The sequence below is a fragment of the Sedimenticola thiotaurini genome (genome assembly GCF_001007875.1).
Classification (GTDB): Bacteria; Pseudomonadota; Gammaproteobacteria; order Chromatiales; family Chromatiaceae; genus Sedimenticola; species Sedimenticola thiotaurini.
Genome location: NZ_CP011412.1, coordinates 3,507,372 through 3,564,289, shown reverse-complemented (window position 1 = coordinate 3,564,289; position 56,918 = coordinate 3,507,372). Strand labels below are relative to the sequence as shown.

The following is a 56,918-nucleotide window of genomic DNA, read 5'->3' as shown; positions in this document are numbered from 1 at the left end:
CACACCGGCCGATGGTGACCGGTGGCACATCCAGCGGTCCCGACAACACGACTCCATCTGGCAGCCTGAAAACCCTGAAAAAACCCCGTAGTAATCCCTTCCCTGACCGTCTACTGTTACCCTTCAGACGTTGACGGGAGGCCGGTGACAAAGCGTGCCGGTCCCGCCCCGCGGCATCAATCAATGCAGCCAGAGTCGACCGGATGACGCTGCACCGGTTACTGTAATAGGCCGTGCTGATAACGCGCACCCCGATTCCCCGGTAAAAGAGGCAGCCCAGCTGAAGCGAACAATCATGGACATCTACCACTCCCTGCGTCCCCGGATGACCACCAGACATGTCGGTTGGCGCAAGCCCCTGCTGTTTTGCGCCTGCCTGCTACTGACCGTCGGCACCACGCCGGGCTGGGGCGGTGCGACCCAATCCCCGGGCGTACCCGGCGTACAGGGCGGCGTGGTGGCCACCAGTGAACCGAATGCGGCCCGGATCGGTGCCGAGATCCTGCGCCGGGGTGGCAACGCCATCGATGCGGCAGCCGCCGTGCAGTTTGCCCTGAACGTGGTCGAACCGGAATCCTCCGGCATCGGCGGTGGCGGCTTCATGCTGATCTACCTGGCCGATGAGAAGAAGAGCGTTGCTATCGACTCCCGGGAGACGGCACCGGCTGCCGCAACGGCGGATATGTTCGTACCCTTCATCGACAACGGCGGCTTCAGCGTGGCATCCACCAGCGGCCTGTCGGTGGGGGTGCCGGGGACACTGAAGGGGGTCGAGCTGGCGTTGCAGAAGTGGGGCACCATGAGCCTGGCGGAGACGCTCCAGCCGGCCATTGCACTGGCCCGGGACGGTTTCCGGGTGGGGCGGCAACTGGCGGAGAGCAGCACCAGCAGTCGTCTGCAGAACGAACCCGGCAATCCCGCCTACGATGAGGCACGCAAGGTGTTCCGCCCCGGTGACGCCCCTTTGCAGCGGGGACAACTGCTGGTGCAGCCGGACCTGGCCCGCACCCTGCAACTGATCGCCGATCGGGGCAGCGAGGTCTTCTATACCGGTGAGATCGCCCGGGCCATCGTGGCGACCCAGCAGACCAGCCGTGCACAACGGCCGGAAGGCAGAGGACTCATGACCCTGGAGGATCTGGCCAACTACCAGGCGGTGATCCGGGAACCGCTGTCGGGGGAGTATCGCGGCTACACCATCACCTCTATGGGGCCGCCCTCTTCCGGCGCCCTCACCCTGTTACAGATACTTAAGCTGTTGGAACGTTTCCCCATCGGTGACAGCGAGGCGGGGTTCGGCTTCGGTTCCACCCGCACCCTCAATGTGATGATCGAGGCGATGCGACTCGCCTTTGCCGATCGCGCCCTGTGGATGGGCGACGCGGACTTTGTCCAGGTTCCGGTCAAGGGCCTGCTGGATGATGACTACATCGCCCGGCGCAGCGCCCTGATCGATCCGGACCGGCGCCAGCCCCGGGTAGTACCGGACGATCCCCGTCCTTTCGAGGCGCAGCAGAGGGGAGAGAAACAGAAACTGGCGGCCCTGACACCCACCCTGGAGAAGGGCGTCAATACCACCCACTTCAGCATTGTCGACCGGCACGGCAACATGGTCTCCTACACCACCACGGTGGAGTCGGCCTGGGGAACCGGTCTGATGGTGCCGGGTTACGGTTTTCTGCTCAACAACGAGCTGACCGATTTCAATTTCGTACCGGGGTTCAATCCGGATCCGAACCACTACAACCCGGGGGCCAACGATGTGGCGCCCAACAAACGCCCCCGCTCCAGCATGTCCCCCAGCCTGCTGTTCAGGGACGGGCAACCGCTGGCCGCCTACGGGTCACCCGGCGGTTCCACCATTATCGATTCGGTGGTCAATATCAGCATCAACCTGATCGACCACGGCATGGATATCCAGCAGGCCGTGGATGCGCCCCGTATCGTCCAGACCAGCGCCAATGGCAGTGTGGGCCGGGAGATCGGTTTCTCCGAGCAGGTGATGCAGGCGCTGGAAAAGCTGGGACATACCCTGCGTGAACCGGTCGACATCGGTTCGGTGCAGGCGGTGGTTATGGACCCGGCAGACGGTACACAGTATGGCGCGGCGGACCGGCGCCGGGTCGGCAGTGTTATCAGCCTCGGAAAAGATGAGCGGAAAACCGGCAACTGACCGCTGACCGGGTGGATAAATCCGCCAGATGGGACCGCCACTTCAGGCGGTGGCGGCCTCTGCTGACGCTGGAGCATGCTCTAGCGTCAGCGGGGGTTGCCGATAGAAGAAGTCCCAGATCCAGCGCGATACATCCGGTGCCTCCGGATAGCTGAAGGGGCCGGGCTCACCGCCATACCAGCCATGGCCCCGACCTTCCAGAATCAGGGTCTCCACTACACCGTTACGCACCGGGTCGCCGTAGCGGCTGCTGATCCAGGGGGTATCGTGGGTCACACCGCTGGTCCGGGCCTGGGGCTGTGCGGTATCGATCCCGAAACAGCGGCCCCAGCTATCCCGCAGATTGTCCGCTGCGCGGATATCCACCGTCTCGTCCGCGTCCGAGTGGACAATCATCAGGGGTACAGGGCGGGCAGCCTCCGGCAGCGCCCTGCGCATGGCGCGGACCACCTCATCCACCGGTTTGAAACGCCCCGTAAACCCCCACAGGTTTACTGCCCGGGCGCTCTCGCCGTAGGGCAGGCCGGCCACCGCGGCACCGGCGGCAATGCGGTCGGCATGGGCCACCAGCATGGCCACCGCCATCCCGGCACCGGACGAGAGCCCGGCCACGTAGAGACGTCGCTGGTCAAAATGAAACTCATTGGCGACCTCTTCCATGATCTGCCACAGGTCCTCCACTTCACCGGCGCCGGCCTCGATCTCATGCCGATGCCACCAGCCCCAGCAGTTACGATTGCGCAGTCCGCCGTAACTGGTGACAAAGGGGTAGACCACCGCAAACCCCTCCTGATCGGCAATGGCATCAAAGCCGCTGATCTGACGGATATCCTGTTCATCCTGCCGGCAGCCGTGCAGCACCATCACCAGGGGCAGCTGCCGCTGGCCGTCATACTGGGGCGGCAGATGCAGGGCATACCGGCGCTGGCGTGAACGGGGGTAATCCCGGGGGGTAAAGTGGCGGACCAGATCGCGCTCAGTAGTGAGCGGTGGACGCTTTGCAGCCGGGTGGGCCCTATCCTCCCGTGCCCCGCCAAACCAGCGCCGCATCACCACACAGCCGGGACAGGGCACACCCCAGCGGGACATGAATTGCCCAACCTTCCTGAACCCATCCTTGTAGGAGTCGGCCACCGAGCGGCGGGCATCACCCAGGCGCTGGCGCAATCTGTTCAGACGTTCATTCAGGGGGGGCATGGCGGATTCTCGATAAGTTGGTTGGATAGCTTAAAGTAGCGCAATTGCTGCAACGCAACATATATCGCTGACTGTAACACATAACCGGGACAGGTGTTGGAAATGATATTCCCATATATAGCAGTATCGTCCGGATCCGGCTTCCCGCAGAAATATTCTCCCGCCCCGGCCGGTCTATTTAAGCAGGTTACTTTCAAATGATCAGGAGATCGTGATGCGTCAATTACTGACAACCGGTTGGGCCATACTGGCACTGGCTACCACCGCCCCGGCGGGCGCCGAACCCCGGGTGATCGAACTGACCCAGGTACCGTGCCAGATCCTGCAGAGTGAACAGGGTATCGATCACGGTTTCACCTCCCACAGTATCAGCGATTGCCAGGCCATTAACCAGCAGACCGGCGAACAGCGCCTGGCGACAGCGAAAACCCTGACCCTCAAGGCCGGCCACTACCTGTTCCGGGTCAGTAACAAGAATGTGCCCTATGAACTGGGTTTCTGGTTGCGCGGTGCCGGCCTGATCGAGCGCGCCAGACTGCCCAGCATTTCCGGTGCCGGGCTCACCACCGGCGTCACCCAGGATTACCCCATCACCCTGAAACCCGGTGAGTATGTTTACTCCTGCCCGCTCAATCCGACCCTTGATTACCGACTGGTCGTCACCGACGGTTGATCGGTGGCCTACACTCTGAGTTTGTGGCAGCACCCATTCGTCTCATTAACTAACAGCAACCGGCGAACAGGCATCAGCATGGACTTTACACTCCCGCTTATCGTGGCCACTGTGGCCCTTTTTTCCGTTTTGCTCTCCTCCAGCGCCAAGGACAGCAACAGCTTTTTCAAAGGCGTCTCCGCCACCGGTCGGCCACCGGGCCTGATCACCCTGACCCTCTCCCAGGTGACCACCTGGATATTCGCCCGCTCCCTGATGAATGCCGCCATCCTCGGTTACTACTATGGCATCTGGGGTACCCTGGCCTATGCCGCCTACTACCTCTCCTTTCTCACCGGCGGCAAGATAATCGACCACCTGCGGTTCAACCGGGGTTATGACAGCGTGCAGGCGTTTCTCCTGGATCGTTTCGGGCAGGTGGGCTCGACGTGCTACAACTTCGTGGTGGGCCTGCGCCTGATCAGCGAAGTATTTGCCAATCTGCTGGTGATCGGCATCCTGTTTGGTGTGGCCGGCTCCCAGGCTTACACCCTGGCGGTGATCGGCCTGGCACTGGTCACCCTGACCTACTCCATGATCGGCGGTCTGCACGCCTCCCTGCGCACCGACCTGTTGCAGATGCTGCTGTTTATCGCGGTACTGCTGGTTCTGGTGCTGTCCGCCATCGGCAGCGGCCACCTCACCCTGGCGGCGTTGAATTTCAAACCGTTCGACATCACCAGCCCCGGCCCCATCCTGCTGATCGTGGCACTGCTGCAGATCTGGAGTTATCCGATGCACGACCCGGTGATGATGGACCGGGGCTTCCTGGCCGATCGGGATACCACCCGGCGCAGCTTTCTCCACGCCGCCTGGATCAGCATGCTCTGCATCCTGCTGTTTGGTGGCCTGGGGGTGATGGCGGGCGCCCACGGAAGCAGCGGCGAAAACATGCACCAGGTGCTGTCCCGCCTGCTGGGGGAGCTGCCCATGCTGCTGTTCAGCGCAGCCCTGGTGATCTCCGCCATGTCGACCCTGGACAGCACCCTGGCCAGCGCCTCCAGGCTGGTGGTGGTGAACATGGGCATGCTCCCGGCCAGCCTGCACAATGGCCGGATGATCATGGCCCTGTTCATGCTGCTGGGTCTGGTGCTGCTGTTCACCGGTAACCAGGATCTGTTCAGCGCCGTGGCGGTCAGCGGCACCGCGTCCCTCTACCTGGCGCCGGTGGTGTTCTTCTCCCTGTGGGGTGGCCGGGAGCAGATTCCGCTGTGGAGTTACCTGGGCGCCTTCCTGTTGGCGGTGGCTGGCGCGGCACTCTATTTCACCGAATCGGCCGGCCATAGCCAGTGGTTGGGTGAACTGCACAAGTACACCAAGCTGCTCTATATCTCCATCACTGTGCTGGCCATCGGCTGCCTGCTGTTCTGGGTTGGTGACGCCCTCTCCAGCCGGCGCCGCACGCCGCTCGCCTCAACTGTCTGATTATGGCTTCCCTGACCGGCAACCAACGGGATCTGGGTACGCTGCAGGGTCCCCTGCTGCTGTTTGGCGGCCCCTACGGCAACCTGGAGGCGACCCGGGCCATGCGCCGCACCGCCGAAGCGAGAGGCATACCACCCCGGCGGGTTATCTGCAACGGTGACCTGACCGCCTACTGCGCTTCACCGGTGGAGACCGTGGCGCTGATCCGGGAGTGGGACATCCAGCTGGTGATGGGTAACTGCGAGGCGTCCCTGGCCAGTGACTCCGACGATTGCGGCTGCGGCTTCGAACAGGGCTCGGTCTGTGCGCTGAACGCGTCAAAATGGTTTGATTACACCAACCGCCGCATTGGTCGATCCGAGCGGGAGTGGATGAAACAGCTCCCTGGCGCACTCCGGTTCAGTCTGGGCCAGCTGACATTTCTGGTGGTGCATGGCGCCCCGAGCCGGATCAACCGGTTTGTTTTCCCCTCCACGCCCCGTGAGCAGAAACGGGCCGAGCTGGATCTGGCCGAGACCGAAGTGGTGATTGGTGGTCATTGCGGCATTCCGTTCGGGGAGCAGATCGACCGACGCTTCTGGCTCAACACCGGCGTGATCGGCCTGCCGGCAAACGACGGCACACCGGACGGCTGGTACCTGTTGCTGGAAACCGAAGGGGAGCAGGTCCGCGCCAGCTGGCATCGCCTGAGTTACGACCATCGAAGAGCCAGCCGACGCATGGGGGAGGCGGGGCTGGACACCGGTTACAGCCAGGCGCTGATCAACGGACGCTGGCCAAGTCTCGATATACTGCCGCCGCCGGAGCAGCGTCAGCAGGGGATACCATTAAACCCAGCCAAACTCTGGCTGGCTTAGGCCGGCCAACTGATCCGTTACACCCTCTCCAGTGCCGACTCACTACCTGTATCACCAGCGGTTACTTCACTGGCGTGGCGGTTGATCCGGGTCAGACATTTGTCCGGCATGAAACTCTCCGGTGACGCCTCTTCCAGGTCGAGCCGGAACCGCTCGGGTGGCTCACTGCTCAACAGGCTGCCCGGTTCCACGTAGGGAAACACCTGATCATAGCGCCGCACACTCTCCTGGTTAATGCGGCGATAGATATGGGTACGGGTCAACTCCCGGGTATGGCACAGCCCCGCTGACGAGATAATTTCCGCCGTCGCATGCAGGGTCTTTTCATGGAACTTGGCCACCCGCCGCACCTTGTCCCCCACCACCAGGCCGCGGTAGAGACGGGGGTCCTGGGTGGCCACACCGGTCGGACAGGCGTTGCTGTTACAGGTGAGGGATTGGATACAACCCAGCGCCAGCATCATGCCCCGGGCGCTGTTACAGATATCCGCCCCCAGGGCCAGGTTCTTCACCAGGTGGAAAGCGGAAATCATCTTTCCCGAGGCGATGATGCGGATATCCTGCCGGACACCGAAACCGGTCAGGCAGTCATCCACAAACGCCAACGCCTCCCGCAGGGGGGTACCGACCGAATTGGCGTACTCCAGGGGCGCCGCACCGGTACCCCCCTCACCTCCATCCACGGTGATGAAATCGGGCGTGATGCCGCTGCTTACCATCGCCTTGCAAATAGCAATGAACTCGCTCCGGCGACCAATCGCCAGCTTGATACCCACCGGCTTGCCATCGGACAGGTCGCGCAACTGCTGGACGAAATCGAGCAGCCCCAGGGGTGTGGAGAAAGCGGAGTGGGCGGACGGAGATATGACCGGCGTGCCGGGCACCACCCCCCGGATGGCCGCGATCTCCGGCGAGTTCTTATCCGCCGGCAGTATACCGCCATGGCCCGGCTTGGCCCCCTGGGAGAGTTTAATCTCAATCATCTTCACAGCGGGCAGGCGCGCCTTCTCCCGAAACGCCTCGGGGGAGAAGTGACCGGCCTCATCCCGACAGCCGAAATAGCCGGTGCCGACTTGCCAGACCAGGTCGCCGCCCGGTTCCAGGTGGTAGCGGCTGATGCCGCCTTCACCGGTATTGTGATAAAAGCCGCCCGCTTTGGCGCCACCATTGAGGGCCAGGATGGCGTTGCAGCTGAGCGCGCCAAAACTCATGGCCGATATATTGAACACACTGGCGCTATAGGGTTGACGACAGGCCGGTCCGCCCACCAGCACCCGCATATCGATATCCAGCTCGGCCACATCCAGGGCGGAGAGCGAATGGCCGATCCACTCATAGCCATTCCGGTAAGTATCCAGCTGGGTACCGAACGGCACCGTCTCCCGGGCGCCCTTGGCGCGCTGGTAGACAATGCTGCGGAACATGCGGTTGATCGGGGCACCGTCGGTGTCCGATTCCAGCAGATACTGACGGATAAACGGACGGAACCACTCCATGATCCAGCGCCCCCGACCGAACAGCGGGAAGTTGCGCTTGAGCGCGTGCTGTTGCTGGAACATGTCATACAGTCCCAGCAGAATCAGCGGCAGCAGTGGCAACAGCAACCAGACGGCCGGCCGCCAGACCAGATGAAGCAGTGCAATGGCAATTAACGAACCGCTGGCAAACAGAATAAAATTGCGACGCATGTATTCCCCCATGGTGATGCACTGTATCCTGCCACGCTGATTCCGTTTCAGTTCGGCCCAACCACCAATCGGGAAGAGCCGCCCCCAACGGTTATCAGAAAGCCTGGCAGCGGGTTAATGTACCAGCCGCCAGGCCTGAAGTCGTCACCGTTAACAGGTGGGGTACGACGTGGAGCATCCCCAGACCCGTGCCACGGGGTGTTCATCCGGTCCGCGGCGGAAAGAGTTGGGTCTGATGCATGGCAGCCCGGACCCCGCCGTTGATGTTCCGTTAACCTTTGTTCGTGTAGGATAATCTTTCGGTCCTCGTATGTTGGTGACAGAGAAAACCTGCCAGGCCAAGGCCGATACCATCAACACAGGGTAGTTGGACATGCAGAAGAAAAAAGTCGTTATCCCGTTGCTGCTCATGCTGCTGTCGGCCGGCGTGGCCGGATTCTGGTGGCAAAGCGACCAACAGGAGATCGACAGTACGACACTGCAGCTGTACGGCAACGTGGATATCCGGGAAGCGCAACTGGCCTTCAACGGCAGTGACCATATCGCCGAGATCCTGGTCCAGGAGGGGGACCGGGTGACCCGGGGACAACTGCTGGGACGTCTGCAAACCGAACTGCTGGAAGCCCAGCTGGCCGAAGCCGAGGCGACCCTGACCGCGCAGGAGCAGGTGGTGGCCAAGCTGGAAGCGGGCAGCCGACCGGAAGAGATCCGCAAGGGACAGGCGGAACTGAACGCCGCCCTGGCCAGGGCCAAGTCCACCAGAAGCAGTTACCAGCGCATCGCACGCCTGCTGGACAAGGAGCTGGTCTCCCCCGAGGATGTGGAGAACGCCCAGTCCCTGGCTGAAGCGGCCGCGGCCCAGGTTGAGGTGGCCCGGGAAACCCTGGCCTTGCTGAAGGCGGGTCCGCGCAAGGAGGAGATCGCCGTCGCCCGGGCTGAACTGGCCGCACGCCAGGCCGGACTGGCCCTGGTCAGGCAGCGTCTGAACAACGCCAACCTCTACGCGCCCAGCGACGGCATCATACGCAACCGTATCCTGGAGCCCGGCGACATGGCCAGCCCCCAGACCCCGGTACTGACCCTGGCCTATATCGATCCGGTCTGGGTACGGGCCTACCTGCCGGAACCGGCGCTGGGCAAGGTGCCCCTGGGGGTCAAGGCAACCATCCACACCGACAGTTATCCAGATAAAAGCTACAGCGGCTGGATCGGTTACATCTCCCCCAGCGCCGAGTTCACACCGAAGAGTGTACAGACCCCGGAGCTGCGTACCCGGTTGGTCTACTCGGTGAAAATCCATGTCTGCAACCCCCAGGGTGAGCTGCGCCTGGGGATGCCGGTGAGCGTCACCATACCGCTTGGTCAGAAACCGTCCGATACCACCGTCAACCAGTGCGGAGAGTAGCGTGGCCGCCCCGGCGCTCAGCTTCAACTCCATCTGCAAACGCTTTCAGTCCACGGCCGGACCGGTGGATGCCCTGGATGAAATCAGTTTCACGATCCAGCCGGGCCGGGTCACCGGCCTGATCGGTCCGGACGGGGCGGGCAAAACCACTACCATGCGGCTGGCCGCCGGTCTGCTGCTGCCGGATGCCGGATCGATCCGGGCGCTCGGCATTGACGCCATCGCCGATCCCCTGGCGGTACAATCCAGCGTCGGCTATATGCCCCAGCGCTTCGGTCTCTATGAAGATTTGAGCGTACAGGAGAATCTCGATCTCTACGCCGACCTGCAGGGCATGCCGAAAGCCAGCCGGCCAGCCCGTTACGCGGAACTGATGCGCATGACCGGCCTGGGCCCGTTCACCCGGCGGCTGGCGGGGCACCTGTCCGGTGGCATGAAACAGAAACTGGGGCTCGCCTGTACCCTGCTGAGCTCACCCCGCCTGCTGTTGCTGGATGAACCCACGGTGGGGGTGGATCCGGTTTCACGGCGCGAATTGTGGCAGATCGTCTACCGCCAGGTGCAGGAAGTGGGTATGAGTGTGTTGCTCAGCACCGCCTACCTGGACGAAGCGGAGCGCTGCGATGAGGTGATCCTGCTGCACCAGGGCAAACTGCTGGGCCAGGATGAACCGGCCCGGTTCAGCCAGGCAGTGGCGGGACGGACCTTTCAGGTCAGTGCCCAGGGTCTGACTCAGCGCCAGTTGCAGGAGCGGCTGAGCCGGGCACCCGGCGTGCTGGACGCCCTGATTGAAGGGGAAGCGGTGCGCCTGGTGATGGAAACAGCACACACACCGAGGCCGGAAAGCGTGCTGCCGGGGCAGCCGGCCGTGCAGATCACCCCGGTCAAACCCCGCTTTGAGGATGCCTTTGTGGCCCGTCTCAAGAGCCGCCCCCAGAATCCGGATGAGGTGTTTTCCCTGGAGCTGAATATCCACGGGTCGACGGGTGACGAGGTTATCCGGGTCGATCGACTGCAGCGCCGTTTCGGAGATTTCATCGCGGTAAACAATGTCAGCTTCAGCGTACGCCGGGGTGAGATCTTCGGCCTGCTGGGGGCCAATGGGGCCGGCAAATCCACCACTTTCCGCATGCTCTGCGGCCTGCTGCCCGCCAGCAGCGGCGAACTGGCGGTGGCCGGCCACGACCTGCAGGAGATGGCGGCATCGGCCCGCGCCCGTATCGGTTACATGGCGCAGAAGTTTTCCCTCTACTCCAACCTGTCGGTCAGCCAGAACCTGCGTTTTTTCTCCAGCGCCTACGGTCTGCGGGGCAGACAGCAGCGGGCGCGCATCGAGTGGGCCCTGACCACTTTCGAGCTGACCGGCTACCGGAACAGCAATGCCGATGATCTGCCCCTGGGTTATAAACAGCGTCTCTCCTTCGCCGCGGCGCTGATGCATGAACCGGAGATTCTGTTCCTGGACGAGCCCACCTCCGGTGTCGATCCCCTGGCACGACGGGAGTTCTGGGCCCGCACCAACACCCTGGCGGAAGCGGGGGTCACGGTGCTGGTCACCACCCATTTCATGGAGGAGGCGAACTATTGCGACCGGCTGGTGATCATGGCCGACGGTGAGGTGCTGGCGGAGGGCACGCCGCTGGAGATGAAGAGCCATGCACGGAGCCCGGAAAATCCCGACCCGAGCATGGAGGACGCCTTCATTCAGCTGATCGAGCAGCGCCAGGCGAAGACGGCGGAGGCACCCCGATGAGGGCAGGCGTCGGCATGCGTCTGTGGGGCATGATCCGCAAGGAGAGCCTGCAGATTCTGCGTGATCCGTCCAGCATCTCCATCGCCTTCGTGATGCCGGTGGTGCTGCTGTTCCTGTTCGGTTACGGGGTCTCCCTGGATGCCAAACTGATCCCGGTCGGCATCGTGATTGAGCAGCCGGATACCGCCAGCCAGTCACTGGCGGGTGCCTTCGACCGTTCCGAGTTTTTCAATCCCCGGCGCTTCGACACCATCCAGGCGGCGGAACAGGCACTCAACCAGCGCCTGATCGACGGCATCGTCTGGCTGCGCAACGATTTTTCCAGCCGCCTGCTATCCGGTGACGAGGCCCCCATCGGGGTCATTATCAACGGTGTGGACTCCAACCAGGCCAATATCACCCAGGGTTACATCCAGGGAACCTGGCTGGCCTGGCTGGACCACTACGCGGAGAGTCGCGGCCAAGCCCTGCCCATGCCGGTGAGCCTGGAACAGCGGGTCTGGTTCAACGCCGCCCTCTCCAGCCGCTGGTTCCTGGTGCCGGGACTGATCGCCATCACCATGACCCTGATCGGCTCCCTGCTCACCGCCATGGTGGTGGCACGGGAGTGGGAACGGGGCACCATGGAGGCGTTGATGGTGACGCCGCTGCACCGGATCGAAGTACTGGCGGGCAAGCTGATCCCCTACTTTGTGCTGGGCATGGGTGGCATGCTGTTCAGTGTCGCCCTGGCGGTGTGGCAGTTCGATGTGCCGCTGCGCGGCTCTTTCTGGCTGTTGATGGTGAGTTCGGCCCTGTTCATGCTGGTGGCACTGGCCATCGGCCTGCTCATCTCCATCGTGGCCAAAAACCAGTTTGTGGCGGGGCAGATGGCCATCATCATCACCTTTCTGCCGGCCTTCATCCTGTCCGGCTTCCTGTTCGACATCAACTCCATGCCCGGCTGGGTGCAGTTCATCACCCACCTGGTACCGGCGCGCTATTTCGTCGCCATCCTACAGACCCTGTTTCTGGCCGGCGATGTCTGGCCGGTGGTGCTGGGCAACATGGGGGCGCTGTTGATCATGCTGCTGCTGTTTTTCACCCTGGTGTGGCGCAAGTTCCACAAGCGCCTGGAGTAGCCATGTATTTCAGAGTGATCATCGCCCTGGCTATCAAGGAGTTTCTGGCCCTGCTGCGGGACAAGCGCAGCCGCTTCGTGATCATCGGCCCGCCCATTATTCAGCTAATGGTGTTCGGTTTTGCCGCCACCTATGACCTGAACAATGTGCCGGTGGCGATCTATAACGAAGATCACGGCGGCGCGGCACGGGAGCTGGTCAGCCGCATCGAGGGCTCGCCCCATTTTCAGGTGGTCGCCCATGTTGAACGGGACAGTGAAGTGGCCCCATTGATCGACAACCGGGAGGTGCTGCTGGTGCTGCACATCGGCCAGCGCTTCAGCGCCGAACTGCTGCAGGGTGACGGCGCACTGTTGCAGGCGATACTGGATGGCCGCAACTCCAACACCGCCATGGTGGCTATGAACTACCTGCGCAGCATACTGCTGGAGTACAACAGCGACTGGTTGGAATCCCAGGGCAGCCAGGGTCCCCAGGTCACCCTGCAGACCCGTGCCTGGTACAACGAGAACCTGCAATCCCGCTGGTTTATCGTGCCCGGCATCGTGGGTCTGCTGACCCTGGTGGTGACCCTGCTGGTGACCGCCCTGTCGGTGGCCCGGGAACGGGAGGCGGGCACTTTTGACCAGCTGCTGGTGACGCCCCTGCGGCCACTGGATATTCTGATCGGCAAGGCCATTCCCGGCATCGTGATCGGCCTGCTGGAGGCGAGCCTGATTATCGCCCTGATGGTGCTGCTGTTCGAAATCCCCCTGCGCGGCAGCCTGGGGGCGCTCTACCTGGGCATCGGGCTGTTCCTGCTCTCCGCCGTGGGTGTGGGACTGATGATCTCCGCCATCGCCGTGACCCAGCAGCAGGCGGTACTGGGGGCCTTTCTGTTCCTGGTGCCGGCGGTGATCCTGTCCGGCTTCTCCACCCCGATTGCCAATATGCCGGAGCCGATCCAGTGGCTCACCTATCTCGATCCGCTACGCTATTTCCTGGTGATCGTGCGCAGCGTCACCCTGGAGGGCAACGGCTATGATCTGCTGGTTCATCAATACTGGCCGATGGCCATTATCGGCCTGGTGACCCTGGCGATGGCCGGTTGGCTTTTCCGCCACCGCCTGTATTGACGCCACGGCGGACGCCGGCTACCCGACGCACAGGCCCGCTTAAAAACCGAACAGCGACAGCAGCCAGGGGATCAGCAGGGGACCGGCAAACGCCATCAGCGCCATACCCAGGCCGGAAAACGCCCCCATCTCTGACGACACCTGAAACGCCCGGGCGGTGCCGATACCGTGGGCGTTCAGTCCCATGGCGACACCTTTCACGCTGTCATCCCGGATATGCAGCAATTCAAACAGTTTGGTACCCATCACCGCCCCCACGATACCGGTGGATATCACCAGCACCGCGGTCAATGAGGGCAGGCCGCCCAACTGCTCGGAGACTCCCATGGCAATCGGTGTGGTAATGGACTTGGGGGCCAACGACAGCAGGGTCTCCTGGCTGGCCCCCAGGAGCCAGGCCACAGCAACCGATGAGAGCGCGCCGGTGGCCACGCCGATAAACACGCTGATGGCCAGGGGTATCCAGATCGCCTTCAGTTTCTCAATCTGCTGAACCAGGGGAATGGCAAACGCCACGGTTGCCGGCCCCAGCAGAAAGTGGACGAACTGGGCGCCGTCAAAATAGGTTTCAAACGGGGTATTGCTCAGATACAGGTAGCCGATGATAAACAGGATGGCAATGGCAACCGGGTTGGCCAGGGGATTGGTACCGGACAGTACATAGAGCCTGATCCCGATCAGATAGGCGATCAGGGTCACCGTCAGTCCCAGCAGGGGCGAAGTGGAGAGATATACCCAGATCTGGGCCAGATCGGCATCCATCACCCGTCTCCTTTCTGCAGCAGCTGTATAACCTTCTGCATCACCAACGCGGTGACAGCCATGCTGACCACGGTGCTCACAAACAGGGTGGTCACAATCGCCACCCATTCACTGCCGATGCGCTGCAGGTGGGTAATGACCCCCACCCCGGCGGGAATAAACAGCAACGACAGATGGGCCAGCAGATTACTCGAGGTAAAACGGAGGAACTCCGGTACACGCCCCATCAGCAACAGGGAGAGAAACAGAAAGATCATACCCAGCACCGGGCCGGGTATGCTCAGACCCAGGAGCATACCGACAACCGTACCGAGCAACTGATAGAACAGCAGCACGGCCATACCGTTAATAAAATTCAAATCAACCACCCCAAAACCGGCTCGTCGAGCACCCTGCCGACACTGCCATCCTGATCATTTATCAACCCGGTACATTAGATCAACTCCGCTCCCATGTCTGTAGCGGAGCGTCGTGTCAAACCACTTAAAGACAGTCGAACTACCCTGCTGTTATGGTCGGCGCCATGATCAACAGCCACACCGACCCGCACAACTCCGGTCACGGGGTCGACTCGCGGCGCCTGCAACGCGCCGGCGGAGAAACGGGCAGTTTGACCTTGATCATATATTTCCAGCCACCCTTGTAAATAATGGGCGCCATGAACAGCCCCTGTACCGAGCCACAGATCGTCACCACGGAAGCGGAGATCGAGCGCCGACGTATCCCCGGAAACAGTGGAATCTGGGTCGGGATCTTTTGCGTCCTGGTGGAATTCCTGATGCTGTTCATCGTCTACTTCGTGGCCAAGGTACATCACCCGCAGGCGTTCGAGAGCGGACCGGACAAACTCCTCACCCTGGCCGGTGTGACCATCACCCTGTTGCTGCTCACCAGTGGCTACAGCATGGTCAAGGCGGTGGAATCGATACGACGCAACGACGCCACCCGGGCATTCCGCTGGGTGGTGCTGGCACTCCTGCTCGGCTGCGGCTATCCGCTGGTCAAATTTTTCGAGATCCGCTGGAATGTGGCCCACGGCGTGGATGGCCAGACCGGCATCTTCTACACCGTCTACTACTACCTGACCCTCAACCACCTGGTACACGTGTTCTGGGGCCTGCTGGGCCTGGCCTGGGTGGCATTCCGCACCAACCGCGGCGCCTACTCCTCCGGCGAATACAGCGGCCTGGAAGCGGCCGCAGTCTATTGGCACACCACGGATGTGATCTGGCTGGTGATCTTTCCCTTTTTCTACATTCTGAGGTGAACATGGGGCGCGCGGAAAAAATCTGGCTGCTGTTGATCGCCCTGACCATCGCCGGCGCCTGGTTCGCCGAGACCGGCCACGCCGGCTGGCCCCTGACCCTGCTGGTGGCCGGATTCATCGCCTTCAAAGGGCGCATGGTGATCGACTACTACATGGAGATGAGAGACGCCAACCCCCGTATACGCCATGTGCTGTACGCCTTTAACACCGTCATCCCCCTGCTGGTGATTCTCAGCCACGGCTGGGGTGATCTGTTGCGGCGTCTGACCACCCTCGATTGACTGCATCAGAACTACCGGCCCGCAACTGCCCGGTTAACCGGCTACGGCACCCGCCACCTGGACCGGCGGGATCGCCTGGCCAATCAGATTGGCCACCAGTGTGGAGCCAAGCATCACGCTGACCGTCGGCAACAGGCCGTGCCCCGGGAACAGGTTCGGCAGCGACCCCAGCACCCCGCCCAGGGAGAACATCAGGGTGGTAAACACCGCCGACGCACTACCGCCCCCACGGGGAAAATAGCTCATGAAGATGGTCATACCCGACGGGTTGGTCAGGCCGATACTGCCGACCCCCAGCATGATCAGCGGCACCACTACGTAGAGCCGGTCCAGGCCCAGCAGGACAACCAGAAACAGGCTACCGATAGCCAGCAGCTGGAGCAGGATGCCGCTGCGGAACAGAGTCTGGGGATTGATCCGGCCCAACAGCCGGGCGCTGGCCAGGTTGCCGCTGGCGAGCACCACGATATTGGCGCCGAACAGCAGCGGAAACAGTGTTTCGCCGGTCTGGAAGTGCTCCAGGTAGATGGCCGCCGACTGGGTGACGAAGATCATCATCACACCACCACTGAACGCCATGGCGATGGGGAAACGGATCGCAATACGCCGGCCATTGATGCGATACCGGATCACCGCCCCGTACTGGCGGAATACCCGGCTCAGGGAGATGCTCCGCTTCGGGTTCGGATGGGTTTCCGGGACAAACAGCAGCAGGCTCAGGCAGAGCGCCAGTGCGTAGACCGCAAACAGCCAGAAGATCGCATGCCAGCCGAAGTGCAGCAGATAGGTGCCGGCGGCCGGCCCTGCCAGCGGCGCGATCATCACCACCATCATCACCAGGGCGAAACGTTTACCCGCTTCGATGGGGGAGTAGATATCCCGCACCAGGGCCATGGCCAGAACCGTCGCACTACCACCACCCAGGGCCTGCAGAAAACGCCACACCAGGGTCTGCTCCACGGTACCGGCGAACACAATGCCCAGGGTTGCCGCCAGGTATAGCAGCAACCCGGTGACACCGATCGTCTTGCGGCCCACCTGATCGGAGATCGGTCCACCGAAAAACTGGCCGATGGCATAACCGAGCAGATAGGTGCTGACCGTGGCGCTGACCGACGCCACATCAACGGAAAAGTAGTCGGCAATGGTCGGCAGCGCCGGCAGATAGAGATCCATGGTCAACGGCCCCATTGCCGCCAGGGCTCCCACAAATAGCAAAAAGAGCGCCGGGACCTTCAGGCCACTGGCATCCCCCGTAACCGGGCTGGTGTTCATCTGTTCCCCCGAGAACCCCGTCGTCGGCCAGCAGCTCCTGGACCGGTCGACGCGACGGGACATAAAAGGACAGGGAGAGAGTCCCTACTCCCCGATGTATCGATTAACAGGACCGGCGGATCGGTGCGATCCGCCGGCCGGCTTCAGCTCTCCTGATTGACCGGTGCCCCATCCGGCGTCTCACTGCTGACCGGCGGACGCACGAACCAGCTGCGGATCATTACGAAAAACAGGGGCACGAAGAAAATGCCGAGCAGGGTTGCCGCCAGCATACCCCCGAGCACACCGGTACCGATGGCGTTCTGGCTGCCGGAACCGGCACCGTTGGCGATTGCCAGCGGCAGTACGCCAAAACCGAACGCCAACGAGGTCATGATGATCGGGCGCAGACGCTGTCGGGCCGCGGTCATGGCGGCCTCTGCCAGATCCATGCCCTGCTCCTGCAGAGACTTGGCGAACTCCACGATCAGGATGGCATTCTTGGCCGCCAGTCCGATGGTGGTCAGCAGACCAATCTGGAAATAGATGTCATTGGGCAGACCGCGCATAGTGGTGGCCAGCACTGCCCCCAGTACGCCCAACGGTACCACCAGGATGACCGAAAAGGGTATGGACCAGCTCTCATAGAGTGCGGCCAGTGCCAGGAAAACCACCAGGATGGAGAGTGCAAACAGCGCCGGAGCCTGAGAGCCGGCCAGTCGCTCCTCGAAGGAGAGACCGCTCCAACTGAAGCTGATCCCTTCCGGCAGCTTGGCAATCAACGCTTCGATGGCATCCATCGCCTCGCCGGAGCTGACCCCCGGTGCCGCGGCGCCGTTGATCTGCAACGCGGACAAGCCGTTGTAGCGCTCCAGCCGGGGCGAGCCGTACTCCCAGCGGGTATCGGCGAAAGCGGAGAACGGCACCATCTCCCCCGCCCCGTTGCGCACCCACCAGTCGTTCAGATGCTCCGGCAGCATGCGGTAGGGGGCATCGGCCTGCATATAGACCTTTTTCACCCGGCCCTGGTGCACAAAATCATCCACGTAGGCACTACCCCAGGCACTGGACAAACCGTTGTTGATATCCGCCACCGACAGTCCGTAGGCACCGGCCCGGGCGTGATCCACATCCACCTGCAACTGGGGCATATCATCCAGACCGTTGGGGCGCACCCCAACCAGACGGGGATCTTTGGCTGCCATGCCCAGCAGCTGGTTGCGGGCCTGCATCAGCTTATCGTGACCCAGGTTGGCCTGATCCTGCAGATAGAGATCAAATCCGCTGGCGTTGCCCAGCTCCATTACCGCCGGTGGCGGGAAGGCAAACACCCGGGCATCCCGAATCTTGCCGAAAGCCTGCATCGCCCGGCCCACCACCGCATTGATGCTCAGCTCCGGACTCTGGCGCTCATCCCAATCCTTCAGGCGCACAAAGGCGATGCCCATGTTCTGACCGCTACCGGCAAAGCTGAACCCGGCAACCGCCATCATCTGCTTTACCGCCGGATCGTTCAGGTAGTGCTGTTCAACCTGCTCGATCACCTTCAGGGTCCGTTCCTGGGTGGCACCGGCCGGCAGGACGATCTGGTTAAACAGGATGCCCTGGTCCTCGTCGGGCAGAAAAGCTGTCGGCGTACGCATAAACAGTACCGCCATACCCGTCACCAGCAGAGCGTAGACAAACAGCGAGCGCCGATTCCGCTTCAGCATACCGCCCACCAGGGCCAGATAACCCCGATTGGCCCGGTCAAAGCCACGATTGAACCAGCCGAAAAAACCGCCCCGTGCAGCATGGGCCTGGTGACTGATCGGTTTCAGCATGGTGGCACAGAGCGCCGGGGTAAACACGATCGCCACCACCACCGACAGCAGCATGGCGGATACGATGGTGATGGAGAACTGCCGGTAGATCACCCCGGTGGAACCGGCGAAAAACGCCATCGGAACAAACACCGCCGCCAGTACCAGGGCGATACCGATCAGGGCACCGGTGATCTGCCCCATGGACTTGCGGGTTGCTGCATAGGGGGAGCTGCCGTCCTCGCGCATCACCCGCTCCACATTCTCCACCACCACGATGGCGTCATCCACCAGCAGACCAATGGCCAGCACCATGGCGAACATGGTGAGCGTGTTGATCGAATAACCGAATGCGGCCAGCACACCGAAGGTGCCCAGCAACACCACCGGCACCGCCAGGGTGGGAATCAGCGTGGCGCGGAAATTCTGCAAAAACAGATACATGACCAGGAACACCAGCACCACGGCTTCGATCAGGGTCTTGACCACCTCTTCAATAGAGATACGCACGAATGGGGTGGTGTCATAGGGATAGATCACCTCCATGTCATCCGGAAAGAATTGCGCCAGTTCATTAACCTTGGCGCGCACCGCATCGGCGGTCTCCAGGGCGTTGGCCCCGGTAGCCAGACGTATCGCCATGGCGGCGGCCTGCTGGCCGTTGAAGCGGGCCAGCTTGCCATAGCTGGCGTCACCCAGGGTCACCCGGGCCACATCCCGCAGGTAGACCCGCGCACCATCCTCACTGGTAACCAGCAGAATATTCTCGAACTCCTCCGGCGTATTGAGACGACTCTGTACGGTCACGGTGGCATTGAGCTGCTGGCCGGAGACCGCCGGTGTAGCGCCGAGCTGACCGGCCGAGACCTGGGCATTCTGGGCCTGGATAGCGCTCGCCACATCAGCCGGCGTCAGGTTGTACTGATGCAGCTTGTCCGGATTAAGCCAGATGCGCATGGCGTATTGCGAGCTGAACACCGTCACTTCACCAACACCCTGCACGCGACTCACCGGATCCTGCATCCGGCTGGCCAGGTAGTCGCCAAGTGCCCCGCCGCTATGGCTGCCACTGGGTGATACCAGGCCCACAATCATCAGGAAGTTGCGCACCGACTTGGCCACCCGCATACCCTGCTGCTGCACCTCGGTAGGCAGTTGTGGAGTGGCCAGTTGCAGTTTGTTCTGCACCTGCACCTGGGCCACATCGGGATCGGTGCCGTTTTCAAACGTCAGGGTGACGCTGCCACTGCCGGTCGCCTCGCTGGTGGAGGAGATGTAAAGCAGCCCGTCCAGGCCGGTCATCTGTTGTTCGATAACCTGGACCACGGTGTCCTGCACCGCCTGTGCAGAGGCACCGGGATAGGTTGCGCTGATCCGGATCTGAGGTGACGCAATAGAGGGATACTGGGCCACCGGTAGTGTCAGGATGGAGATGGTCCCCGCCAGCATGATAATGATGGCGATCACCCAGGCGAAAATCGGTCGATCGATAAAGAAACGGGCCATGGTTCGTGATCCTTGCCGGACTAGTTGGGCGTACTGACGCCGGAACCCGGCGTGGTTTCAGCCGTGAGCGGTGTGGCGCGCGCCGTATCACCCGGCTGTATTTTTTGCAGACCATCAACAATGAGCCGCTCGCCCACAGTCAGGCCCTCCTCCACCAGCCACTGATTACCCACCGCGCGGGACACCGTCAGTGACCGCTTTTCCACCTGGTCATCCCCATTCAGTACCAGGGCGGTGGTGCGGCCGGCCGCGTCACGGCTGACCGCCTGTTGCGGTACCAGGATGGCCCCTTCCCTGACCCCATTCTGAACCTGCGCCCGCACATACATTCCAGGCAACAGCTGTTGATCCGGATTGGGGAACAGGGCCCGCAGGGTGACAGAACCGGTGCTCTCATCCACACTCACTTCTGAGAACTCCAGTTTGCCCGGGTGCGGATATCGACTGCCGTCTTCCAGAATCAGTTCAACCGGAGCGGAAAAACCCTCCGGTCGCTGCAACTCCCCCTCCCCCAGTGCCTTTTTCAGCCGCAGCAGTTCGGCACTGGACTGGGTCACATCCACATAGATGGGATCGAGCTGACGAATAGTGGCCAGTGCCGTGGTCTGGTTGCCGGTCACCAGCGCACCCTGGGTAACAGCTGATCGACCGATACGACCATCGATAGGGGCGCTGACCTGGGTATAATCCAGGTCGATTCGGGCCGCCTGCAATGCGGCCTCATCCATCGCCACCGTTGCCTGGGCCTGTTGCAGGGCCGCCCTGGCCTCATCATAAGCCTCCTGACTCACCGCCTTGGTCTTGAGCAGGTTGGCATAACGCTTCACCTTGAGGCGCGCCGTGGTCAATGCCGCCTGATCCCGCGCCAGGGTCGACTTGGCACTGTCATAGGCGGCCTGGTAACGGGCCGGATCGATCCGGTAGAGCGTCTGCCCCGCCTTTACTTCACCGCCTTCCTGGAAGGTACGCTCCACAATAATGCCGGTCACCTGCGGTCGCACTTCAGCGATCCGGTAGGCGGTGGTACGACCCGCCAGTTCCGTATTCAATACCAGGGATTGCTGCCTGACCTCCTGCACACCAACCACCGGTACGGGAGCTGCCGGAGCTACCGCACTTTCCGATGAAGTGGAGTCTGAGCCATTGCAGCCGCTGGCCAGCAGGGCCAACAGCAGAATAAGAATACCGCCCCGGTAACGTGACAGCACGGGCATTGTAATTGATGAAAGCTTGACGTACATGCGCAGTCCTTGACTATCTATCTTTCTTGAAAGATAAATATACAGGCCAATTATCTTTCTTGCAAGATAATATTTTAAGCGCTATTATCACAAAACCACTGCAAGACTGGGGAAAGAGATGGATGGAAGCTATACATCGGAGCAGATCATTGGATTCATGCGGGAGAACTGGTCCGAGATGTATGAAACTGATGAAACGAACGCGCTCAAGGATGAGCTGTTCATCTACCTTGGCCGGGTATACAACCTGGGCGTAAGCCGCACCCGTGACGTCCTATCCGAATTCAACCTCTGCATGGGTGAGTTCGATATCCTGCTCACCCTGCGCCGTTCCGCCAAACCCCACGTCCTGACGCCCACCGAACTGCAGAAATCTATGCTGATCACTTCCGGCGGTCTGACCAAGTTGCTGCATCAACTGGAAATGCGGGGGCTCATCAGCCGTTCCGTACAACCCCAGGACAAGCGCAGCAAGCTGGTGCACCTCACGGCAAAGGGGAAGAAAACCGCCGAGAAATCCCTGAACAGAGTGCAGAAAAAATCCAGGTGCTGGCTGGATCAGGCGCTCACCGAGCGTGAGAGCAAACAGCTAAAAAAACTGTTAAGCAAGGCAGCGGCCGTGCTGGAACAACCAAACAAACAGTAACCAAACCGGGAGCGTCGAATGAAACTGGTACAATTTGACTTCAAATATGCTGGTCCTTTCGGCCAGGAGATGACCGATGCGATGGATGGGCTGGCCCGAAGCATCGCCGATGAACCCGGCCTGCTGTGGAAAATATGGACCGAAAACCGGGCCGATGGAGAGGCCGGTGGGATCTACCTGTTCACCGACGAGCAGTCGGCCAGGGATTACATGGTCATGCACACCGAGCGACTCAAGAGCTTCGGCATCGACAAGGTGAATGCCAAGCTGTTCGACGTCAACACACCGTTGACCCAAATCACCAACGGCCCGCTCTGAGCCAGGCCCGGTCATCCGTCCCGACTCCTGCCGGTTACTTGATCAGCAGAGCGATCCCGCTCACCAGCAGCAGCGCACTGATGGCCCGCTGAAAGGCCTTCTGACTCATGCCGGTCTGGATGTGACCGCCCACAAACAGGGCCAGCGCCGCCAGTGGCAGTCCGGCCGCCACGAGTATCAGTGCAGTTTCGTTAAAGAAGTCCCCCATGGCGTAGCCGGCTACACGACCGATGCCGTCAAACAGCAGGATGGTGGCAATAGTCGCCCGGAGTTCATCCTTGCCCAGTCCCCGCAACTTGAGATAGATAACGTAGAACGGACCACCGGTGCCAAACAGGGCGTTGATCATGCCACCGGCCGCGCCCCAGGGCATGGCCCACAGCCGGGAGAAATCTGTCGGCATGTTTTCCGATACCAGGTTGTACAGGGAATAGAGGATGATAAACAGGGCCAGGCCGGTACTGAGCAGATCCGGATCAACCGTTTTAAACAGATAGATGGCGATACCGATACCCAGCAGGGAGAAGGGCAGCAGGGTGAAGATCTCCAGCCAGCCGATGTCGCGACGATTGCCAAAACCGTGGCTGACCGATGCCAGCAGATCCAGCAGGGCGATCACCGGGACCACCACGGAGAGGGGCAGGATCAGCGCCAACAGCGGTATGGCGATGAGACCGGACCCAAAGCCTGCCACGCCGCGAATCAGGTAGGCAATCGCCACCACCAGCGTCGCGACGGGCAGTTGCATCAGGCTGAAAGACTCAGGCATGGGTCAATCCTTGGACAGGCGCTTCCGGCCAACCGGTGAACAGCGCGGCATTCGCTGACAGAATCCCCACGGCAGAGAGGCCCCGGATCTGGTCCGCTTCAGCAGGCATCTGCCGCTCGCTCTTCTGCGACCGCTGGCCCGGGCCGGCTCTCCCGCACGCTCCGCGCCACACTGTCCAGTTTGTTTTTCAGGGCGATCAGCAGGGCCAGGCCGACAAAGGCGCCCGGCGGCAGTATGGCCAGCAGGAAACCACCATAATCAGCAAAGACTGTGACAGTCAGCCCGGCGGCGGCCGGCCCGAACAGGCTGTCCGCGCCCCGGAACAGGGTGCCGTAGCCGATCAGTTCCCGCACACAGCCCAACACCACCAGCACCGCCAGGAAACCCAGCCCCATGGCAAACCCATCGATCAGCGCCTGGCGTACCGGCTGTTTGGAGGCGAAGGCCTCGGCCCGTCCGATAATGGCGCAGTTGGTGACGATCAGGGGTAGAAATATGCCCAGCGCCAGGTAGAGCTGATGCAGATGGGCACTCATCAGCAGTTCAATCGCGGTCACCACGCAGGCGATAATCAACACGAACATGGGGATCCGGATCTCGCTGCGCAGCCAGTGTCGGGTAACCGAGACAATCAGGTTGGTGACCATCAGGGTCGCCATGGTCGCCAGCCCCAGCCCCAGCCCGTTGCTGGCGGTGGAGGTAACCGCCAGCAACGGGCATAAACCGAGCAGGGCCACCAACCCCTGGTTATTGTGCCAAAGGCCGTTCTTCATCAGGCCGATGAAACCCTGCTCCGACATGCTCATTCTGCTGTCTCCTTTGCGATAGCTGTGGTGAGAAAAATCTGATCACGATGAAGATCGTAGAACTGCAGTGCCCGATGTACCCCCTTCACCACCGCCCGGGGGGTAATGGTGGCACCAGTGAACTGATCGAATACGCCACCGTCCCGCTTGACCTTCCAGCCGGCATCCTGCGGATTGGTTCGGGAACGGCCCTTGAATCCGCTAATCCAGTCACTGCGTCCCGCCTCTATGGCATCCCCCAGTCCCGGTGTCTCCTTGTGGCTGATCACCCGCACACCGGACAACCGGCCATCCACCGCGACCCCCACCAGCAGCTCAATCGGACCGGAGTAGCCGCCCAACGCCCGCACCCGGAAGGCCACTGCCCGCGCCTCACCGCCCCGTCGGGCACGGTAGATGGTCACCGGCCCCTCCATGCCGAGTAGCTGCGGATCGGACAGTTCCAGGGTGTCGGTCAGCAGATCGTTATCGTATTGATCCGGCGGGATCACCGCATTCAGGCTGGCCAGCAGTCGCAACCGCTCGTTCTCGGCGATATAGGGTGCCGCATGTCCATGGGTCAGGCTCAGCAACCCGGTGCCGAGCAAGGCGCTGAACGCCAGCAGCAGACCGGCCAGCAGGATACTTCGACCACTATTCACGCCAGCCCCTCCGTCGCGCACCGAACATCCTCGGTACCGTGTACTGATCCAGCAAGGGTACCGTCATGCCCATCAACAACACCGCAAAAGCGATCCCATCGGGATAACTGCCCCAGGTGCGGATGGCATACACCAGCACACCGATGCCGGCACCGTAGATCAGTTTGCCCCGCGCCGTGGTGGCGGCGGTAACCGGATCGGTAGCGATAAAAAAGGCCCCGAGCATGCTGGCACCGCCGAACAGCTGCATCAACGGATCGGCGTGCAGTTGGGGATCAATCAGAAAACCGGCTGTGGCCATGACCGCCAGTGTCCCCAGCATGGCCACCGGGATATGCCAGCTGATGATGCGCAGCTTCACGAGCACCAGGCCGCCGAGCAGATAACCCAGGCCCACCCACTCGGTACCGTAACCGGCCACCAGACCGAACACCGGCGCATGGCGGATCTCTGCCACCGCCTGCCCCAGACCGGTATCGGTGCGCAGCTTGTCCAGTGGTGTGGCGGAACTGATGGCATCAAAGCCGAGGCCATCGGGCAGCTGGCCGGTCAGGGTGTAGTGAAAGCTCTCCACAAGACCCAGCAGCTGGTGCTGCAACTCCAGGGGCGACAGCCACTGACTCATCTCCAGGGGGAAGGAGATCAGCAGCACTGCATAGGCAGCCATGGCCGGATTGACCGGGTTATAGCCCAGGCCACCGTAGAGCTGTTTGGCAAACACGATGGCGATGAAACTGCCCAGTACCGGCAGCCACCAGGACGCCATGGGCGGCAGACTCAGGGCCAGCAGACAGGCGGTGAGCAGTGCACTGCCGTCAGATAGAAACGGCCACAGCGGGCGCCCCCGGACTGTCAGTAACAGGGCCTCGAAACAGAGGGCGGAGGCGACCGCGTAGACCAGATTGGTCAGCGGTCCCCAGCCGAAGAACCAGAGGTAGGCCAGAAATCCCGGCAACAGGGCGTAGATCACCCGCCGCATCACCCGGCCCACATCGGCCGTGGGAGCGATAAAGGGCGCCCCCACGGCGGGGTTGATAACTGATGACGATTCAGACATGGGATACCTGCTGACTGAGTGCTGTTTCGGTAGGGGACGATTCAGCCGGGGCCGGTTTTTTCGACTTCGACCGGGCCGCCTTGCGTCTCGCCTTGCGCTCTTCCGCTTCCCGTTGCATACGCTCCAGCCGCTCCTGTCTCAGTTCACTGCGCAGGCGGGACTCCTCGGCCCGCTGCCGCTTGAACTCCTGGTCGGCGATTTCGGTCTTGGCGTAACGGAAGTAGGAGACCAGCGGGATATGGGATGGACAGACCAGGTTGCAGCAGCCGCACTCAATACAGCTGTCCAGGTGGTAGCGCTGCAGCTTGTCGAAGGTCTTGCCCCGGGCATGCCAGTAAAGCTGCTGGGGCAGCAGTTGCATCGGACAGGCGTCGGCGCAGCTGCCGCAGCGGATACAGGGCATCTGTCGCGGCAGCGGTTCCGGCTTGTTTACCAGGATGCAGTTGGTCCCCTTCACCACCATCGCCTGGGGAGTAGGCAGGCGCTGGCCCATCATGGGACCCCCCATGATCAGCTCCGCCTCGCCATCCGCTCCGCCGGCCGCCTCCAGCAGCGCGGCGATGGGCGTACCCAGCGGCACCTGGTAGTTACCCGGATGCCTGATTCCGCTCCCGGTGACCGTGACCAGACGTGACACCAGCGGTCGCCCGAGCAGGATGGCATCATGCACTGCCGCCGTGGTGGCCACGTTGAGGCAGACAATGCCCAACTCATAGGGCAAGCCGCCGGCCGGCACTTCGCAGCCGGTCAGCACCTTGATCAACTGCTTCTCACCACCGGCCGGAAACACGGTAGGGATGGCCACCAACTCGATCTGCCCGGCCCCGGCGGCGTCCGCCGCTATCAGCTTCTCCCGGGCCAGGCGCAACTGCGCCAGCGCCTCCGGCTTGTTATCCTCCACCGCCAGGATGCACTGGTCCGCAGCGAGGATGCGCTGCAACAGCAGACACCCCCGCAGCACAGCTTCGGCGCGGCTACGCATCAGCAGGTCGTCGCAGGTGATATAGGGCTCGCACTCCACCCCGTTGATAATCAGGGTATCGATCCGGTGCGGTGGTTTGAGCTTGGCCGCGGATGGGAATACTGCCCCACCCAAACCGACAATGCCGGCCTGGCGAATGGTAGCCAGCAGCTGTTCCGGGGTGGCGTTGTCCGGCTCGGAGTACGGCACCAGGTCGGGATGCCAACGCTCCTCGCCATCCGCCTCGATCACGATACAGGGTTCCGCGATACCGGAGGGATGGGGCAGACGGTGTTCGCCGATGTCGGTCACCACACCGGAGGTCGAGGCATGCACCGGCGCGCTGACAAAGGCGGTCGCCTCCGCCACCAGCTGCCCCTTGCACACACGCTCTCCCACCGCCACCAACGGCCGGGCCGGTGCCCCGATGTGCTGGCGCAGGGGCAGAAAGAGCCGTTCCGGCAGAGGCAGGGGGCGAACCGCCTCCCGGTTGGACAACTGCTTGAAACCGGGCAGGCGGATGCCGCCGGGGAAGGACCACAACCGTCTCATGCCGCCTGCTCCTGTTCCTGTATATCGGGTGCCTGCCACTTCCAACGACTGATGGTGGGCCTGACCGGACGCAGAGTCAGGCAGTCCGGTACCGGACAGATGGGGGGCAGGCAGAGTTCACAGCCGGTGCAATACGCCTCCAGCACCGTATGTTTCTGTTTCGGCGCTCCGATAATGGCGTCCACCGGACAGGCCTGGACACACTTGGTACAGCCGATACAGGTGGATTCATCCACCACCGCCACTTTGGGCAGCGGTTCCACCGCACCCGCCTCCATGCCCGCCAGGGGCATCGGATCACGACCCAGCAGTTCCGCCAGGGCGCGCATGCCGGCCTCGCCACCGGGTGGACACTGGTTGATCTCCGCACTGCCCTCGGCCAAGGCCGTGGCATAGGGCCGGCAGCCCGGATGACCGCACTGGCCGCACTGGGTCTGGGGCAGCACCGCATCGATCTTGTCCACCAGCGGATCACCCTCCACCCGGAAGCGGATGGCGGCATAGCCCAGACCCAGGCCAAACAGTAACGCAAGCAGCGTCATCATCAGGATATCCATCTCATCTCCTCATGCCATGCCACTGAAGCCCATGAAGGCCACCGACATGAATCCGGCCGTGATCAGGGCAATCGGTGTCCCCCGGAAGGCGGGCAGCACATCCGCCACCTCCAGCCGTTCCCGGGTGGCGGCGAACAGCACCATCACCAGAGTGAAGCCGATGGCGCCGCCGAAACCGTAAATCGCCGAGCCGATAAAGCCGTAACCGGACTGCACGTTGAGCAGGGCAACACCCAGCACCGCACAGTTGGTGGTAATCAGTGGCAAAAAAATACCCAGCAGGTTATAGAGCACCGGACTGGTCCGGTGCATCACCATCTCGGTAAACTGCACGATCACCGCGATCACCAGGATAAAGGTGACAGTGCGCAGATACTCCAGTCCGAGCGGCTGCAGGAGATAGTTATTGGCCAGGTAACTGGTGGCGGAAGCCAGGGTCAGTACGAAGGCGGTAGCCATCCCCATGCCCAGGGCGGTTTCCAGTTTTTTGGATACCCCCATGAACGGACAGAGACCGAGAAAACGGGACAACACCAGGTTGTTGACGAAGATGGTGCCAAACAGCAGGGCGAGGTATTCAGCCATGGTGAATCACCCTCCCCCTGCCGTGGCGTACCGGACGCCGCCAAACTGTATTGCCGGATCCCATGATCAACGCACCAGGTATTGCAGTTTATCGGGTACGTCGACCCAGTCGTCCGCACCGTCCAGCGGATCCTTGGCGCTGTTGATACCGGGCCACTGCTTGGCCAGTTCCGCATTCAGCGCAATATATTCACGCTGATCCTCCGGCACATCATCCACTGCAAAGATCGCCTCGGCGGGACACTCCGGCACGCAGAGCGAACAGTCGATACAGGTCTCGGGATCGATGACCAGAAAGTTCTCTCCTTCCCGAAAACAGTCGTCAACCGGACAGACATCAACACAGTCGGTGTATTTGCACCGGACACAGTTATCAGTGACTACGAATGCCATACTCGCTTCCTCAATTTTTCTGGTTGATCTGATCGATAGCCCAGAGCGCCACCTTGCGCACGTCGGGATCGATGTCACCACTGGCCGCTTCCAGGAACGGCAGGCCCGCCGGGGAAGCGATCTCGCCCAGGGCGGCCGCCGCCTCCTTGCGCAGGTTGCTGATATTGAAAGAGAGGGCCTGACCCAGCACATCCACTGCGGCGGGATCTTTCAATTTCCCCAGGCTGCCGGCCGCCTTGACCCGCACCTGCCAGTAGTCGTCATTCATGGCTTCGATCAGGGGGGCAACGGCACTGCTGACCCCCACCTTGCCGATGATCAGGGCCGCCTCTTCCCGCACCTGCCAGTTCTCATCCGACAGCGCCTTGATCAGGGCCTCGGCGGCCCGCTCGGTGCGGCTGAAAATCAGCGACCCCACCCCCACCTTGCGCACCTGGGGATCGGCATCGGTGCTGGCAATATTCATCAATGCCAGCAACACGTCCTCGCTCTTCAGGTAGGCCAGCACACCCACGGCTTCGCGTCGCACCCGGGCATCGGGGTGACTCAGTGACTCCAGGGCCACCGCCTTGCTGGCCGGCAGACGCAGATCCCGCAGGGCACGCAGACAGGACGCCTTGACAAAACTGTCGTCGTCTTCAAAACGCTGCAGGATGGCGCTGCCGGCCGACCGGTCCTTGTTCTCGGACAGGGTTTCGGCGGCCGCCTCCCGCACCGTCTCATCACTATCCCCCAGCGCGTTCAGCAACGCGGCGATTACCGATTCACCTTCAAACTCATCCAGGATCCGGGCGGCCTCGGCCCGTACCCCGGCGTCCGGGTCGGAGAGTGCCTGCACCGCCAGCTCCGTGGCATCTTCATCGTCGACACAATCCACAAGGTCAATCACAGCGACCCGACGCATCTCCGCATCATCACTGGTTATGCGTCCCCGGATGTCGTCCAGGTCCGAGCCTTCTTCAAAAGATAGATTCATCGTTTGCTCTCCGGTTAGCGCAACAGGTAGGGAATGCTGACGGTGATGGCGTCGGTCGGGCAGTCCTTTTCACAGGGCAGGCAGTACCAGCACTCATCGTATTTCATATAGGCGGTACCCTTGGCGGCATCAATCAGCAGCACGTCCAACGGGCAGACGTCCACACAGACCGAACAGCCCTTGTCGGCGATACACGCCTCACTGTTGACCACTACCGGTACCGTATTCATTAAGTTTGCTTTTGGCATGATGTTCTCCTCAGGACTCGGCCTGTGTGCTGCTCACACGCAGTTTCTGATAGGCATCCTTCTCACTCTCGCCCAGTTCGACGATGTAGGGATCGATGTCACGTTTAAAATTGATCGGCATACCGTTGTCGCCCTTCTTGGTCTGTACGTGGACAAACCATTCCGCATTGTCGGTCTGCGGGTAGTCGACCCGATGGTGATACAGGCCCCAACGACTCTCGGTGCGATAGAGGGAAGCGGCCGCGGCCATCTCGGCACAATCCAGAATGAAGCTGACTTCATTGGCACGCATCAGCTCATGGGGATCGGCTGCGGACATAAACTCAAGGTCGCGGCGGATCTCGGCGAAGCGCTCCTGGCCGATCTCCATCTTGCGGGTCACCTTGGGGGGTTGCAGGTAGTCATTCACCAGACGCCGCAGTTTGTATTCGATCTGGTGCGGGGGAATGCCATCCTCCCGGTTCAGGGGCGCCAGCACCCGCTCACGCTCCTTGGCAATTTCCGCCGGATCGATTTCCGCGAAATCGTGTTCTGCGCAGAACTCTGCGGCATCCTCACCGGCTATCGCGCCATAGACAAAGGCCCCCAGCATGTAGTTGTGCGGCACCGATCCCACATCACCGGCCGCATAGAGTCCCGGTACCGTGGTGCGGGCATTTTCATCGGTCCAGATGCCGGACGCGCTGTGACCGCTGCAGAAGCCGATCTCGGAGATATGCATCTCCACCATCTTTTCCCGGTAGTTGGTGTTGCGGTTCGCGTGGAAACGACCACGGCTGGGACGTTCGTTGGAGTGCAGGATCTCCTCGATCTCCTCCACGGTCTCTTCCGCCAGGTGATCGAGCTTGAGAAACACCGGTCCCTTGCCCCCTTCGAGCTCCTTGAAGAACTCCATCATCATCTGGCCGCTCCAGTAGTCACACTCGATGAAACGATCACCGTGGGCGTTGGCGGTGTAGCCCCCCATGGGACCGGTCACATAGGCGCAGGCGGGTCCGTTGTAGTCCTTGATCAGAGGATTGATCTGGTAGCACTCCAGGCCGGTCAGCTCGGCACCCGCATGGTAGGCCATGGAGTAACCGTCACCCGCATTGGTGGGATTTTCGTAAGTACCGAACAGGTAACCGGACGAAGGCAGTCCAAGCCGACCCGCCGCGCCGGTACAGAGGATGACGGTCTTGGCCCGGATCACCGCCGTCTCGCCACTGCGTGGATTGAGCAGCATGGCACCGGCAATGCGACCATCCGGCCCGTTGAACAGGCGGGTGGCCATGAAACGGTTGATCACCTGTACCCGCTTGCGGCGCAACTGGCGATAGAGGATCTTCTTCATGTTGTGGCCTTCCGGCATGGGCAGCACGTAGGTGCCCATGTGGTGGACCTTCTTCACATTGTATTCACCGGTCTCATCCTTCTCGAACTTGACGCCCCACTCGTCCAGCTGGTTAATCATGTCGAAACTGCGCTCGGCGTATGCCATCACCGTCTTCTGGTTGACGATGCCGTCATTGGCGATGGTGATCTCCTTGACGTACTGCTCGGGCGTGGCGTGTCCCGGAATGACTGCATTGTTCAGACCGTCCATCCCCATACTGATGCAGCCACTGCGTTTTACATTGGCTTTCTCCAGTACCGCCACGCGCAGCTCCGGATTGGCCTCTTTGGCTTTCACCGCCGCCATGGGACCCGCGGTACCACCACCGATCACCAATACGTCCACTTCCAGGGTTTCGTCGTTTGCTCTCTTGTCGCTCATTTGTATGACTCCAATGTGTCAGTTTGCATGTCACTAACGTTCCGCACGCAGGTGGTACTGGAAGGCATCACCACGGTAGGAAAGTATTTCGAAGGCCACCGGTCGGCCGGCTTGCGCCAGCACCAACCGACGAATCTTCAGGATGGGTGAATCGACCGGGTAGTTCAGGTACTGCTCTTCGCCGGTGCCGGCCAACGACGCTTCGATACGCAGGTCGGCAAAGGAGAGGGCAATGTCGAATTCGTTTTCCAGCAAGGGAAAGATATCCTGGGTCAGATCCCTGCCCATCAGGGGCCGACCGATATCCGCCGGATAGAAACTGTGATCAATGGAGATGGGTTCCCGGTTTAGGTAGCGGATCCGCTTCAGTTCGATCACCAGGTCGCTCTGCTTGCACCCCAGGGCTTCCGCCACCTCCTGTGGCGGACGCACCTCCTGCACACTGATAACCCGGGTCGAGGCTTCGTAGCCCTGGGGCACCATGGCCTCACCGAACCCCTGCAGGCGCTGCACGTTCTGCATCGCCTTGGGCTTGGAGACAAAAGTGCCCTTGCCCTGCACACTGAACACCAGCCCTTCGCCATGCAGATCCCGCAGTGCCTGGCGCACAGTGATACGGCTGACCCCGAACACTTTCATCAGCTCGCTTTCCGACGGCAGGCGCTCATGGGGCTGGTAGTGACCATCCTGAATACGTTGCGCCAATGCAGACTTGATCTGCAGATAGAGAGGCTGGGAGGAGGCCACGCTTAACGGTTCCAGCGGTGTTTGTTCTCGACTCATATTCCCTTCCTGTTATAACTGGTCATTACAAGTTGATGCGGCATATCGGTACCTGTTGGCGGTCTGATTCAGCGTCCTATCGAACGGTCGATCAGAATTTGTTACTCATACAACCGGCCGACGAATCGACTGGATGTGGATGAAATAACCAGACCGGCATGCTGTCCCTCTCCATCTGCCGATCAGGCGGTGGCGCGCTGCTGTTCAAAGGCCCGCAGGGATTCCACCCGGATCAGTTCCATGCACTGTTTCTTTGCCTTGATGTAATCCTCGCTGGTGGCCATTGCCGGCACCCGGGGACGGGGCAGTTCGATGCGTATGTCGGCGATCAGACGCCCCGGACTGGCGCTCATCACCACCACCCGGTCGGCCAGGAAGACCGCCTCATCAATATCGTGGGTAACAAAGATCACGGTGATACCGAACTCGTCCCAGATCTGCAGCAGGTTCTCCTGCATCATGGCCCGGGTCTGCGCATCCAGTGCGCCAAAGGGTTCATCCATCAACAGCACACTCGGGTAGTTAGCCAGCGCACGGGCAATGCCGACACGCTGTTTCATACCGCCGGAGAGAACACCGGGATAGCGTTTTTCGTAGGCACTGAGACCTACCATCTCCAGCAGGGAGCGCGCAGTAGCGCGGGCGGAATCAATGCCCTCGCCCGCCATCAGGGGACCAAACGCCACGTTGTCGCAAACCGTTTTCCAGGGAAACAGGGAGTGCTGCTGAAACACCATGCCGCGATCCTGACCGGGCATCTCCACGGTCGCACCATCGACCTTGACAGAACCGGACGTGGCATGAACAAAACCCGCCACCGTATTCATCAATGTGGACTTGCCGCAACCGGAAGGACCCAGCAGACAGACAAACTCTCCAGGCATGATCTCCAGGGACGCATCGTTGACCGCGATTGATCCGTTACCGAAATCCACCGTGACATTATCAATCTCGATATGTCCCTTTTCCGGTTTGTAATGGGTCTTACGGGTTTTACCCAACGGTGGCAGGGATGTCTCATTTAACGCTTCAGTGCTCATAGTTGGTCTCCTGCATCCGGGTAGCGAAGTGTTACTTGAATTGGAGTTGGCTTTCCGATCTGAGCAGGGCAATCAGTCAGCCGCTGTTTACATTTACATAACCGGTCAACGCTCATCGCTCGTTCTCCTGCCAGCGCAGGGCCGGCTTCGATGCCTGCTTCACCAGCCAGGTGGAGGCGGTGCCCAGTCCGCCGATCGTAAGCATGCCGATGATGATGTTTTCGTACTGCACCAGGGAGTAGGCGTTCCAGGTGAAGTAGCCAATACCGTACTGGCCGCTGATAATCTCGCCGGCCAGCAGGGAGAACCAGGCAACGCCCATGCCGATCGCCAGCCCAGACATGATGCTTGGCAACGCACCAGGCAACACCACATGCCGGAGAATATCCAGTTTGCCGGCGCCCAATGATTTAGCAGCCCGCACGTACACCTCGGACGATTGATCAACCCCGTGCATGGTGCTCAACACGATTGGAAAGAAAGCGCCCAGGGCGGTAATAAAAATGATGCTCGACTCCTCGGTGGGGAACATCAGGATAGCCAGCGGAATCCAGGCAACCGCAGGAATGGGGCGCAGGATCTCGATATGGGGAAACATCACATCGGCGACCACCCGCGACCGCCCCATCAGAATCCCAACCAGAACACCCAGCACGGAGGCGATGCAGAAGCTGAGTACGATGCGCCAGAAACTGACACCGATGTGGGTGTAGAACTCTTCCGTACCGAGCAGGTAGAAGAGCTGCTCACCAACTCTCAACGGATTCGGCACATTTTCAAAACTGACAATCAGGGAGACATGATTCACCGAGCAGAGATGCCAGACCACCAGGGCAGCAATCACGGAGAGTGCACGCACCAGGTAACGATCCCAGGGTCGGGCGGCACGTTTCGGGGCAGCCGGTTTAACAGTGGCTGCAACTAACTCTTCCGGAACCGCCGCCGGCTCCGCCTTTTTTATCTCATGCATGGGAACAACCTCATCCAGATCTTCATCTATCAATACCGCTGCCCTGTTATCGATGTTCACTGTTCTCTCCGGTCTCTGTTTGTCGACAAGGGTAAAAAAGAACTTGTCATAACTAGTCATGCCTTGTTGTTGTTAATGTTGCAGGAGCTGTGCCAAACTTTTTAATGAGTACAGAAAAACCTATATCTTTATGTTTTTACTTGGTATTTATAACTCCCTAATACACTCGAAAATAAACTGATCAAATCCATTCCCGCCTGCTTTTAGTGCAACAGCTGCTGCAATGCACCACGCTTTCAGTGCATGGCGATGAACCGAATAATACAAGCGAAATTAATGGGGTAATTTCTGTGGGACGTAAAAAAGGAAAAGCCAAAATAAAAACAACCGGAGCATTTTCAGTAGACCAAAAAAAGGGAGGACAACCTGCCGTATAAAACGGATCAGTTGTCCTCCCCGCCGGGTAGTTAAACAAAGCGATTTACTTAATATCAACCCAGGCGATCAGGTTGCCCTGGGCCTTATCTGCATCACCTTTTTTCATATAGGTGACCAGTTCACCGGATGGCAGCTTCACGTAAAAGGCAACATGACCAAACAGCTTCAGGCCGGTACTTTTGTCATACACGTAAGTAGCATTGACTTTCTTACCCGCCTTAACCGCCTCCGCATGGGCAGTGGTCATGGCTGAAACACTTGGATAGCTGACGATGCCTTCGCCGTCGATCCACATCTCTGCAGGGGCCAGTTCCGTATCATCTACCTTGGGTGTCACCACACTGCTGACCAGTGCATCGTAGTCCTGTCCACGGGACTTGTAGGCAGCCTTGACGTAGCTATCATCAATCCATTTTTCAAATGTCAGTGGCGGCACGTTCTTCTCTTTCACCAACAGGTCATGATCATATTTCAACGCCGCCACCCACTCGGGTTTGATCGACGCTTCAAATGTTGAAATGCCGCCATTGGAGAAATAGAGATAAAGCACCTCTTTTTCGATACCGGTCCACTCCGACACCTTGGTTGCCGCCATAACCGGATCATTAACGATCCACTCCTGTGCTTCCAGGGTGGCATTCACGTAAGCCTGAACAATCTCCGGATACTTTTCTGCAAAACTGGTGGAGACCACGGTGCCGTGGAAAGTGGGAATACCGGCTTCACTACCGTCGTAAACTTTACGCCCGGTACCGCGGAACTCCATCACCTCCGACCAGGGGCAGAAATCGGAATGGGCATCGATCTTGCCTTGGGCAATGTTGTTCACGCCCACTGGTGGGCTCTGGTTCTTCAGTTGCACTTTGTCCATCAGCCCGTTATCACGTAACACTTTCAGGGTCATACCCCAGGCTGCACTACCAACTGGTGTGGAGATCGCCTTGCCTTCCAGCTGCTCCAGTGAGTAGACATCGGAATCAACCGGCACCACGATGCCATTGCCGGTGCCCTTGAGGTTATAACCAGTCACTGCGATGAAACGACTCTCTGCACGACCGGTCTTTTCAAACTGGGCGCCATTTACAATCAACGGATAATCCCCCATGACACCAAACGCCAGTTTACCAGCCAGCATCTGATTGGTGATTGGCGGACCCGATGTGTAGTCCTTGTAAACGATCTCATAATCAACACCTGCGTACTTTCCATCCTTTGGCAGATGCTTCTCCAACAGGGCAAGCTTTTCCAGGATGATTCCCCCCGGCACGGTGTTGGTCACTGTACTCTGGTGCCCAATACCGATCTGGATCGTCTCGGCAAATGCCGGATTACCCAGTAACAGGGTTAGCGGCAATGCCAACATAAACTGCTTGTGCTTAAACTTCGCTACCATTTTTCATTTCTCCGACTGTAGTGGTGACGCCATGCCTGTCTGGTTAATACAACTTGTCATAACCGGATAGGACCTTCCCAGACTATGTCGCAGAAGTTGTGCCAGATTTTGAAGCCAAAGCGGTTGAATAGACGTTAAGCCGGATAGGCAAAGGGAATTTTTAACTATTGACGGTCGCTGCAATGCAATAAAACCCTGTTATATCAATGTTTTTCTGTTGTGCAAAATTCCTTACCGTGCACCTAATCAAGGCGAAAACTGGCCACGGGATAGCTGAGTGATTAATACAGGTAACGCTTATCTGATCCTGCCTGACCAGCAATAGAACAGATCAGAAATAGGCCATGGAAATAGAGACAACAACACAAAAAAGCCCACCGGTATAGGGTGGGCGTAGGTTCTCTCACAACGCAATACAACAGAACGGACTATTCAACCGGACGATAGATCTCGATTCGATCACCTTCCACAACCGGATCACTCAGTTTGCGCAAACTACCGTAAACGCCCACTTTGCTGGTTTCAATATCAATCCCGTCGAACTCGTCCAAAATACCTGAGATACGGATACCATCTTCAATCGTGGCACCACGACACACCTGTATCTCCTTTATCTGCTGCTGATCCCGCAGGGCGTAGACCACTTCAATACGGATCAGGGATGGGTCATTCATACCGGTCAGCATGGCCTGGAACTCATCTTCCGAAAGATGGGCGTAATTCTCTCCGCTTGCGTCCAGATCCGCCTTGATCTCACTATCCAGCGTATCCAGTTCTCCCCGCAGACGATTCAATTTCAGCTCCAGCTCACGTGCCTGGGTTCGCAACATTTGTGCTCGGGATATCTTCTCTTTCAACTCCATATCGATCACTCACTTGTGTTATTCCGATAGGATTAAGTAGCACAAGATATGCCAGCGGTTAGCTTACAAGAGAAAGAGGAGGAAGGAGCAGAGGGTGAATCTGATAAGGAGAGTAGGACTCGGTAAACATCTCTTTCCGGTCATGCGATCTAACTCTCGTCAGCGTTTGGCGTAGATCAAAATAAAGAACGTGCGTGGCCAGGTCAGGAGTAAACCTCTTTTTTGAAAAAGCCTGTGTCAGATTTGGTTTGCACCACTCCATAATTCAGTGAACTGAATTTTTTCGTCGAATTATTTTACACATCAACCCCAAACTACATATAAGCTATTGAATTAATAGGGGTGGTATGATTACTGCTGTAACTGCGTAGTAACTTCTTCACTATCCTCAATATTCAAGGAAATTCGTCTATGTCGGTATTTATCAGAAAATTAATTCTATTACTAACACTCGCCAGTCCCTTGGCTTATTCCCCCGCAGCAAATGCCATAGCACTCGATATTGGTACGTACAGTGGCAGTGGTTGTTGTTCATTCGGAACTCGTGGTTATTGGTTTGAAGCCCAACAGGATTTTGTGATTAACGCTTTGGATGTATCAGTTGGAGGCGCAAACGAATCTACCTCTACCCTTGAAGTTCTTTCGTTTAATTCACCGATTCCGGATTTTCCCTCTTTAACAAATGATTTCACATCGCTGTTCTACCAAGCGGGTTCTTATACTGCGTCTGCTCTCGGCATCCAGATTTATGCCGGCGATTTAATTGGTATTCTTGGATATAATGGCTCTGTAACACCCTACTCAACAGAAACATCTGGTTATGTTTCTAGCAGCCCAATTGTAAGTACACTGTCTCGCCTGGGTTTCCAGAATACAGGTATGGCTTCCAATGTATGGACCGAGAGTGATGCCAGTATCGGCTTCATTCAAATGGACTATACCCTTGGCACCAGTTCAGTCCCTATCCCAGCCCCTCTGGCTCTTATCGGTCTTGGCCTGCTCGGCATGGGCCTGACAAGAAAAAGAAGTTAGTGGCATACCCTACATGCCAATACAAAGCCTCACTTCGGTGAGGCTTTTTTATGTCAGCTTTGATTTCGAGTCATTGGCAATAATTGGGGTGGGAGTCATTGATTTTACAAATAGTAGCTCTGCTCCAGGGATTGACTGTTCCTTTGACAGCATCACCGAAGGGTTCAAACCGGATTGGATCCTGCAGACCCGCCAAGACCAATGACTCTGACTCCATTGATCGTGATAACCCTTTTAGTTATGTTCTAAAGCATTCCGCAAGTTTTCTAAATACATATCCATATGTTCAGACTGATTGTAAAAGATGAAAGATAGAACTCTTCTAAACGGGTTTGAAACCTCGGATATTTCAGTAATCGTTAATTTCGTGCCCTTACTATTTGCTTCTAGCTCAATCGTTGAATAACCACTAAAACCATTTACTGGGACTATTTCTACTGTATATAGCGAGGGTGTACGTTTTTCTCTTTCTTTTAACGTTACATTCGGTCCAACTTTAGGTATTTCGGTCCACTGCCGTAAGGCTTCATTGACCTCTACTTTTTCAAGATCTTTACGCCAATTCGGTTGAGATCTGTAATTTGTCACTTTTTCCCAGACCATATCTATCTGGGCAGCTAGTTGCGTGGATTTAGTCGACACTCTTGGATTAGGTAGTAACAGGCCAATAACCGCAATCACAATTACGATTGCAAATAATATAAAGAATAGAATACGCATAATATATTTCGCCCGAACAACTAACGCTTTAAGCAGCGGAACGCGTTAGCGTGTTCTGACACGAACTGGCGAGGCTGCCTTAGCTTATTACATGACATAGTTAGATACTTCGATAAGATTTCCATCAGGATCTCTAAAATAGATCGATACGATTTTACCAGTTGCACCAGTTCGATTAACTGGCCCATCAATTATTGATACATTACAAGCATTCAGGTGAGCAATAACCTGGTTTATTGGCTGCTTAATAATAAAACACAAATCAGAACTACCAGGTTTTACATTACCAGCTTTAGGCTCATATTCCTTACCTAACTGGTGCAAGTTTATTTTTTGATTTCCAAAGGATAGTGCAATGCGCCCTTCCCCAAAAACTACTTTTTTCATACCCATAACGGACATATAAAAATTTACAGTTTTATCGATATCTTTTACCGTTAAAACGAGATGATCAATTCTTTCTACTTGCACAACACTTCCTATCTAATTGACATGTAATAGTTGATTATGCGTCTTCCATGCTCGTATAAGTGAATTTTGCAGCAAGTACGCAGAATAATTGAATGTTACGACTTAATGTTTTCTTGTAGTTCTAATCTTGAGCACAAATTCGAATTTGGACCCCCGCCCCGATCAGAGAAGTATATTCCTTAGTAATTTTCAGTTTATCAACCGAGAATTTGGTTGAACAGTCACAAGATAAACCGCAGGTTTGTATCAAAAGCAACCTTCCAGAAGAAGCACTCGAATGGCGGTACCTGAAACGAAAAACCCGGACGCGAGGTCCGGGCTTCGTTGCTTTTTGGTGGGCCATGAAGGATGACTCGGCGGCAAGCCGCCTCGTGCAGCTGCGCTGTCGAACCTGGCTTGTTTGATGTCGAAGGTTCGAATCGAGATACTGGAAACAAAAAAGCCCGGGTCTGTCACCCGGGCTTCGTTGCTTTTTGGTGGGCCATGAAGGATGACTCGGTGGCAAGCCGCCTCGTGCAGCTGCGCTGTCGAACCTGGCTTGTTTGATGTCGAAGGTTCGAATCGAGATACTGGAAACAAAAAAGCCCGGGTCTGTCACCCGGGCTTCGTTGCTTTTTGGTGGGCCATGAAGGATTCGAACCTTCGACCAATGGATTAAGAGTCCACTGCTCTACCAGCTGAGCTAATGGCCCAATTTATGGGGTGGGCGATGGGGCTCGAACCCACGACAACCGGAATCACAATCCGGGACTCTACCAACTGAGCTACGCCCACCATAAACTGTAAAGAACCTGGCACGCCCGGCAGGATTCGAACCTGCTACCCTCGGCTTAGAAGGCCGATGCTCTATCCGAGTGAGCTACGGGCGCATGATCGATAAATTTGGTCGGGGTAGAGAGATTCGAACTCCCGACATCCTGCTCCCAAAGCAGGCGCGCTACCAGACTGCGCTATACCCCGATAAACCGGACCCCCGCCTCTGTGCGAAGAGGCCGGAATGATACGCAGCCAACTCCCTCTAGTCAACGAAAAATTTACCCTGGGTGGCCAGCTACGCGATGAAATATGCGGGCATTCGCGCTATCATGCGGCCCTTCTTTCGAAACTGTAGTGGAATCTCACCCATGAGTGCAAATATCCTTGACGGTAAGGCCATCGCCGCTGATCTGCGTCGCGATATCAAGGCCCAGGTTTCCCGCATGACCGAGGCTGGCAAGCGCCCACCGGGTCTGGTGGTGATCCTGGTAGGCGAGGATCCTGCTTCCCAGGTCTACGTCAGAAACAAACAGCGTTCCTGCGAGGAAGTGGGCTTTCTGTCCGAGTTGCGCCGCCTGCCGGCCGACACCTCCGAGGCGGACCTGATCGCCCAGATTGACGAGCTGAACGGACGCGAGGACGTGGATGGGATTCTTGTTCAGCTTCCTCTGCCGGCACAGATCGACGAGGATAAGGTAACCGAGCGGATCCTGCCCACCAAGGATGTGGATGGCTTTCACCCCTACAATGTGGGCCGCCTTGCGCTGCGCATGCCGGTTCTGCGCCCCTGCACGCCGAAAGGGGTGATGACCATGCTGGAGCGTACCGGACAGAAGCTGGAGGGGTTGGATGCGGTGATTATCGGCCAGTCCAATATCGTCGGGCGTCCCATGGCACTGGAGCTGCTAGCGGCACGCTGCACCATCACGGTCTGCCACAGCCGCACCAAGAATCTGCCGGAGAAGGTCGCCAACGCCGATATCGTGGTGGCGGCAGTGGGTCGGCCCAATTTCGTCAAGGGCGAGTGGATTAAGCCGGGCGCCCTGGTGATCGATGTGGGTATCAACCGCCTGGACGATGGCACGTTGTGCGGTGACGTGGATTATGCCGCTGCCGCCGAACGGGCCGCCTGGATCACCCCGGTACCCGGCGGTGTTGGCCCGATGACCGTGGCGACCCTACTGGAGAACACCCTACAGGCGCGGGAACTGCACGGCAGCTGATCTTGCCTACCCGGGCGCGGCTCCGCTTGCGGGCGGGTCGCGCCTCAGCCAATCCAGGCGGGCCCGCAGCACCCGTTTCAGCAGTTGCCATAGCAGCCAGAGCGAGAACAGCGGGAACAGTACCGTCTGCATCAGAAACACCACGATCATGTTGATGGCATGCTCACTGATATCGGCCGCCGCCCGGCTGAACGCCTCCATACGAGCATTCACATCCACCGCCCGGGTGGCTGAGTTATAGACCCGTCGAGCCTGATCCAGCAGCGACTCCTCTTCCGGAGGGGGCAGATCGGGCTGCAATTCGCTGTTCACCTCACCAATACTGTTCGCCGCTTGCTCCAGTTGTTGGCGTGATTCGCTGTATTGCGGCTCCAGGAACGCCTGGTAAAAATGTTCCCCGCCCACTGCTATCAGGATGATAGAGAAACGCAGGATCAGCAGGGCGACTGCCAGCCGGCAGATGACCAGGCCCAGCCCCCTGAGCGGGGAGCGGCCCGGCCACCAAATCATTATCAGCAGCAGAACCGCCAGCGAGGCGAACAGCGTCAGCCCGGGGGAGGCCATCACATCCAGCAGTACCCGTTGAATACCGAACGAGGCACTGCTGGCCAGCATCACCCAGGAGAAGCGTTCCACCAGGTCATTGATCGGATCCAGTATTTCGCCCGGTTTGAAGTTGAGGCCGATGCCGACCGGCTCTACCGCCACCTCGGTGCCCTGGGCCACTGAAATCACACCGTTCAAGCCGCGACTGACCCCAAACACCAGCAGTGCACGTTTGAAGCCGGCCTCGGTCTGTTGGTGACCGAGACGGTCCAGACTGCCCTCCTGCACGGCCGCCATCAGCAGCACCAGCAGCAGTGTGATGGCGAGTTGTTTAAAAACCACTTTGGAGATCATCCCTATCGACCTGGCTCTGCCTAAACAGAACCTGATCTTACTTGAATGATGTGATCGGAATCCATGTCAGGCAGGCAATCTGATATTGGGGGGGGGAATGGGCGGGTGACAGGCAGCCACAGTCAGCCTGGACTGAACCAGGCTGACCGGGCTATCCGTGCCTTACCCCCTGCCGGACGTGTCAGTAGGGGTAATCCTGCAGCCCCGGATTGCCTTCCATACCCACCAGTTTCGGCGTGTTGAGCTTGTCGATCTTGACCTGCTTCTGATCCCGCAGGTAATCCGCCACCACATCCCAGATCGGTCGGCCAGGGGACTGACTGCCCACCGTGGCCCAACCGGAGACCATGTACTGCTTGCCCGCCTCAATCGGCGTACCGTCATCCAGGGTCATGCTGCTGATGCGCTTGCCGAACGACTGGTTGGGATCACACACGTAATCCAGCCCCCCCAGGCGCACCATATCGCCGCCCTGCTGGAAGTAGGGATCGGGGTTGAACAGGTTGTCGCAGACATCCTCCAGGATCGCCTTGATATCGGCTCCGCTCATCTCCCGACGATAAGTCTCCGGGTAGGTGATACAGGTCTGATCCATCACGTGTTCCATGGTGATGGTCTGCCCCGGTATGACCGTGGTGCCCCAGCGGAAGCCGGGGGAGAGGGAGATCTGGGCGTCATTCACCTTGAGCAGGGCATCACAGATCACCTGATCGAAGGTCCCGTTGAAATTGCCCCGGCGATAGAGAGTCTCTTCGGCAACCGCCAGCGGCTCCTGCAACTTCTCCAGGTAGGGCGCCCGTACCTCATCGATGTACTCCTGCATCTCCGGATCTGGCTCCAGCAGGTTGGAGAAGATCGGCACCAGCCGGTACTGGTAACCCTGCAGTTTTCCGTTACGCACATCCAGATCCATCACGCCGAGGAACTTACCGTTGGAACCGGCGTTGGTCACCAGGGTCTGGCCGGATGCATTCTTGACCACTGACGGGGACGGCATGCCGTCATGGGTGTGACCACCAAAAATCACATCGATACCGGTAACCTGGGCGGCCATTTTCAGATCCACGTCCATACCGTTGTGGGACAGCACCACCACCAGTTCCGGCTTCTCATTGGCCCGCACCTGATCCACCAGCGCCTGCATCCGCTCCTCCTGGATACCGAAGGTCCAGTCAGGAATAAAACGACTCGGGTTGGCAATGGGAGTGTAGGGGAACGCCTGACCAATCACCGCCACCCTTACGCCGTTCAGGGTGCGCATGGTATAGGGCTTGAAGGCAAGTCCGGCATCTTCATCAAAATCTTCGAAGTCGGTAAACCGATAGTCAAACAACGCCTCCTCGGTCACGTTGACATTCTGTGCGACGAACTCACCCTTGAATGCAGCAATGTTTTCAATGACTTCGCTATCCTGGTAGGTAAACTCCCAGTGGCCGGTCATGATGTCCACCCCGAGCCGGTTACAAGCCTCCACCATGTCTTTGCCACGGGTCCAGTAGGCGGTACCGGACCCCTGCCAGGTGTCCCCGCCATCCAGTAACAGGCTATTACGCTGACCACGCTGTGCCCGCATGCGCTTAACCAGGGTGGCCAGGTGGGCAAAGCCGCCCACTTTGCCGTAGGTGCGGGCGGCGTTGTCATAATCCAGGTAACTGAAGGCATGGGCGGCCCGGCTGCCGGGTTCAATGCCAAACTGCTTCAACAGGGCGCTTCCCACCAGGTGGGGCGCTCTGCCCAGCGCATCACCAATGCCGAGATTCACATTGGGTTCCCGGAAATAGATGGGATTCAACTGGGCATGACAATCCGTCATGTGCATCAGGCAGACGTTACCAAAACGGGGAATCTCGTAAATATCTTCAGGCCGCTGCCTGGCCGCTCGCAGCGAACCCGGCAACAGACCTGCCGCGCTCGCCATTCCCATCAGATGAAGGAACTCTCTTCTTGATAAGCTCATAATCAGATCAACCTTTGGCCAGGTGCCGGTCAAACCTGCAACCTGACCTGTCTACTGTTGTTAAACGCCATCAATGGCGATTGGAAGACAGAGGGCGAAGCCGCTGCCGACTTCGCCCCTGTCTTTTTCCGTCCCTGATCCAGGACTAGCTGATCGCCGCTTCAGCGCTGTCGCTCTTACCCTGGTTATCTGTCCAGGTGAGTTTCAGCGTTTCGCCCTTGCCACCGTCAAACTTGAAGGAGATGTAGGGGTTCTTGGAGACGCCGCCACTCCAGTGGGCATTCATCACCATTTTACCATTCACTTCGCACACCACCTCCTGGATAAAGTGTGCCGGTATCTTTTCACCATTCTTATCCTTGCGCAAACCCGACTCCATGGAGTGGGTCATCAATGCCTTGACGGTGGTTACCCCGCCCTTCTCTTTCGCGCGAATCTTGATTGTTGCCATGTTCTATACCTCAAAAATATGTTGTCTGTTGTTATGTTCCGATGCCTGTCCGGTTAGGTTTATCCGCCACAACCGCCGATCGTCACTTTGACATTCTTTTTCCCGGTATAGAGCTTGCCATTGGCCTTGACTATCGCCACAACATCGCCGCTCTTACCCATTTTGATTCGGGTGGAGGCGTATCCGTGGGCGCCATCGGCCAGGTCAAAACTGGCCACCAACGGCGATGGATTGTTGGGTGCAGCAATGGTGATCGACTCCACACCCGCCATATCGGCGGTGACGGTGACCGGCACCACAGCGCCGTTTTCCGCAATCTCCGGCGCCTTGATCTTGATATCGGCGCTCTCGGTCGTATCACTGGAGCCAAGTAACGCTGTCAGGGCCTGATCCATCTTCTTCTCGCCAAATGCCTGTTTCGGCCAGGCGGCCAGCGCCTGGGTGGGCATTAACAGTCCGGCGCCCATAGCGACACCCAGTGTGCCTGCGGCCACTGAACCCTTGATGATCAATCTACGTAATTCATTCATAGCTATTTCCTGTTATTTCTGCTTCTGTTCAGGGTTTGACCGTGGTCAGGCCGACGCTGACCCAATCCTGCATACCACCGCGATACCATTTCAGTTTGTAGGCGGGGTAACCCATCTTGATCAGGGTTTTAATATTGACTGATGATTGCGGGCACCAGATGCCGTTGCAGAACAGCACCAGTGTCTTGGCCTTGCGGAAATCCCACTTGCCATCATTCAGCTGCACACCGAAGCTGTTGACCAGAATATCCTGCAGGGTCTCGGCTTCCGCTTCGATCTCGAAGTTCCCAGCCACATCAATATTGATCTTGTCCCAGGGAATATTGACTGAGCCCGGGATGGTGCCGCGATTGGTCCAGTCTGGGGTCCGGGAATCCACCAGCATGACGGAACGGTCGCCGTTGCTGATCCGTTTCAGATAACCCAGCACTTCCAGCTCACCCACGGTATCCACGCCGGGAATAATCTGCATCGGCTGGATACAGAACGGCGGGCAGTGACGGGAGGGGTGGTTATAGGCTTCCGGGATGCGGGCTTCCCGGTCGTCGATGCGGCGAATGGTCACGGTCTTGCCATTATGCACGACATCCAGTGATTCCATTCCCGGCGTTATCTTCGCCTTGGGAGCGGCCAATGCCAATCCGGACAGGGCCACACTCCCTATCAGGGCCAGGGTAATCAGTACCTTGCCATATTTCATCATTTCTCTCCTTCGGTTTTATCCGAATCAGTACTTCAGATAGGAGGGTATTTTGAGTTCGCTTTGCGAGACCTGCTGCTCATAGCCAAGCTGACCCTCTACTTCAGCCTTGTTAGCCAGCTTGATCGCCTTGCTGTAATCACCCGCCTCGGCTGCTGCTTTGGCCTGCTTGATGAATTTGCCGGTGTCCCGCCATTCACCATTGACCGATGCCGCCTTCTTGCGCGCCGCCTCCGCCTTGGCGATGGCATCCTCAGCGGCTGCCGCGTTGGCCTGCATGTCGCTCGCCAATAGTGTCGTACTGCCGGCCGCCAGGCCGAATATCAGCATCAACATCAGGATTACGATTTTGCTCTTCATGTTCTTCTCCAGTGTCTCTTGATACCTGGTTGTAAATAACCGCGAGCGCTTACTTGCGCGCACCGGGGCCATTCAGTTCCAAGCCGTTGCTCAGGTAGCTGAGGAAATACTCCAGGTTACGGTACTCTTCGCCCTGGGCAGTGAGTGCCTTGGCCCGGATGTTGTTGTTACATCCAGAGAAGCGACGATGCAGGGTACCCACTGTCCCCCACTTGGAGCGGTATACCGGCCAGTGGGTAACATGGCCCACCGAAGGACTCAGTATCTCGGTACGAACCTTCAGACCGGTGTTCTGTACATGACAGGTGGCACAGGAGAAGTTGAGCTGTCCACGCCGGGTGAAGTAGAACTTCTTGCCCTTCTCGAAGGCTTCCAGCGCGCGGGGATCGTCCTTTGGCACCTCGACGTTGATCACCTTGCCGCGGGACTGGTAGGCGATATAGGAGAGGATGTTGTTGATGGGCCCCTTCTTGTATTTAAGCGGCTTTTCGCCATTGGCCTTGAGACACTCGTTCAGGGCCAGCGGCAGGGTCATCACCATCCCCTTTTCCCTGTCCCAGTGGGGATACTTGTGGGCAATTGCCGGCCCGTCCGGGAAACAGTCCTTGTAGGTCTTGCCGTTGGCAAAAGGTTTCTCCCACATTTCCTGGCCGGCATCGATAAACGGTTCGTAGGGCGGGAACTCTTCAATGGCTTCCCAGTTTTCGCGTCCGATGGGGTCAATGGCATAGGCACCATTGGGGTACTCTTCCATCGGCACAGAAGGGAATTTGGCCTTGTAATATTTAATAAAGGCCATGCGGTCCTCTTCGGGGCCCGCCTGCACCACCGTGGAGGTCAATAGCAGTACCACCAAACTGATCAATATATTCTTCATAATCTCTCTTCCGGTAACTGTGAGCAGTTGCGTTCGCCTGTCGATTACAGGGTCCAGATATACTCGACAACTTTGTCGATCTCGTCCTCTGTCAGGACACGCATACGACCGAAGGGCACCATCGCTGACTCGGCGTTAACCGAAGTGGGGTCCCAGATCTGGGCCCGCAGCTTCGCCTTGTCCGGATAACGTGCCTTCATGGCCAACAGTGGTGGTCCGATATTTCCGGGAGACTCGCCGTCTTCAATCAGGTGGCAGGCAAGACAGTTGCCCTTGGTGCGGCTCATGGCGATTGATCTGCCTTCGGCGACAATCGCCGGATCAGCCTGAGAGGTGTTGGTTTCGGGTGCATCTTTTACAGCGGGACTGTTGCAGCCCGCCAGGGTCACCGTCGTTACGATGGCTAGCATGGACACCAGCCTGGACTTTTTTATCATCATCTCCTCCTAAGGAATGCTGAAGGGTGACCACCTGTCCAATAACCGAACGTAAGCCTGTGGTGCATCCCTGCACGTTCGTTTACTGGACAAGGGGTCAATTTTGTCGTCAATCCGCGTTATTTTTGCTTTGCTTCGGATCGGGGCAGCGGGGTGGCCGTTGCCCTGAATCAGTGCGAATACTCAGACGTCCCTGATTATGGAAAGGGGCGGGAAATATAAAAATTGGAACATACAGCAGCACCTATTGGGGTTTTCCTTAACCCGGGCATGGGAGAGCAGTCAACAACACGCGCCACAACCCCCCTATACGGCACCGGACATGTTGATTACTGGGACTCCAGTGTCAGCATCATACGCATCAGATCGGAAAGACTCTTCGCCTCCATCTTCTCCATCACTTTGGCCCGGTGGGCCTCTACCGTGGACTGGCTGACCGACAGCTCGGTAGCGATCAACTTGTTGCGCATGCCCTGCACCACCAGGTGAAGCACCTCCCGCTCCCGGGGGGTCAGACGGTCCACTTTCTGTTTGATTTCAGCAATATGGGATGCCTGCCCCCGTTGACGCGCATCCAGCTCCAGGGCCCGGTGCACGCTGTCCAGCAGCGCCTGATCATTGAACGGCTTCTCGATAAAATCCACCGCACCAGCCTGTACTGCCCGCACCGCCATCGGTACATCACCATGCCCGGTAAAAATGATAATGGGCGGACAGAGCGGCAGTTCCAGCAGTTGGCTCTGTAACTCCAGACCACTCATGCCCGGCATGCGCACATCCAGGATAATGCAGCCGGGACGGGTTTCATCGAACTGCTCCAGAAAGGCGTTGGCCGAATCGAACAGCTCCACCTGGAGTCCCACCGACTCCATTAACAACTGAAGCGCCTCCCGCACTTCCCGGTCATCATCAATAATAAAAACCGTACTCTCACTCATACTCGAATCTCATTGTTCACGGGATGTGGGTAACAGAAAAACAAAGCGTGCCCCGCCACCTTCGGCCGGTTCGACAAATATCCGCCCCTTATGGGCCTCGATAATACCCTGACTGATGGAGAGGCCAAGCCCCATCCCGTTCGGCTTGGTGGTCACGAAGGGATTGAACAGCTCATCAGCCACTGTCGGATTGAGTCCCGGCCCGGTATCAGTCACGGTGACCCGGACATAATTATCCGCCTCACTGCTGGTGGCAATATGCAATAGCCGCTCTCTGTCCTGATTATCGGCCATCGCCTCAATGGCATTGCGGGCCAGGTTCATGATCACCTGGTCAATCTGCACATGCAGCGCCATCACCTCACCAATCCGTCCGTCCAGCTCCAGCCTGACACTCACATCAAACCTGTTAATCTCGGTCCGCAGCAGGGTGATCACCTCCTTGATCACCTCGTTGATATCGATACAGCTCAGTTCCGGCTGCTCTTTCTTAACAAACTGGCGCAGGTGACGGATGATCTCACCCGCCCGGGACGCCTGGGAGCCGATGCGCTCCATCACGTCGATTATACGCTCGGTCTCACCACTGTGGCTCTCCAACATACGGATACAGGCCTGGGCATTGGCGGTAATTGCGGTCAGGGGCTGGTTAATCTCATGGGCGATACCGGAGGCCATCTCACCCATCGTACTCAGGCGGGCCACATGCGCCAGGTCATCCTGGTGCTGACGCGCCTCTTCACTGATCCTTTTGCGGTCACTGATATCCCGAAACACCACCACGCTGCCAACCGTTTTCGACTGTTCATCCCGGATCGGTGTACTGGAATACTCCACCGGAAAACTGCTGCCATCCTTGCGCCAGAAAATATCGTCTTCGACAAAGCGGGGAATCTGGTCATGACAGGTGGCATAGACCGGACACTGCTCCGCCGGGTGGGGAGTACCATCGGCACGGGTGTGGTGCAGAATCTCATGCTGATTCCGACCGATCAGGTCCGCCACCGACCAGCCGGTTATCTGGGTCATGGCCCGGTTGGCAAAGGTGGTGTTACCGTCCAGATCGACGCCGATAATACCGTCCGCCACCGAGTTGAGAATGAGTTCGTACTGGCGCTCAAGATGCAGCTTGGCCTTTTTCAACTCCCGGTTGAGACGGGCCACCCAGGTGGTCATCAACAGCATGAACACCAGGAACACCAGGGCCACCAGAATCCAGTACCAGTACTTTTTCATGGCGTCGGCCAGGGTAAACCGACCCATGTATTCATAGGGCGGCAGGTGCAGTTCCTTGAACAGGTCATGCACGGACTGGTAGTCCAGCGGAATGGTCCAGCCGGCATAGTTGCCGGCCTGGGCGGCCGGGTGGTTCTTCGGCATGTTGAGTAGCGCTATGGCCACTTGCTGGGCCAGCTCATTGGAGGTGTGCAACACCTTACTGAACGGCCACTCCGGATAGAGTCGGGTGCTGCGGCTGAGCAGAAATCCGGGGTTAACCTTCGGATTGATGATTTTGAAATCCGCCAGCTTGATCTGGCCGGCGGCGGCCATACGCTCCAGGATATCGGTGCGAATCATGCCCACTTCCACCCGACCATCCCGCACGGCACGCACCACCTCGTCGTGGATACCGCCGAAAGAGAACGATGAGCTGTCCCGATAAGGATCCAGACCCCGGGCATGCATCTCCCGCCAGGACATCTGGAAGCCACCCAGCGAAGAGGCCGCCACTGCCATCAAGCTCTTCCCCTTGATATCTTCCAGGGTGTTGATGTCCCGTCGATCCCGACGGGTAAAGATCACCCCGCCAAACACATTATTGGTGTTCTGGCCCACCAGATTATTCAGAGTAGCGATGCGGGAGATACGGTAACGCACCTCCAGGTTCACGTAGATACCGGGATTGGCCAGGATGAAATCCACCTGCCCGAACTTGACCGCCGGATCCACTTCGGAAAAGTCGAGCGGTACCACCTCGAAGTCATGCCCCTGGATCACCCGACCAAGATAGGTGGCAGTCGGTGACCAGGTCTCATAGGTCGCCAGGCTGCCACGATGGCTTAGCACCCCGATACGGATCAGTCGATCCTCGGCCTGGACCGGCCCGCAAATCAGCGGCAGCAACAGAAATATCAGCAGCGCCCGATGCCACATATAACCATCCTTCAGGGGAATTACGCCGAGACTACGGAATATTCCCAACCCAGGCAAGCCCGTCTGCCGAATCGTCCGGGCGCCCTGATGCCATGCCTGAATCACTGAACGGTGACTGCGCATATGGCAAAAATAACCGCCGAAGATCATAATGACCGGCAGTTAAAGCTGTCGGAGGCGAACCCATGTCCAATTATCAACATATCCTGGTTGCGGTAGATTTTTCCAAAGAGTTTAACTCGGTCCTTGCCAAGGCTGTAGAGCTGCAGAAACTGTACAACGCCCGGCTGACCCTGATCCACGTCGTGGAGTACACCGGCGCCATGTATACCGGAGAGATTCCCCTGCCGGAGGATCTGGATCTGGATCAGCGCCTGGCTAAACAGGCCGAGACCAAACTGCAGGAGATGATCGACGAACAGAAGCTGGCCAACGCCGGCTATCAGGTGGAGATCGGCACTCCCAAGCGGGAGATTGTCCGGGTAGCCGAAGAGCAGGAGGCCGATCTGATCGTGCTGGGCAGCCATGGCCGACACGGCCTGCAACTGCTGCTCGGCTCAACCGCCAATGGAGTGCTGCACCTGGCCGGCTGTGATGTGCTGGCGGTGCGGGTCGAGAGCTGACTCGCCTGATCGGGGCATGATCAGATCCGGGGATTAAACAGGGGCATCGCTCCCGGGTGATGCCGGCGACATGCTGTTTCGGGCTCCAGCGGGACGGGGCTCAATTGTTCCATCCGCCCCCCTAAACAAACCAGCCCGACTGAAGCGCTGCCATGTAGAACAGTGTCCCGGCAAAAATACTGAGCAGCGCATTACCCCGCCACAGGTGCAGCAGCGTGGTCAACAACAGGGCCAACAGTTCATTCATGCCATAGGGAGCCTGGGTCAGGTCCAGTGATTTCAGGCTGTACAGCACCAGCAGGGTCATGATGGCTGGCGGCATATAGCGACCCAAATAGGTCAGCAGGGGGTGGTCACCCCGGTCCCGAAACGCCACGAACGGTATCAGACGGGTGAGAAATGTGGCGATGGTCATCACCAGGAAGACCAGCAGCAGGTAACCGGTTTCGCTCATAACACCACCTGACTGATCCGGGAACGCAGCAACAGCAGAGCGATGGAGAGGCTGATCGACACCAGCAGCATCTGCTCTCTGAACAGCCACAACGCGGCCAGGCCGCACAGCAGTGCGACCACAAAGGGATAGGGTTCACGCAGTTTTTTCCACTGCTCCAGCATCAGCACCATGAACAGGGCGGTCAGGGTAAAGTCCATGCCGCTGGTATCAAACTGCACATTGGCTCCGAACAGGGCGCCCAGGGCACAGCCGGTAATCCAGTAGCTCTGGTTCAAGGCGGTCAGCGCCAGGTAGTAGTTCTGTTCATCGTGTCCGGTCGGCGGGTGGGTACTGGTAATCAGGGAGTAGGTCTCATCGGTCAACCCGAAGATCAGGTAGAGTTTCTTCAGCCCCTGAGCCCGGTAGCGGCTCAACAGCGACACACCGAAGAACATGTGTCGGGAGTTGAGAATAAAGGTGGAGAGCGCCACTTCGAACAGTGAGGCGTGGGCGGCCAGCAGCCCCACCGCCATGAACTGGGCGGCACCGGCATAGACCGTCAGCCCCATCAGGGGTGCGTAGTACCAGGCGTAGCCAAGATCCTGAAACAGAATGCCGAAGGCCATGCCCAGCGGGACATAGCCAAACAACACCGGCACCGAGGCCCGAAACGCCGCTCCTACGGTAGACATCAGACGATCCCGGACAACCGTCGCTGATCAGAGCGCGCCAATCTAGCCCAGCCAGACACGGGCATTACGGAACAGTCGCAGCCAGGGGCCCGCCTCGCCCCAGGTGTCGGGATACCAGGAGTTCTGCACACTGCGCACCACCCGCTCCGGATGGGGCATCATGATGGTGACCCGTCCATCCGTGCTGGTGAGCCCGGTGATCCCCAGAGGCGATCCGTTGGGGTTGGCCGGATAGCGGCTGGCCACCTCCCCGCTGTTCTCCACATACTGCAGCACCACCTGGGAGCGGGCCGCCGCCAGGTGATCCGCATCGCGGAATTCCGCCCGGCCCTCGCCGTGGGCCACGGCGATCGGCAGCACCGAACCGGCCATTCCTTGCAGCAGAATGGAGGGGGACTCCTTCACTTCCACGCTGACAAAGCGCGCCTCGAACTGCTCCGAGCGGTTGCGCACGAAGTGCGGCCACTGCTCCGTACCAGGGATCAGCTCATGCAGATTGGAGAGCATCTGGCAGCCATTGCAGACCCCCAGGGAGAAGCTGTCATCCCGTTCAAAATAGGCCTGGAACTGATCCCGCGCCCGGGGATTAAACAGCACCGACTTGGCCCACCCTTCACCGGCGCCCAGCACGTCACCGTAGGAGAAACCACCACAGGCCACCAGCCCCTTGAAGCGCTCCAGTGACACGCGGCCGGAGAGGATATCCGACATGTGCACATCGATACTGTCGAAGCCGGCCTTGTGGAAGGCATTGGCCATCTCCACCTGCCCGTTGACCCCCTGCTCACGCAGGATCGCCACCTCGGGCCGCACCCCGCTGTTGATCATCGGCGCCGCCACATCCTCGGCCGGATCAAAGGTCAGGTTGACCTGGATACCGGGATCGTCCGCGTCGGCAATCCGCTCAAACTCTTCCCGGGCGCAATCCGGGTTGTCCCGCAACTGCTGCATGGCCAGGGTGGTCTCGGACCAGGCCTGTTGCAGCTCAATCCTGGACATATCCAGCACCACCTGGCGATCCCGGCGGATCAGAACCCGGTCGCTGTCGTTCAGGGTGCCGATCAGGTGACTGTAGTGACCCAGACCGGCGTCGTGCAGCTGTTTCAGCACCGCATCGGTATCGCTGTGCCGCACCTGGATCACTGCACCCAACTCCTCGTTAAACAGCACTGCCAGATCATCATCCGCCAGCCCGTCCAGCTCGATGGTCACACCGGTATGGCCGGCAAAGGCCATCTCGCAAAGGGTGGTTAACAGGCCGCCGTCGGAGCGATCGTGATAGGCCAGCAGCAGATCATCCCGATTCAGATCCTGGATGGTGGCGAAGAACTGTTTCAGGGCGTGAGGATCGTTCAGATCCGGCCCCTGGTGCCCGACCTGGCGATAGACCTGGGCCAGCGCGGAAGCGCCGAGCCGGTTGCTGCCCTTACCCAGGTCGATCAGGATCAGGTCGCTGTCGCCCTGGTCGGTGCGCAGCTGGGGTGTCAAGGTCCGGCGCACGTCGCTGACCGGCGCAAAACCGCTGATAATCAGGGACAGGGGCGCGGTCATGGCGCGTGCCTCATCCGCCTCCTGCCAGACCGTTTTCATGGACATGGAATCCTTGCCCACCGGGATGGCGATACCCAGAGCCGGACAGAGCTCCATGCCGACTGCCCGAACCGTGGCGTAGAGGTTGGCATCCTCGCCCACATGACCGGCCGCCGCCATCCAGTTGGCGGAGAGCTTGATGTCGCTGATTTTATCAATGGCGGTTGCCGCCAGATTGGTGATCGCCTCGCCGATCGCCATGCGACCGGAAGCCGGAGCATCGATCAGCGCCAGCGGTGTGCGTTCACCGATCGCCATCGCCTCACCGGTATAACCGACATAATCAGACAGGGTCACAGCCAGATCGGCCACCGGCACCTGCCAGGGGCCCACCATCTGATCCCGGGCCACCTGGCCGGTGATGGAGCGGTCACCGATACTGATCAGGAAGGTTTTGTTGGCCACCGCCGGCAGACGCAGTACCCGCTGGGCGGCCTGTTCCGGGGTCACATCGGCAAAATCCAGTTCCGGCTTCTGGAACGGATGATGTTTCACATCCCGCAGCATACGCGGCGGCTTGCCGAACAGCAGGGACATGGAGATGTCGATCGGGTTGTTGTCGAAGTAGGCGTCACCCAGTAGCAGATGCTCTTCGTCTGTCGCCTCACCCACCACTGCGTAGGGGCAGCGCTCCCGTTCGCAGATCGCCTTGAACTCGTCGAGCCGTTCCCGGTCGATCGCCATGACGTAGCGCTCCTGCGCCTCGTTGCACCAGATCTCCATCGGTGACATGCCCGGTTCATCGTTGGGCACGGTACGCAGTTCAAAGCGCCCGCCCCGTCCGGCATCATGCACCAGTTCAGGCAGGGCATTGGAGATACCTCCGGCCCCCACATCGTGGATAAACAGGATCGGGTTGTCGCCTCCCCGGGCCCAGCAGCGGTCGATCACCTCCTGACAGCGCCGCTCCATCTCCGGGTTGGAGCGCTGTACCGAGGCGAAATCCAGATCCTCCGCCGAGGTGCCGCTGGCCATAGAGGAGGCGGCGCCACCCCCCAGGCCGATCAACATGGCGGGGCCACCCAGCACCACCAGCGGTGAGCCAGCTGGAAATTCGTGCTTCTCGATATGCTCTTCCCGGATATTACCGAGACCGCCGGCCAGCATGATCGGCTTGTGGTAACCGCGCAGCTCGGGCCCCTGCGGACCCGCCACCTGCTCCTCGAAAGTGCGGAAATAGCCGCACAGATTGGGCCGGCCGAATTCGTTGTTGAAGGAGGCACCACCAATGGGGCCCTCCAGCATGATATCCAGGGCCGAGACAATCCGCTCCGGCTTGCCGAAGTCCTGCTCCCAGGGCTGTTCGGCGCCGGGGATGCGCAGATTGGAGACCGAGAAACCGGTCAGGCCCGCCTTCGGCTTGGAGCCCTTGCCGGTCGCCCCCTCATCCCGGATCTCACCACCGGAGCCAGTGGCCGCACCGGGATCGGGGGAGATGGCGGTCGGGTGATTGTGGGTCTCCACCTTCATCAGAATGTGGATCGGTTCGGCGCTGTAGCTGTAGCGGTGGCTGCCGGGCTCGGTCAGAAAACGCTGACCCGGGTGCCCGCTCATCACCGCCGCATTGTCCTTGTAGGCCGACAGCACCTGATCCGGCGACTGATCGGTGGTGTTACGAATCATCTTGAACAGGGAGAGGTGCTGGGGTTCACCGTCAATGATCCAGTCGGCGTTGAAGATTTTATGCCGGCAATGCTCCGAGTTGGCCTGGGCGAACATCATCAGTTCCACATCGGTGGGGTTACGTCCCAGCGCCTGGAAACTCTCCACCAGGTAGTCGATCTCATCCGGCGACAGCGCCAGCCCCAACTCACCATTGGCCACTTCCAGCGCGGCGCGGCCACCGCCCACCACGTCCACCGTAGTGAAGGGCCGGGGGTCAGCCCGGTTAAACAGACAAACCGCCTCATCCAGCGCATCGAATACCACTTCGGTCATACGGTCGTGCAGTACCGACCTGGCCGCCTGCAGTTCGTGATCAGTCAGGGGCCCATTGTCAGCCGTTGTCAGGTAGTAGACGGTACCCCGTTCCAGGCGCTCGATCTTCTCCAGGCCACAGTTGTGGGCGATATCGGTCGCCTTGGTGGACCAGGGTGAGATGGTGCCGGGCCGCGGCACCACCAGCAGCAGCTGGCCGGTCGGTTCGTGTTCCGCCAGCTGGGGACCGTAGCGCAACAGCCGATCCAGAACCGCCCGCTCGGTATCGTCCAGGGTCTGAGTCAATTCGGCGAAATGGATAAACTCGGCATACAGTCCCAGGGGACGCCCCACCACCTCGGCAAGACGACGTTCGAGTTTGTTCTGACGAAAATCGGAAAGGGCTGGAGCGCCGCGAAGAGTGAGCATGGGATACCTTGTCGATGGGCGAAAAATCAAATCGGTAATGATACTCGAAGCGGTTGGAAATTTCCGCATTGCCGGACCATATTCCGGTCCGCCTCGACAACCTAACCCAGATCCCCGGACTCTATACGCCGCCGGTGATAGAGCGAGTAATAGCGCACCTGGGCGGTGGCATGGGCGATCCAGCCGGACAGCAGGATAATCAGGATAAACAGCTCTGCCCGCAGCTGTGGAAAAGGGGTCATCAGGGCCAGCAGAATCAACTTCAGGAACACCACCTGACCGCGCAGCTGAATCAGCCAGATGCCATTGGAGTAGATGGAGATCAGGGCCAGACAGCTCCCCGAAACCAGGGTGATCTGCAGGTAGAGGTGCCAGCTCTCATCCACCGCCGGGTAGAGGAAACCGGCGCCCAGG

General features: G+C 59.1%; 54 protein-coding genes and 4 tRNA genes (1 of these 58 only partly in view). 15 read left to right on the top strand and 43 right to left on the bottom strand.

Going from position 1 to position 56,918, the window contains the following annotated elements; translation table 11 throughout:
* Nucleotides 1-295: 295 nt before the first annotated feature.
* Entirely contained in the window at nt 296-2,173 is a 1,878-nt protein-coding gene (ggt, locus tag AAY24_RS16420; protein WP_052761287.1) for a gamma-glutamyltransferase, read from the top strand.
* 42 nt (nt 2,174-2,215) lie between these two features.
* Here the strand turns inward: ggt and AAY24_RS18655 are convergent, their stop codons facing one another.
* Nucleotides 2,216-3,370 (bottom strand): extracellular catalytic domain type 1 short-chain-length polyhydroxyalkanoate depolymerase, encoded by a 1,155-nt coding sequence (locus AAY24_RS18655; protein WP_052761286.1) that lies wholly within the window; start codon nt 3,368-3,370, stop codon nt 2,216-2,218.
* Between the two features lie 214 nt (nt 3,371-3,584).
* Here AAY24_RS18655 and AAY24_RS16410 point away from each other — a divergent pair, with 214 nt between their 5' ends.
* The 3 genes from AAY24_RS16410 to AAY24_RS16400 all read left to right on the top strand — a co-directional run bounded on the left by AAY24_RS16410 (nt 3,585) and on the right by AAY24_RS16400 (nt 6,364).
* Nucleotides 3,585-4,043 (top strand): hypothetical protein, encoded by a 459-nt coding sequence (locus tag AAY24_RS16410; protein ID WP_046860590.1) that lies wholly within the window; start codon nt 3,585-3,587, stop codon nt 4,041-4,043.
* A 78-nt stretch (nt 4,044-4,121) separates the two neighbouring features.
* A complete protein-coding gene (locus AAY24_RS16405; protein ID WP_046860589.1) occupies nt 4,122-5,507 on the top strand; it encodes an SLC5/6 family protein in 1,386 nt (461 codons plus the stop codon).
* Between the two features lie 2 nt (nt 5,508-5,509).
* Entirely contained in the window at nt 5,510-6,364 is an 855-nt protein-coding gene (locus tag AAY24_RS16400) for a metallophosphoesterase family protein (RefSeq protein WP_046860588.1), read from the top strand.
* Nucleotides 6,365-6,381: 17 nt separating this feature from the next.
* Here the strand turns inward: AAY24_RS16400 and AAY24_RS16395 are convergent, their stop codons facing one another.
* Nucleotides 6,382-8,052 carry an FMN-binding glutamate synthase family protein gene (locus AAY24_RS16395; RefSeq protein WP_046861401.1) on the bottom strand — a complete coding sequence of 557 codons (1,671 nt, stop codon included), beginning with the start codon at nt 8,050-8,052 and terminating at the stop codon, nt 6,382-6,384.
* 373 nt (nt 8,053-8,425) lie between these two features.
* Between AAY24_RS16395 and AAY24_RS16390 the strand changes: the two genes are divergently transcribed.
* The 4 genes from AAY24_RS16390 to AAY24_RS16375 are packed head-to-tail and all read left to right on the top strand — an operon-like array spanning nt 8,426 to nt 13,446.
* Nucleotides 8,426-9,457: an HlyD family secretion protein gene (locus tag AAY24_RS16390; RefSeq protein ID WP_052761285.1), complete on the top strand. Its 1,032-nt coding sequence runs from the start codon at nt 8,426-8,428 to the stop codon at nt 9,455-9,457.
* A 1-nt stretch (nt 9,458) separates the two neighbouring features.
* A complete protein-coding gene (locus AAY24_RS16385; protein WP_082117197.1) occupies nt 9,459-11,210 on the top strand; it encodes an ATP-binding cassette domain-containing protein in 1,752 nt (583 codons plus the stop codon).
* Nucleotides 11,207-12,331 (top strand): ABC transporter permease, encoded by a 1,125-nt coding sequence (locus AAY24_RS16380; RefSeq protein ID WP_046860586.1) that lies wholly within the window; start codon nt 11,207-11,209, stop codon nt 12,329-12,331. Before AAY24_RS16385 ends, AAY24_RS16380 begins: the two co-directional genes overlap by 4 nt.
* A gap of 2 nt (nt 12,332-12,333) precedes the next feature.
* Nucleotides 12,334-13,446 (top strand): ABC transporter permease, encoded by a 1,113-nt coding sequence (locus AAY24_RS16375; protein WP_046860585.1) that lies wholly within the window; start codon nt 12,334-12,336, stop codon nt 13,444-13,446.
* Between the two features lie 39 nt (nt 13,447-13,485).
* Here the strand turns inward: AAY24_RS16375 and AAY24_RS16370 are convergent, their stop codons facing one another.
* Nucleotides 13,486-14,208 (bottom strand): LrgB family protein, encoded by a 723-nt coding sequence (locus tag AAY24_RS16370; RefSeq protein ID WP_046860584.1) that lies wholly within the window; start codon nt 14,206-14,208, stop codon nt 13,486-13,488.
* Complete coding sequence (locus tag AAY24_RS16365) at nt 14,208-14,567, bottom strand: CidA/LrgA family protein (protein WP_199930415.1); 360 nt, start codon at nt 14,565-14,567, stop codon at nt 14,208-14,210. The genes AAY24_RS16370 and AAY24_RS16365 overlap by 1 nt, the downstream gene beginning before the upstream one ends.
* 299 nt (nt 14,568-14,866) lie before the next feature.
* On the opposite strand from AAY24_RS16365, the gene AAY24_RS16360 reads away from it, so the two are divergent.
* Both AAY24_RS16360 and AAY24_RS16355 read left to right on the top strand, forming a co-directional pair.
* Nucleotides 14,867-15,475, top strand: coding sequence for a cytochrome c oxidase subunit 3 family protein (locus tag AAY24_RS16360; protein ID WP_046861398.1), 609 nt, complete (start codon nt 14,867-14,869; stop codon nt 15,473-15,475).
* A 2-nt stretch (nt 15,476-15,477) separates the two neighbouring features.
* Nucleotides 15,478-15,756, top strand: coding sequence for a cytochrome C oxidase subunit IV family protein (locus AAY24_RS16355; RefSeq protein ID WP_046860583.1), 279 nt, complete (start codon nt 15,478-15,480; stop codon nt 15,754-15,756).
* Between the two features lie 33 nt (nt 15,757-15,789).
* On the opposite strand, the gene AAY24_RS16350 is transcribed toward AAY24_RS16355, so the two are convergent.
* From AAY24_RS16350 to AAY24_RS16340, 3 genes are all read right to left on the bottom strand, one after another.
* The gene (locus tag AAY24_RS16350) at nt 15,790-17,031 is read right to left on the bottom strand and encodes a multidrug effflux MFS transporter (protein ID WP_046860582.1); all 1,242 of its coding nucleotides are present in this window, start codon (nt 17,029-17,031) and stop codon (nt 15,790-15,792) included.
* A 143-nt stretch (nt 17,032-17,174) separates the two neighbouring features.
* Nucleotides 17,175-20,318, bottom strand: coding sequence for an efflux RND transporter permease subunit (locus tag AAY24_RS16345; RefSeq protein WP_046860581.1), 3,144 nt, complete (start codon nt 20,316-20,318; stop codon nt 17,175-17,177).
* Between the two features lie 20 nt (nt 20,319-20,338).
* The gene (locus tag AAY24_RS16340; RefSeq protein ID WP_046860580.1) at nt 20,339-21,532 is read right to left on the bottom strand and encodes an efflux RND transporter periplasmic adaptor subunit; all 1,194 of its coding nucleotides are present in this window, start codon (nt 21,530-21,532) and stop codon (nt 20,339-20,341) included.
* Between the two features lie 145 nt (nt 21,533-21,677).
* Between AAY24_RS16340 and AAY24_RS16335 the strand changes: the two genes are divergently transcribed.
* Both AAY24_RS16335 and AAY24_RS16330 read left to right on the top strand, forming a co-directional pair.
* On the top strand, nt 21,678-22,205 hold the full coding sequence (locus AAY24_RS16335) for a MarR family winged helix-turn-helix transcriptional regulator (protein ID WP_052761284.1): 528 nt from the start codon (nt 21,678-21,680) through the stop codon (nt 22,203-22,205).
* Nucleotides 22,206-22,223: 18 nt separating this feature from the next.
* Nucleotides 22,224-22,523, top strand: a complete 300-nt coding sequence (locus AAY24_RS16330) for a monooxygenase (RefSeq protein WP_046860579.1) — start codon at nt 22,224-22,226, stop codon at nt 22,521-22,523.
* A 34-nt stretch (nt 22,524-22,557) separates the two neighbouring features.
* Here the strand turns inward: AAY24_RS16330 and AAY24_RS16325 are convergent, their stop codons facing one another.
* The 16 genes from AAY24_RS16325 to AAY24_RS19010 form a co-directional block, all read right to left on the bottom strand.
* The gene (locus AAY24_RS16325) at nt 22,558-23,292 is read right to left on the bottom strand and encodes a sulfite exporter TauE/SafE family protein (protein ID WP_052761283.1); all 735 of its coding nucleotides are present in this window, start codon (nt 23,290-23,292) and stop codon (nt 22,558-22,560) included.
* A gap of 98 nt (nt 23,293-23,390) precedes the next feature.
* On the bottom strand, nt 23,391-24,092 hold the full coding sequence (locus AAY24_RS16320; protein WP_046860578.1) for an electron transport complex subunit E: 702 nt from the start codon (nt 24,090-24,092) through the stop codon (nt 23,391-23,393).
* Between the two features lie 2 nt (nt 24,093-24,094).
* On the bottom strand, nt 24,095-24,739 hold the full coding sequence (gene rsxG, locus AAY24_RS16315; RefSeq protein WP_234422193.1) for an electron transport complex subunit RsxG: 645 nt from the start codon (nt 24,737-24,739) through the stop codon (nt 24,095-24,097).
* On the bottom strand, nt 24,732-25,796 hold the full coding sequence (gene rsxD / locus AAY24_RS16310) for an electron transport complex subunit RsxD (protein ID WP_082117195.1): 1,065 nt from the start codon (nt 25,794-25,796) through the stop codon (nt 24,732-24,734). The genes rsxG and rsxD overlap by 8 nt, the downstream gene beginning before the upstream one ends.
* Nucleotides 25,789-27,309, bottom strand: coding sequence for an electron transport complex subunit RsxC (gene rsxC, locus AAY24_RS16305; protein WP_046860577.1), 1,521 nt, complete (start codon nt 27,307-27,309; stop codon nt 25,789-25,791). Before rsxC ends, rsxD begins: the two co-directional genes overlap by 8 nt.
* Nucleotides 27,306-27,866 (bottom strand): electron transport complex subunit RsxB, encoded by a 561-nt coding sequence (gene rsxB / locus AAY24_RS16300; RefSeq protein WP_046860576.1) that lies wholly within the window; start codon nt 27,864-27,866, stop codon nt 27,306-27,308. The genes rsxC and rsxB overlap by 4 nt, the downstream gene beginning before the upstream one ends.
* Before the next feature lie 9 nt (nt 27,867-27,875).
* Nucleotides 27,876-28,451 (bottom strand): electron transport complex subunit RsxA, encoded by a 576-nt coding sequence (gene rsxA, locus AAY24_RS16295; RefSeq protein WP_046860575.1) that lies wholly within the window; start codon nt 28,449-28,451, stop codon nt 27,876-27,878.
* Between the two features lie 66 nt (nt 28,452-28,517).
* Entirely contained in the window at nt 28,518-28,844 is a 327-nt protein-coding gene (gene fdxA, locus AAY24_RS16290) for a ferredoxin FdxA (protein WP_046860574.1), read from the bottom strand.
* A 10-nt stretch (nt 28,845-28,854) separates the two neighbouring features.
* Nucleotides 28,855-29,820 carry a HEAT repeat domain-containing protein gene (locus AAY24_RS16285; RefSeq protein WP_046860573.1) on the bottom strand — a complete coding sequence of 322 codons (966 nt, stop codon included), beginning with the start codon at nt 29,818-29,820 and terminating at the stop codon, nt 28,855-28,857.
* A 14-nt stretch (nt 29,821-29,834) separates the two neighbouring features.
* The gene (locus tag AAY24_RS16280) at nt 29,835-30,068 is read right to left on the bottom strand and encodes a 4Fe-4S dicluster domain-containing protein (protein ID WP_046860572.1); all 234 of its coding nucleotides are present in this window, start codon (nt 30,066-30,068) and stop codon (nt 29,835-29,837) included.
* 10 nt (nt 30,069-30,078) lie between these two features.
* On the bottom strand, nt 30,079-31,824 hold the full coding sequence (locus tag AAY24_RS16275; RefSeq protein WP_046860571.1) for a fumarate reductase/succinate dehydrogenase flavoprotein subunit: 1,746 nt from the start codon (nt 31,822-31,824) through the stop codon (nt 30,079-30,081).
* Nucleotides 31,825-31,857: 33 nt separating this feature from the next.
* Complete coding sequence (locus tag AAY24_RS16270) at nt 31,858-32,607, bottom strand: GntR family transcriptional regulator (RefSeq protein ID WP_046860570.1); 750 nt, start codon at nt 32,605-32,607, stop codon at nt 31,858-31,860.
* Between the two features lie 182 nt (nt 32,608-32,789).
* Nucleotides 32,790-33,647, bottom strand: a complete 858-nt coding sequence (locus AAY24_RS16265) for an ABC transporter ATP-binding protein (RefSeq protein ID WP_082117194.1) — start codon at nt 33,645-33,647, stop codon at nt 32,790-32,792.
* 112 nt (nt 33,648-33,759) lie between these two features.
* Nucleotides 33,760-34,677, bottom strand: coding sequence for an ABC transporter permease (locus tag AAY24_RS16260; RefSeq protein WP_234422192.1), 918 nt, complete (start codon nt 34,675-34,677; stop codon nt 33,760-33,762).
* A gap of 421 nt (nt 34,678-35,098) precedes the next feature.
* Nucleotides 35,099-36,418, bottom strand: coding sequence for an ABC transporter substrate-binding protein (locus AAY24_RS16255; RefSeq protein WP_046861391.1), 1,320 nt, complete (start codon nt 36,416-36,418; stop codon nt 35,099-35,101).
* A gap of 458 nt (nt 36,419-36,876) precedes the next feature.
* Complete coding sequence (locus AAY24_RS19010) at nt 36,877-37,278, bottom strand: RnfH family protein (protein WP_052761282.1); 402 nt, start codon at nt 37,276-37,278, stop codon at nt 36,877-36,879.
* Between the two features lie 444 nt (nt 37,279-37,722).
* Here AAY24_RS19010 and AAY24_RS19315 point away from each other — a divergent pair, with 444 nt between their 5' ends.
* Nucleotides 37,723-38,343 carry a hypothetical protein gene (locus AAY24_RS19315; protein ID WP_199930412.1) on the top strand — a complete coding sequence of 207 codons (621 nt, stop codon included), beginning with the start codon at nt 37,723-37,725 and terminating at the stop codon, nt 38,341-38,343.
* 234 nt (nt 38,344-38,577) lie between these two features.
* On the opposite strand, the gene AAY24_RS19005 is transcribed toward AAY24_RS19315, so the two are convergent.
* From AAY24_RS19005 to AAY24_RS16230, 6 genes are all read right to left on the bottom strand, one after another.
* Nucleotides 38,578-39,063, bottom strand: a complete 486-nt coding sequence (locus AAY24_RS19005; RefSeq protein WP_082117192.1) for an SRPBCC family protein — start codon at nt 39,061-39,063, stop codon at nt 38,578-38,580.
* Nucleotides 39,064-39,150: 87 nt separating this feature from the next.
* Entirely contained in the window at nt 39,151-39,534 is a 384-nt protein-coding gene (locus AAY24_RS19000) for a VOC family protein (protein ID WP_082117191.1), read from the bottom strand.
* A 616-nt stretch (nt 39,535-40,150) separates the two neighbouring features.
* Nucleotides 40,151-40,226 (bottom strand) — tRNA-Lys (locus AAY24_RS16245).
* Nucleotides 40,227-40,232: 6 nt separating this feature from the next.
* A tRNA-His gene (locus AAY24_RS16240) sits at nt 40,233-40,308 on the bottom strand.
* A gap of 18 nt (nt 40,309-40,326) precedes the next feature.
* A tRNA-Arg gene (locus AAY24_RS16235) sits at nt 40,327-40,403 on the bottom strand.
* Nucleotides 40,404-40,417: 14 nt separating this feature from the next.
* Nucleotides 40,418-40,494 (bottom strand) — tRNA-Pro (locus AAY24_RS16230).
* Between the two features lie 164 nt (nt 40,495-40,658).
* On the opposite strand from AAY24_RS16230, the gene folD reads away from it, so the two are divergent.
* Nucleotides 40,659-41,513 (top strand): bifunctional methylenetetrahydrofolate dehydrogenase/methenyltetrahydrofolate cyclohydrolase FolD, encoded by an 855-nt coding sequence (gene folD, locus AAY24_RS16225; protein ID WP_046860569.1) that lies wholly within the window; start codon nt 40,659-40,661, stop codon nt 41,511-41,513.
* Between the two features lie 6 nt (nt 41,514-41,519).
* Here folD and AAY24_RS16220 read toward each other — a convergent pair whose 3' ends face one another.
* The 10 genes from AAY24_RS16220 to AAY24_RS16175 form a co-directional block, all read right to left on the bottom strand.
* Nucleotides 41,520-42,401, bottom strand: coding sequence for a hypothetical protein (locus AAY24_RS16220; RefSeq protein ID WP_199930411.1), 882 nt, complete (start codon nt 42,399-42,401; stop codon nt 41,520-41,522).
* Between the two features lie 193 nt (nt 42,402-42,594).
* Nucleotides 42,595-44,370: a thiosulfohydrolase SoxB gene (gene soxB, locus AAY24_RS16215; RefSeq protein ID WP_046861389.1), complete on the bottom strand. Its 1,776-nt coding sequence runs from the start codon at nt 44,368-44,370 to the stop codon at nt 42,595-42,597.
* A gap of 145 nt (nt 44,371-44,515) precedes the next feature.
* The gene (soxZ, locus tag AAY24_RS16210; RefSeq protein WP_046860567.1) at nt 44,516-44,821 is read right to left on the bottom strand and encodes a thiosulfate oxidation carrier complex protein SoxZ; all 306 of its coding nucleotides are present in this window, start codon (nt 44,819-44,821) and stop codon (nt 44,516-44,518) included.
* 59 nt (nt 44,822-44,880) lie between these two features.
* Complete coding sequence (gene soxY, locus AAY24_RS16205; RefSeq protein WP_046860566.1) at nt 44,881-45,351, bottom strand: thiosulfate oxidation carrier protein SoxY; 471 nt, start codon at nt 45,349-45,351, stop codon at nt 44,881-44,883.
* 28 nt (nt 45,352-45,379) lie between these two features.
* Entirely contained in the window at nt 45,380-46,051 is a 672-nt protein-coding gene (locus AAY24_RS16200) for a rhodanese-like domain-containing protein (RefSeq protein ID WP_046861388.1), read from the bottom strand.
* Between the two features lie 27 nt (nt 46,052-46,078).
* Nucleotides 46,079-46,411: a SoxAX-binding protein gene (locus AAY24_RS16195; RefSeq protein ID WP_046860565.1), complete on the bottom strand. Its 333-nt coding sequence runs from the start codon at nt 46,409-46,411 to the stop codon at nt 46,079-46,081.
* 49 nt (nt 46,412-46,460) lie between these two features.
* Nucleotides 46,461-47,288 carry a sulfur oxidation c-type cytochrome SoxA gene (gene soxA / locus AAY24_RS16190; protein ID WP_046860564.1) on the bottom strand — a complete coding sequence of 276 codons (828 nt, stop codon included), beginning with the start codon at nt 47,286-47,288 and terminating at the stop codon, nt 46,461-46,463.
* 44 nt (nt 47,289-47,332) lie between these two features.
* Nucleotides 47,333-47,728 carry a sulfur oxidation c-type cytochrome SoxX gene (gene soxX, locus AAY24_RS16185; RefSeq protein ID WP_234422191.1) on the bottom strand — a complete coding sequence of 132 codons (396 nt, stop codon included), beginning with the start codon at nt 47,726-47,728 and terminating at the stop codon, nt 47,333-47,335.
* 326 nt (nt 47,729-48,054) lie between these two features.
* Nucleotides 48,055-48,663, bottom strand: a complete 609-nt coding sequence (locus tag AAY24_RS16180; RefSeq protein ID WP_046860563.1) for a response regulator transcription factor — start codon at nt 48,661-48,663, stop codon at nt 48,055-48,057.
* Nucleotides 48,664-48,672: 9 nt separating this feature from the next.
* Complete coding sequence (locus tag AAY24_RS16175) at nt 48,673-50,817, bottom strand: PhnD/SsuA/transferrin family substrate-binding protein (protein ID WP_234422190.1); 2,145 nt, start codon at nt 50,815-50,817, stop codon at nt 48,673-48,675.
* 185 nt (nt 50,818-51,002) lie between these two features.
* Between AAY24_RS16175 and AAY24_RS16170 the strand changes: the two genes are divergently transcribed.
* Nucleotides 51,003-51,440, top strand: coding sequence for a universal stress protein (locus AAY24_RS16170; RefSeq protein ID WP_046860562.1), 438 nt, complete (start codon nt 51,003-51,005; stop codon nt 51,438-51,440).
* A 121-nt stretch (nt 51,441-51,561) separates the two neighbouring features.
* On the opposite strand, the gene AAY24_RS16165 is transcribed toward AAY24_RS16170, so the two are convergent.
* The 4 genes from AAY24_RS16165 to AAY24_RS16150 form a co-directional block, all read right to left on the bottom strand.
* A complete protein-coding gene (locus AAY24_RS16165; protein ID WP_046860561.1) occupies nt 51,562-51,894 on the bottom strand; it encodes a branched-chain amino acid transporter permease in 333 nt (110 codons plus the stop codon).
* A complete protein-coding gene (locus AAY24_RS16160; RefSeq protein ID WP_046860560.1) occupies nt 51,891-52,568 on the bottom strand; it encodes an AzlC family ABC transporter permease in 678 nt (225 codons plus the stop codon). Before AAY24_RS16160 ends, AAY24_RS16165 begins: the two co-directional genes overlap by 4 nt.
* A gap of 42 nt (nt 52,569-52,610) precedes the next feature.
* Nucleotides 52,611-56,504, bottom strand: a complete 3,894-nt coding sequence (purL, locus tag AAY24_RS16155; protein ID WP_046860559.1) for a phosphoribosylformylglycinamidine synthase — start codon at nt 56,502-56,504, stop codon at nt 52,611-52,613.
* A 101-nt stretch (nt 56,505-56,605) separates the two neighbouring features.
* Nucleotides 56,606-56,918, bottom strand: partial view of a hypothetical protein gene (locus tag AAY24_RS16150; protein ID WP_046860558.1) — the 3' portion only. Its footprint extends 104 nt past the window's final position; only the last 313 of its 417 coding nucleotides appear in the window; its start codon lies off the right edge, out of view; it ends in the stop codon at nt 56,606-56,608.

What these genes read in the sequence shown, in the direction of transcription:
- AAY24_RS16380 (WP_046860586.1), top strand. Translation starts at nt 11,207, where the DNA reads ATGAGGGCAGGCGTCGGCATGCGTCTGTGGGGCATGATCCGCAAGGAG.
- AAY24_RS19005 (WP_082117192.1), bottom strand. Translation starts at nt 39,063, where the DNA reads ATGCGTATTCTATTCTTTATATTATTTGCAATCGTAATTGTGATTGCG.
- AAY24_RS16270 (WP_046860570.1), bottom strand. Translation starts at nt 32,607, where the DNA reads ATGAGTCGAGAACAAACACCGCTGGAACCGTTAAGCGTGGCCTCCTCC.
- AAY24_RS16405 (WP_046860589.1), top strand. Translation starts at nt 4,122, where the DNA reads ATGGACTTTACACTCCCGCTTATCGTGGCCACTGTGGCCCTTTTTTCC.
- AAY24_RS16275 (WP_046860571.1), bottom strand. Translation starts at nt 31,824, where the DNA reads ATGAGCGACAAGAGAGCAAACGACGAAACCCTGGAAGTGGACGTATTG.
- AAY24_RS16195 (WP_046860565.1), bottom strand. Translation starts at nt 46,411, where the DNA reads ATGAAGAGCAAAATCGTAATCCTGATGTTGATGCTGATATTCGGCCTG.
- soxZ (WP_046860567.1), bottom strand. Translation starts at nt 44,821, where the DNA reads ATGGCAACAATCAAGATTCGCGCGAAAGAGAAGGGCGGGGTAACCACC.
- AAY24_RS16390 (WP_052761285.1), top strand. Translation starts at nt 8,426, where the DNA reads ATGCAGAAGAAAAAAGTCGTTATCCCGTTGCTGCTCATGCTGCTGTCG.
- AAY24_RS16400 (WP_046860588.1), top strand. Translation starts at nt 5,510, where the DNA reads ATGGCTTCCCTGACCGGCAACCAACGGGATCTGGGTACGCTGCAGGGT.
- AAY24_RS16355 (WP_046860583.1), top strand. Translation starts at nt 15,478, where the DNA reads ATGGGGCGCGCGGAAAAAATCTGGCTGCTGTTGATCGCCCTGACCATC.
- folD (WP_046860569.1), top strand. Translation starts at nt 40,659, where the DNA reads ATGAGTGCAAATATCCTTGACGGTAAGGCCATCGCCGCTGATCTGCGT.
- AAY24_RS16410 (WP_046860590.1), top strand. Translation starts at nt 3,585, where the DNA reads ATGCGTCAATTACTGACAACCGGTTGGGCCATACTGGCACTGGCTACC.
- AAY24_RS16350 (WP_046860582.1), bottom strand. Translation starts at nt 17,031, where the DNA reads ATGAACACCAGCCCGGTTACGGGGGATGCCAGTGGCCTGAAGGTCCCG.
- AAY24_RS16170 (WP_046860562.1), top strand. Translation starts at nt 51,003, where the DNA reads ATGTCCAATTATCAACATATCCTGGTTGCGGTAGATTTTTCCAAAGAG.
- AAY24_RS16165 (WP_046860561.1), bottom strand. Translation starts at nt 51,894, where the DNA reads ATGAGCGAAACCGGTTACCTGCTGCTGGTCTTCCTGGTGATGACCATC.
- AAY24_RS16370 (WP_046860584.1), bottom strand. Translation starts at nt 14,208, where the DNA reads ATGGATGCCGATCTGGCCCAGATCTGGGTATATCTCTCCACTTCGCCC.
- AAY24_RS16375 (WP_046860585.1), top strand. Translation starts at nt 12,334, where the DNA reads ATGTATTTCAGAGTGATCATCGCCCTGGCTATCAAGGAGTTTCTGGCC.
- AAY24_RS16200 (WP_046861388.1), bottom strand. Translation starts at nt 46,051, where the DNA reads ATGAAATATGGCAAGGTACTGATTACCCTGGCCCTGATAGGGAGTGTG.
- AAY24_RS16325 (WP_052761283.1), bottom strand. Translation starts at nt 23,292, where the DNA reads ATGCCTGAGTCTTTCAGCCTGATGCAACTGCCCGTCGCGACGCTGGTG.
- AAY24_RS19010 (WP_052761282.1), bottom strand. Translation starts at nt 37,278, where the DNA reads ATGTTGCGAACCCAGGCACGTGAGCTGGAGCTGAAATTGAATCGTCTG.
- AAY24_RS16255 (WP_046861391.1), bottom strand. Translation starts at nt 36,418, where the DNA reads ATGTTGGCATTGCCGCTAACCCTGTTACTGGGTAATCCGGCATTTGCC.
- AAY24_RS16175 (WP_234422190.1), bottom strand. Translation starts at nt 50,817, where the DNA reads ATGTGGCATCGGGCGCTGCTGATATTTCTGTTGCTGCCGCTGATTTGC.
- soxA (WP_046860564.1), bottom strand. Translation starts at nt 47,288, where the DNA reads ATGAAGAATATATTGATCAGTTTGGTGGTACTGCTATTGACCTCCACG.
- soxB (WP_046861389.1), bottom strand. Translation starts at nt 44,370, where the DNA reads ATGAGCTTATCAAGAAGAGAGTTCCTTCATCTGATGGGAATGGCGAGC.
- fdxA (WP_046860574.1), bottom strand. Translation starts at nt 28,844, where the DNA reads ATGGCATTCGTAGTCACTGATAACTGTGTCCGGTGCAAATACACCGAC.
- AAY24_RS16280 (WP_046860572.1), bottom strand. Translation starts at nt 30,068, where the DNA reads ATGCCAAAAGCAAACTTAATGAATACGGTACCGGTAGTGGTCAACAGT.
- rsxC (WP_046860577.1), bottom strand. Translation starts at nt 27,309, where the DNA reads ATGAGACGGTTGTGGTCCTTCCCCGGCGGCATCCGCCTGCCCGGTTTC.
- AAY24_RS19315 (WP_199930412.1), top strand. Translation starts at nt 37,723, where the DNA reads ATGTCGGTATTTATCAGAAAATTAATTCTATTACTAACACTCGCCAGT.
- AAY24_RS16360 (WP_046861398.1), top strand. Translation starts at nt 14,867, where the DNA reads ATGAACAGCCCCTGTACCGAGCCACAGATCGTCACCACGGAAGCGGAG.
- rsxB (WP_046860576.1), bottom strand. Translation starts at nt 27,866, where the DNA reads ATGGATATCCTGATGATGACGCTGCTTGCGTTACTGTTTGGCCTGGGT.
- AAY24_RS16345 (WP_046860581.1), bottom strand. Translation starts at nt 20,318, where the DNA reads ATGGCCCGTTTCTTTATCGATCGACCGATTTTCGCCTGGGTGATCGCC.
- rsxA (WP_046860575.1), bottom strand. Translation starts at nt 28,451, where the DNA reads ATGGCTGAATACCTCGCCCTGCTGTTTGGCACCATCTTCGTCAACAAC.
- soxY (WP_046860566.1), bottom strand. Translation starts at nt 45,351, where the DNA reads ATGAATGAATTACGTAGATTGATCATCAAGGGTTCAGTGGCCGCAGGC.
- purL (WP_046860559.1), bottom strand. Translation starts at nt 56,504, where the DNA reads ATGCTCACTCTTCGCGGCGCTCCAGCCCTTTCCGATTTTCGTCAGAAC.
- soxX (WP_234422191.1), bottom strand. Translation starts at nt 47,728, where the DNA reads ATGATGATAAAAAAGTCCAGGCTGGTGTCCATGCTAGCCATCGTAACG.
- AAY24_RS18655 (WP_052761286.1), bottom strand. Translation starts at nt 3,370, where the DNA reads ATGCCCCCCCTGAATGAACGTCTGAACAGATTGCGCCAGCGCCTGGGT.
- AAY24_RS16265 (WP_082117194.1), bottom strand. Translation starts at nt 33,647, where the DNA reads ATGAGCACTGAAGCGTTAAATGAGACATCCCTGCCACCGTTGGGTAAA.
- AAY24_RS16335 (WP_052761284.1), top strand. Translation starts at nt 21,678, where the DNA reads ATGGATGGAAGCTATACATCGGAGCAGATCATTGGATTCATGCGGGAG.
- AAY24_RS16330 (WP_046860579.1), top strand. Translation starts at nt 22,224, where the DNA reads ATGAAACTGGTACAATTTGACTTCAAATATGCTGGTCCTTTCGGCCAG.
- AAY24_RS16320 (WP_046860578.1), bottom strand. Translation starts at nt 24,092, where the DNA reads ATGTCGGAGCAGGGTTTCATCGGCCTGATGAAGAACGGCCTTTGGCAC.
- AAY24_RS16395 (WP_046861401.1), bottom strand. Translation starts at nt 8,052, where the DNA reads ATGCGTCGCAATTTTATTCTGTTTGCCAGCGGTTCGTTAATTGCCATT.
- rsxD (WP_082117195.1), bottom strand. Translation starts at nt 25,796, where the DNA reads ATGTCTGAATCGTCATCAGTTATCAACCCCGCCGTGGGGGCGCCCTTT.
- AAY24_RS16285 (WP_046860573.1), bottom strand. Translation starts at nt 29,820, where the DNA reads ATGAATCTATCTTTTGAAGAAGGCTCGGACCTGGACGACATCCGGGGA.
- AAY24_RS16180 (WP_046860563.1), bottom strand. Translation starts at nt 48,663, where the DNA reads ATGAGTGAGAGTACGGTTTTTATTATTGATGATGACCGGGAAGTGCGG.
- AAY24_RS16340 (WP_046860580.1), bottom strand. Translation starts at nt 21,532, where the DNA reads ATGCCCGTGCTGTCACGTTACCGGGGCGGTATTCTTATTCTGCTGTTG.
- ggt (WP_052761287.1), top strand. Translation starts at nt 296, where the DNA reads ATGGACATCTACCACTCCCTGCGTCCCCGGATGACCACCAGACATGTC.
- AAY24_RS16160 (WP_046860560.1), bottom strand. Translation starts at nt 52,568, where the DNA reads ATGTCTACCGTAGGAGCGGCGTTTCGGGCCTCGGTGCCGGTGTTGTTT.